51 protein-coding genes and 1 tRNA gene are annotated in these 56,844 nt (G+C 47.0%); 23 read left to right on the top strand and 29 right to left on the bottom strand.

Annotated features, from left to right (window positions below):
* Together YWE_RS0114580 and YWE_RS0114575 are read right to left on the bottom strand one after the other, a co-directional pair.
* Positions 1–276 (bottom strand): transposase (locus tag YWE_RS0114580; RefSeq protein ID WP_029095213.1); only part of this gene is annotated, 276 nt, incomplete at its 3' end.
* A 209-nt stretch (positions 277–485) separates the two neighbouring features.
* Positions 486–893 carry a CaiF/GrlA family transcriptional regulator gene (locus YWE_RS0114575; protein ID WP_029095212.1) on the bottom strand — a complete coding sequence of 136 codons (408 nt, stop codon included), beginning with the start codon at positions 891–893 and terminating at the stop codon, positions 486–488.
* Positions 894–1,257: 364 nt separating this feature from the next.
* Between YWE_RS0114575 and aes the strand changes: the two genes are divergently transcribed.
* Entirely contained in the window at positions 1,258–2,235 is a 978-nt protein-coding gene (aes, locus tag YWE_RS0114570) for an acetyl esterase (RefSeq protein WP_029095211.1), read from the top strand.
* A gap of 67 nt (positions 2,236–2,302) precedes the next feature.
* Here the strand turns inward: aes and YWE_RS0114565 are convergent, their stop codons facing one another.
* The 6 genes from YWE_RS0114565 to fixA all read right to left on the bottom strand — a co-directional run bounded on the left by YWE_RS0114565 (position 2,303) and on the right by fixA (position 8,152).
* Positions 2,303–3,262 carry an L-carnitine dehydrogenase gene (locus tag YWE_RS0114565; RefSeq protein ID WP_029095210.1) on the bottom strand — a complete coding sequence of 320 codons (960 nt, stop codon included), beginning with the start codon at positions 3,260–3,262 and terminating at the stop codon, positions 2,303–2,305.
* A 33-nt stretch (positions 3,263–3,295) separates the two neighbouring features.
* Complete coding sequence (locus YWE_RS0114560) at positions 3,296–4,609, bottom strand: MFS transporter (RefSeq protein ID WP_029095209.1); 1,314 nt, start codon at positions 4,607–4,609, stop codon at positions 3,296–3,298.
* Positions 4,610–4,758: 149 nt separating this feature from the next.
* On the bottom strand, positions 4,759–5,046 hold the full coding sequence (locus tag YWE_RS0114555) for a ferredoxin family protein (RefSeq protein WP_029095208.1): 288 nt from the start codon (positions 5,044–5,046) through the stop codon (positions 4,759–4,761).
* On the bottom strand, positions 5,043–6,332 hold the full coding sequence (gene fixC / locus YWE_RS0114550) for an FAD-dependent oxidoreductase FixC (protein ID WP_029095207.1): 1,290 nt from the start codon (positions 6,330–6,332) through the stop codon (positions 5,043–5,045). The genes YWE_RS0114555 and fixC overlap by 4 nt, the downstream gene beginning before the upstream one ends.
* Positions 6,333–6,421: 89 nt before the next feature.
* Entirely contained in the window at positions 6,422–7,366 is a 945-nt protein-coding gene (locus YWE_RS0114545) for an FAD-binding protein (protein WP_029095206.1), read from the bottom strand.
* A 12-nt stretch (positions 7,367–7,378) separates the two neighbouring features.
* Positions 7,379–8,152 carry a putative electron transfer flavoprotein FixA gene (gene fixA, locus YWE_RS0114540; protein WP_029095205.1) on the bottom strand — a complete coding sequence of 258 codons (774 nt, stop codon included), beginning with the start codon at positions 8,150–8,152 and terminating at the stop codon, positions 7,379–7,381.
* Between the two features lie 675 nt (positions 8,153–8,827).
* Here fixA and caiT point away from each other — a divergent pair.
* The 11 genes from caiT (at position 8,828) to truB (ending at position 22,507) form a co-directional block, all read left to right on the top strand.
* On the top strand, positions 8,828–10,360 hold the full coding sequence (gene caiT, locus YWE_RS0114535; RefSeq protein ID WP_029095204.1) for an L-carnitine/gamma-butyrobetaine antiporter: 1,533 nt from the start codon (positions 8,828–8,830) through the stop codon (positions 10,358–10,360).
* A gap of 78 nt (positions 10,361–10,438) precedes the next feature.
* Positions 10,439–11,578, top strand: coding sequence for a crotonobetainyl-CoA dehydrogenase (gene caiA, locus YWE_RS0114530; protein WP_029095203.1), 1,140 nt, complete (start codon positions 10,439–10,441; stop codon positions 11,576–11,578).
* 99 nt (positions 11,579–11,677) lie between these two features.
* Positions 11,678–12,895 carry an L-carnitine CoA-transferase gene (caiB, locus tag YWE_RS0114525; protein WP_029095202.1) on the top strand — a complete coding sequence of 406 codons (1,218 nt, stop codon included), beginning with the start codon at positions 11,678–11,680 and terminating at the stop codon, positions 12,893–12,895.
* Positions 12,896–12,991: 96 nt separating this feature from the next.
* Positions 12,992–14,554, top strand: a complete 1,563-nt coding sequence (caiC, locus tag YWE_RS0114520) for a crotonobetaine/carnitine-CoA ligase (RefSeq protein ID WP_029095201.1) — start codon at positions 12,992–12,994, stop codon at positions 14,552–14,554.
* A 144-nt stretch (positions 14,555–14,698) separates the two neighbouring features.
* On the top strand, positions 14,699–15,484 hold the full coding sequence (caiD, locus tag YWE_RS0114515; RefSeq protein ID WP_029095200.1) for a crotonobetainyl-CoA hydratase: 786 nt from the start codon (positions 14,699–14,701) through the stop codon (positions 15,482–15,484).
* A 672-nt stretch (positions 15,485–16,156) separates the two neighbouring features.
* A tRNA-Met gene (locus tag YWE_RS0114510) sits at positions 16,157–16,233 on the top strand.
* A gap of 201 nt (positions 16,234–16,434) precedes the next feature.
* Positions 16,435–16,887 (top strand): ribosome maturation factor RimP, encoded by a 453-nt coding sequence (gene rimP, locus YWE_RS0114505; protein ID WP_029095199.1) that lies wholly within the window; start codon positions 16,435–16,437, stop codon positions 16,885–16,887.
* A 21-nt stretch (positions 16,888–16,908) separates the two neighbouring features.
* A complete protein-coding gene (nusA, locus tag YWE_RS0114500; protein ID WP_029095198.1) occupies positions 16,909–18,396 on the top strand; it encodes a transcription termination factor NusA in 1,488 nt (495 codons plus the stop codon).
* A 23-nt stretch (positions 18,397–18,419) separates the two neighbouring features.
* Entirely contained in the window at positions 18,420–21,089 is a 2,670-nt protein-coding gene (infB, locus tag YWE_RS0114495) for a translation initiation factor IF-2 (RefSeq protein ID WP_029095197.1), read from the top strand.
* 69 nt (positions 21,090–21,158) lie between these two features.
* Complete coding sequence (rbfA, locus tag YWE_RS0114490; RefSeq protein ID WP_029095196.1) at positions 21,159–21,560, top strand: 30S ribosome-binding factor RbfA; 402 nt, start codon at positions 21,159–21,161, stop codon at positions 21,558–21,560.
* On the top strand, positions 21,560–22,507 hold the full coding sequence (gene truB, locus YWE_RS0114485) for a tRNA pseudouridine(55) synthase TruB (RefSeq protein WP_029095195.1): 948 nt from the start codon (positions 21,560–21,562) through the stop codon (positions 22,505–22,507). The genes rbfA and truB overlap by 1 nt, the downstream gene beginning before the upstream one ends.
* Before the next feature lie 83 nt (positions 22,508–22,590).
* Here truB and YWE_RS0114480 read toward each other — a convergent pair whose 3' ends face one another.
* The 7 genes from YWE_RS0114480 to YWE_RS0114450 are packed head-to-tail and all read right to left on the bottom strand — an operon-like array spanning position 22,591 to position 30,173.
* Complete coding sequence (locus YWE_RS0114480) at positions 22,591–23,895, bottom strand: DUF58 domain-containing protein (RefSeq protein ID WP_051323352.1); 1,305 nt, start codon at positions 23,893–23,895, stop codon at positions 22,591–22,593.
* Positions 23,892–24,914 (bottom strand): AAA family ATPase, encoded by a 1,023-nt coding sequence (locus YWE_RS0114475; RefSeq protein ID WP_211231017.1) that lies wholly within the window; start codon positions 24,912–24,914, stop codon positions 23,892–23,894. Before YWE_RS0114475 ends, YWE_RS0114480 begins: the two co-directional genes overlap by 4 nt.
* Positions 24,904–26,112, bottom strand: coding sequence for a DUF4350 domain-containing protein (locus YWE_RS0114470; RefSeq protein WP_029095192.1), 1,209 nt, complete (start codon positions 26,110–26,112; stop codon positions 24,904–24,906). The genes YWE_RS0114475 and YWE_RS0114470 overlap by 11 nt, the downstream gene beginning before the upstream one ends.
* A 4-nt stretch (positions 26,113–26,116) precedes the next feature.
* The gene (locus YWE_RS0114465; protein WP_029095191.1) at positions 26,117–27,649 is read right to left on the bottom strand and encodes a DUF4129 domain-containing protein; all 1,533 of its coding nucleotides are present in this window, start codon (positions 27,647–27,649) and stop codon (positions 26,117–26,119) included.
* Positions 27,639–28,637, bottom strand: a complete 999-nt coding sequence (locus tag YWE_RS0114460) for a stage II sporulation protein M (protein ID WP_029095190.1) — start codon at positions 28,635–28,637, stop codon at positions 27,639–27,641. The genes YWE_RS0114465 and YWE_RS0114460 overlap by 11 nt, the downstream gene beginning before the upstream one ends.
* The gene (locus tag YWE_RS27370) at positions 28,634–29,326 is read right to left on the bottom strand and encodes an RDD family protein (protein ID WP_036016153.1); all 693 of its coding nucleotides are present in this window, start codon (positions 29,324–29,326) and stop codon (positions 28,634–28,636) included. Before YWE_RS27370 ends, YWE_RS0114460 begins: the two co-directional genes overlap by 4 nt.
* Before the next feature lie 40 nt (positions 29,327–29,366).
* Positions 29,367–30,173 (bottom strand): BPSS1780 family membrane protein, encoded by an 807-nt coding sequence (locus YWE_RS0114450; protein WP_036016150.1) that lies wholly within the window; start codon positions 30,171–30,173, stop codon positions 29,367–29,369.
* A gap of 443 nt (positions 30,174–30,616) precedes the next feature.
* Between YWE_RS0114450 and rpsO the strand changes: the two genes are divergently transcribed.
* From rpsO to yedF, 8 genes are all read left to right on the top strand, one after another.
* A complete protein-coding gene (rpsO, locus tag YWE_RS0114445; RefSeq protein WP_029095188.1) occupies positions 30,617–30,886 on the top strand; it encodes a 30S ribosomal protein S15 in 270 nt (89 codons plus the stop codon).
* 295 nt (positions 30,887–31,181) lie between these two features.
* Entirely contained in the window at positions 31,182–33,299 is a 2,118-nt protein-coding gene (gene pnp, locus YWE_RS0114440; RefSeq protein ID WP_029095187.1) for a polyribonucleotide nucleotidyltransferase, read from the top strand.
* A gap of 158 nt (positions 33,300–33,457) precedes the next feature.
* Entirely contained in the window at positions 33,458–34,345 is an 888-nt protein-coding gene (nlpI, locus tag YWE_RS0114435; protein WP_029095186.1) for a lipoprotein NlpI, read from the top strand.
* A 102-nt stretch (positions 34,346–34,447) separates the two neighbouring features.
* Positions 34,448–34,525: a protein YrbN gene (yrbN, locus tag YWE_RS31950; RefSeq protein ID WP_099044364.1), complete on the top strand. Its 78-nt coding sequence runs from the start codon at positions 34,448–34,450 to the stop codon at positions 34,523–34,525.
* Positions 34,518–36,449 (top strand): DEAD/DEAH family ATP-dependent RNA helicase, encoded by a 1,932-nt coding sequence (locus tag YWE_RS0114430; protein ID WP_029095185.1) that lies wholly within the window; start codon positions 34,518–34,520, stop codon positions 36,447–36,449. Before yrbN ends, YWE_RS0114430 begins: the two co-directional genes overlap by 8 nt.
* Before the next feature lie 240 nt (positions 36,450–36,689).
* Positions 36,690–37,451 carry a hypothetical protein gene (locus tag YWE_RS0114425; protein ID WP_029095184.1) on the top strand — a complete coding sequence of 254 codons (762 nt, stop codon included), beginning with the start codon at positions 36,690–36,692 and terminating at the stop codon, positions 37,449–37,451.
* 176 nt (positions 37,452–37,627) lie between these two features.
* Positions 37,628–38,959, top strand: coding sequence for a selenium metabolism membrane protein YedE/FdhT (gene yedE / locus YWE_RS0114420; RefSeq protein WP_227659981.1), 1,332 nt, complete (start codon positions 37,628–37,630; stop codon positions 38,957–38,959).
* Positions 38,956–39,216, top strand: coding sequence for a sulfurtransferase-like selenium metabolism protein YedF (gene yedF, locus YWE_RS0114415; RefSeq protein ID WP_036016147.1), 261 nt, complete (start codon positions 38,956–38,958; stop codon positions 39,214–39,216). Before yedE ends, yedF begins: the two co-directional genes overlap by 4 nt.
* A 595-nt stretch (positions 39,217–39,811) precedes the next feature.
* Here the strand turns inward: yedF and YWE_RS0114410 are convergent.
* The 10 genes from YWE_RS0114410 to YWE_RS0114365 form a co-directional block, all read right to left on the bottom strand.
* Positions 39,812–40,771 (bottom strand): D-2-hydroxyacid dehydrogenase, encoded by a 960-nt coding sequence (locus YWE_RS0114410; protein ID WP_029095181.1) that lies wholly within the window; start codon positions 40,769–40,771, stop codon positions 39,812–39,814.
* A gap of 18 nt (positions 40,772–40,789) precedes the next feature.
* Positions 40,790–41,800, bottom strand: coding sequence for a luciferase-like monooxygenase (locus YWE_RS0114405; protein ID WP_029095180.1), 1,011 nt, complete (start codon positions 41,798–41,800; stop codon positions 40,790–40,792).
* A gap of 174 nt (positions 41,801–41,974) precedes the next feature.
* Complete coding sequence (locus YWE_RS0114400; RefSeq protein ID WP_029095179.1) at positions 41,975–43,354, bottom strand: MFS transporter; 1,380 nt, start codon at positions 43,352–43,354, stop codon at positions 41,975–41,977.
* Positions 43,355–43,602: 248 nt separating this feature from the next.
* On the bottom strand, positions 43,603–44,493 hold the full coding sequence (gene cyoE, locus YWE_RS0114395) for a heme o synthase (RefSeq protein ID WP_029095178.1): 891 nt from the start codon (positions 44,491–44,493) through the stop codon (positions 43,603–43,605).
* An 11-nt stretch (positions 44,494–44,504) separates the two neighbouring features.
* The gene (locus tag YWE_RS0114390; protein WP_029095177.1) at positions 44,505–44,837 is read right to left on the bottom strand and encodes a cytochrome o ubiquinol oxidase subunit IV; all 333 of its coding nucleotides are present in this window, start codon (positions 44,835–44,837) and stop codon (positions 44,505–44,507) included.
* The gene (locus YWE_RS0114385) at positions 44,838–45,464 is read right to left on the bottom strand and encodes a cytochrome o ubiquinol oxidase subunit III (RefSeq protein ID WP_029095176.1); all 627 of its coding nucleotides are present in this window, start codon (positions 45,462–45,464) and stop codon (positions 44,838–44,840) included.
* The gene (gene cyoB, locus YWE_RS0114380) at positions 45,454–47,439 is read right to left on the bottom strand and encodes a cytochrome o ubiquinol oxidase subunit I (protein ID WP_029095175.1); all 1,986 of its coding nucleotides are present in this window, start codon (positions 47,437–47,439) and stop codon (positions 45,454–45,456) included. The genes YWE_RS0114385 and cyoB overlap by 11 nt, the downstream gene beginning before the upstream one ends.
* A 3-nt stretch (positions 47,440–47,442) precedes the next feature.
* On the bottom strand, positions 47,443–48,327 hold the full coding sequence (gene cyoA / locus YWE_RS0114375; protein WP_029095174.1) for a ubiquinol oxidase subunit II: 885 nt from the start codon (positions 48,325–48,327) through the stop codon (positions 47,443–47,445).
* Between the two features lie 372 nt (positions 48,328–48,699).
* Positions 48,700–48,981, bottom strand: a complete 282-nt coding sequence (locus tag YWE_RS0114370; RefSeq protein ID WP_029095173.1) for a hypothetical protein — start codon at positions 48,979–48,981, stop codon at positions 48,700–48,702.
* A gap of 161 nt (positions 48,982–49,142) precedes the next feature.
* A complete protein-coding gene (locus YWE_RS0114365) occupies positions 49,143–49,679 on the bottom strand; it encodes a metal-dependent hydrolase (RefSeq protein WP_029095172.1) in 537 nt (178 codons plus the stop codon).
* A 309-nt stretch (positions 49,680–49,988) separates the two neighbouring features.
* On the opposite strand from YWE_RS0114365, the gene YWE_RS27365 reads away from it, so the two are divergent.
* The gene (locus YWE_RS27365) at positions 49,989–51,698 is read left to right on the top strand and encodes a M14 family metallopeptidase (RefSeq protein WP_051323351.1); all 1,710 of its coding nucleotides are present in this window, start codon (positions 49,989–49,991) and stop codon (positions 51,696–51,698) included.
* 94 nt (positions 51,699–51,792) lie between these two features.
* Here the strand turns inward: YWE_RS27365 and YWE_RS0114355 are convergent, their stop codons facing one another.
* The 3 genes from YWE_RS0114355 to ubiU form a co-directional block, all read right to left on the bottom strand.
* A complete protein-coding gene (locus tag YWE_RS0114355; protein WP_029095171.1) occupies positions 51,793–52,644 on the bottom strand; it encodes an ergot alkaloid biosynthesis protein in 852 nt (283 codons plus the stop codon).
* A 458-nt stretch (positions 52,645–53,102) separates the two neighbouring features.
* Positions 53,103–53,984 (bottom strand): U32 family peptidase, encoded by an 882-nt coding sequence (locus YWE_RS0114345; RefSeq protein WP_029095170.1) that lies wholly within the window; start codon positions 53,982–53,984, stop codon positions 53,103–53,105.
* 12 nt (positions 53,985–53,996) lie between these two features.
* Positions 53,997–54,992, bottom strand: coding sequence for a ubiquinone anaerobic biosynthesis protein UbiU (gene ubiU / locus YWE_RS0114340; protein ID WP_029095169.1), 996 nt, complete (start codon positions 54,990–54,992; stop codon positions 53,997–53,999).
* Between the two features lie 311 nt (positions 54,993–55,303).
* Here ubiU and ubiT point away from each other — a divergent pair, with 311 nt between their 5' ends.
* On the top strand, positions 55,304–55,825 hold the full coding sequence (ubiT, locus tag YWE_RS0114335; RefSeq protein ID WP_029095168.1) for a ubiquinone anaerobic biosynthesis accessory factor UbiT: 522 nt from the start codon (positions 55,304–55,306) through the stop codon (positions 55,823–55,825).
* Positions 55,819–56,328, top strand: coding sequence for a GNAT family N-acetyltransferase (locus YWE_RS0114330; RefSeq protein WP_029095167.1), 510 nt, complete (start codon positions 55,819–55,821; stop codon positions 56,326–56,328). Before ubiT ends, YWE_RS0114330 begins: the two co-directional genes overlap by 7 nt.
* Before the next feature lie 61 nt (positions 56,329–56,389).
* Here the strand turns inward: YWE_RS0114330 and YWE_RS0114325 are convergent.
* On the bottom strand, positions 56,390–56,844 hold a 455-nt coding region (locus YWE_RS0114325; protein ID WP_029095166.1), incomplete at its 5' end, for an MFS transporter.

Genomic DNA, 56,844 nt, shown 5'->3' with positions numbered 1-56,844 from the left:
TACAGTGGCCTTTTTTAGGATTTCCTTCTGCTGCTTGAGTTCTTCATTTTCAGCACGAAGGCGGCGTAATTCAGCTTCAAGTTCGCTGCGAGGTCTTTCACCCAGACATTCGGTTTGNCGTGACTGTTCGTAATCGATGACCCAGCGACTTATATTTTGGTCGGCGACGTTCAGTTGTCGGGCGACTTCGACACATGAAAATCCCTGCTCACAGACAAGTTTGGCTGCTTCAATCTTGAATTCTTTGCTGTACTTTTTACGTGTTATCTGGGCCATAGGCACCTCCTGTTCAAGGATTATATCCTCTTAAGTCAGTGTCACCGATTATTAGACCAGATCAACTCACAGGTTAACTCTCGGCCTAAGGGCTGGACCCGTTTTTCAACGGGGTGACGGTTTGATGTATGGCGAGCTTAGGTGCTACTTTTCTTTCTTCTGCCAGCCGCAGGGGGAGCGCAGCAAATCATCCAGGTTAATCTCACAAACTAACCCATTTTACGGTAAGACTTCGATAAAAATTGCTGCCACTTATCTTTATTATTCAGTCTCATAGGTAAAACATTGGTGATTACCTCTTCCTCTTCAACCTGCTGAGGGGGTTTGGTCTTATTGACCGCATTTTTAACCCTAACATCAATAGACTCATCAATATGGTTAACGCGGATTAAACGCTGGCACTGGCAACCGCTGCCGGCCAAATCGTTAGGAATGGTTTTGGTCACGCAGGCTATTTCGGTCACTTCAGCAATCATATAAGAGACAATATTAATCACTCTCTTTCTGGAAAGATCAAATTGCTCAGCAATCTCATTCGCGTTGACCCACCGCTGTTGCTGCATCGACCAGCGGGCAATACTTAAATAAAGCGGTTCCCGATCAAATAGTTCACTCATAAGTCACACCTCAATTACCAATATTATACATAATTTCAATATTCTTTTGTCTTACTAATCATTTAATTAGCATACTAATCTCTATATTATTGTTATATAGATACTCTTTATTTTTGAGATCGCAAGCAAAAAATAATGATATAAATATTTATTCACACAGTTTTATACAACTAGCGCCATGTCGGAAATCATAAATAGATATAAAAAAACAAGGTAATATAATGTCATAAGCTTTATTAATGCGTTAGTGTTAATGTAATTTAATTTACACATTTATTAATGTATCTCTTGATTTTACAACCATTTTTGGTTTAATTTAAATATAACATTAAATGGTAAGTATCTTATTTTTTTATGGTGGATTATGAATAAATTAAATAAACTAGGATTAGTTGAAAAATTATCTGAAGAAATGAAATCTGTTATAAAACAACAAGAAATAAATGCTCTTGGCGCTGATGCTCCATCTGATGGCAGTTATCCTTCAATTCGTTGCCAATATCAAAAAGAACGGGCGTTTTGGAATCAGGGTGGCCCGGTAATGGATAAGGTATTAGACGTCAAAGTTCCATTTAATAATATGACTATAACAGCCAGAGTCTACTATCCCAAAGATAAAGAATATATGTCATGTCTGTTTTATATTCACGGCGGCGGATTTATTGTTGGTAATTTAGATACCCACGATAGAATAATGCGAATTATGGCTGAAGAATCTCAATGTACAGTAATTGGTATTGATTATTCATTATCACCGGAAGCTAAATTCCCGCAGGCGATTTTGGAATGTATTACCGTCACTGATTATTTTCGCCAGCATGCCGATAAATATCAAATTAATGCCTCATCCATTGGCTACGCCGGTGACTCTGCCGGTGCACATATTGCGATGGCCACTTTTTTATGGCTAAGAGACCATCATCAGGACACCTCATTTATTAAAGCCTTAGTGCTTTACTACGGTCTGTATGGTCTAAAAGACTCCCGATCGATTCGACTCTACGGCAACGAATTAGATGGCTTAACCGAAGAGGAGCTAAAACTTTATCAGGATCTGTATTTGTCGGAGCAACAGGATAGCCAGTCTCCCTATTACTGTTTTTTCAATAATGATTTAACTTGCGGCATGCCGTCATGCTTTATTGCTTCCTGTGAGTTTGATCCTCTGCTTGATGACAGTGAAGCCCTATACGCCATACTGAAAGACAAAAAAGTCGACTGTGAATATAAAATGTATCCGGGCGTACTGCACGGATTCTTACACTATTCAAAAATGATGGAATCATCAAAGCAGGCGATTGCCGATGGTGCTAACTATTTTAAAGAGCGGATAAAGCAGTAAAGTCAGATCTGGTACCGGCATGTTTCAGCGTGCCGGAATTGGATTTTATTATTTTTAAATCAATTTGTTACGATGATATGCCATGCTGACTTTTCGTGTCGGCAATGGCATTCATCACGGCTATCAGGCAATCGTCCCGATAGCGTTCCATTGCGTTAATCGAATGGCGACCAAGCTGTTCGGTAGTGCCTTCAACCACGCTATCAATAAGCTTTTCTGTCAGTTCAGGTGCCTGTAATTTTGTCCAAGGCAGCGCTAATGCCGGCCCAAACTGGGCCATAAAATGACGCATTCCGGCATCACCGCCGGCTAACGTGTAGGTTAAAAAAGTCCCCATAAATGACCAGCGCAACCCGGCACCAAAACGGATAGCATCATCAATTTCTCCGGTGGTGGCGACTCCGTCATTGACCAAATGCAGAGCCTCGCGCCATAGGGCTTCAAGCAGACGGTCGGCAATAAAACCGGGCACCTCTTTTCTTACATGCAGCGGCTGCATGCCCAGTGCGCTATATATTTTGATTGCGCTATTTATCGCGGAGTCCGAGGTCTGTTTTCCGCCCACCACCTCTACCAGTGGCAGTAGGTAGACCGGATTAAAAGGGTGGCCGACAACGCAGCGCTCCGGATAAGAGACATGGTGATAAAAATCAGAAGGTAAAAGTCCGGAAGTGCTGGAGGCAATAATCACATTATGACGGGCGCTTTCACCGATTTTAATATGCAGCTGTTTTTTCAGATCAAGCTGTTCAGGGATGCTCTCCTGAATAAAATCTGCCTGCTTAACGCATTCGTCAATAGTGCCGGCAAAGTGTAAACGTGACTGACTTGATCCTTCAGCCATGCCCTGTTTTTCCAGCGCAGACCAGGCATTGATGACCCGGCGACGCAGCGTGTTTTCGGTCTCTTTGGTTCTGGCCCAGGCAATAACATCTAACCCGTTAGCCAACGCACGGGCAACCCAGCCGCTGCCAATCACACCGTTACCTAAAGAGGCAAACAGCTTAATGTCACTATGTATTTTCATGTCAGATCTCCAGTGCGATTATCGTGCTTGAGCTTAATATCCGAGCCGGCTGGTTTTCTCCAGCGACAGGCCTCTGGTTTCAGGTGCCATGACAATTGACACTAACAGGCCGATCAGCGAGATTGCCGCGCCTGCCAGCATGGCGCTTGAAATACCATAGTTAATAATAAAAATGGGCAGCGCATAGGTAGACAAAACAGTACCTATACGACTCAGCGACATCGCAGCACCTACCGCCGATGCCCGAATTTCAGTAGGAAATAACTCGTTGGGATATAACCATTGCAAGATGCCGGGGCCGCCGGAGAAGAAGGCATAAACGGCAAAGGCGATAACCACTAACTCAATGCCCGGATTTGAGAATAGTCCCAGAATACCCAGAGCAAGGGTCATCACGGCAAAACTGCCAATCAGAAGAGGGCGCCGGCCGATGGAGTTAAGCCAGTACATGGCCGGAATACAGCCAATCAGGAAAAACATGCTGATAACGATATTGCCTAATACGGCATTTCTTCCTTCATCTAAGCCAAGTAACCCGATAATTTGCGGACCGAAGGTATAAATAGCAAACATCGGGATCACCTGACAGGTCCAGATGATGCCGACAAACAGAATTGATTTCAGATGGCGCTTTTCAAACAGCGTGCGATACGAGGTTGCTTTAGGTTCTTCAAACTCAAAGGCGATCTCTTCGCCAAACAGATCGCGCATCAGCTTATTACACTCTTCCACTCTGCCTTTGCGAATCAGCCACCTTGGCGATTCAGGCAGATTGACCCGCCCTAACAAAATCAACAGGCAGGGTATTGCCGCACTGCCAAGCATCCAGCGCCAGCCGTTTTCAACGTCGTACAGCAGATACCCGACTAAGTCAGCGGCGGTGGCACCGACGTACCACATGGCGGCGATAAATCCCATGCTAAAAGCCCGCTGTTTGGTGGTCGAGAACTCGGCAATCATCGATGTGGCAATCGGGTAATCAGCACCAATCACAATACCAATCAGAAACCGCATAACTACCAGTTCAATAGGGGATGAAATAAACATCGTGGCGATAGAGATGACCCCAATCGCTACAATATCAATCAGAAACATTAATCGTCGGCCAAACAGGTCGGCAATATAACCAAATAGTGAGGTGCCGATAAAAAGGCCGACCAGCGTTGCGGCACCGACTAAGCCGATCCATTGTGCATCAAGCTGCAGCTCAGTTCTTAGCGGCTCAAGGGCGATACCAATAATGACTAATACATAGCCATCGAGAAAAGGACCGCCGCTTCCCCATAACAGGATTTTTTTATAGATCGATGTATTGCCAATATCATCAAACTGCTTTTTCTGTTCCATATGACTTATCGCTATATTTTTATTATTAGCACAAAATATGTACCAGGGCCGGGAACTGCCAGAGATGATGATGTTCCTTATCAGAAGAAGAAAGAGGTGAAACGGGGTCTTTAGATAACTAGGTATCACCTCTGTTTTTCTTCGCTCAGCTATCCATAGCGATATTCAATGCCGAAAGAGCCGCGCGGATACTCCCACTTCTCAAGAATGGTATTACCGCACAGGATCCGACAGGTTCCACACTCTAAGCAGCCGGCGTAGTCGAACTGCACTGAGCCATCCTCTTTTAGCTTATAAAGCCCGGCCGGGCAGGCGAGCACCAGCTTGCGATACTCTTGCATATCAACATCCGTTTTCAGCACGATATGCGGATGCCCTTCATCGACATAAAACTTATTTATGCCCAGTTTGACGTCTACGTTGACTGGTTCACTCATATCGCTCCGGCTCCTTTTATTCCGTCTTTGATCAGGTTCAGATATCCGACTTCTTTTGCCCGCTTGATGATTTTTTTGCGCATCGGCTGAGCAGGGGTTCCGTCAACGGTAAACATGTCGGCCATAATGCCGGTCATCATCTTCGGATACTGATTAAACATGCGCGGGTTTTCCATAAATGCCGGCAGCTTTTTATACAGTTTGAAATCCTTCATCATCCCGTCTTCCAGCAAGGTCTGATAAGTTGATAACCCTTGTTGACTGAAGTCATTCCTCTCTTTGGCAGCAAGAACCGCGTTAGCTGCCGCTTCCCCTGAGGCTATAGCCATATCCATTCCGCGGATGGTAAAGCCTAAGTTCAGGCATAGCCCTGCGGCATCACCGGCAATCAATACGCCGTTACCGGTAATTTTGGGCAACATATTGATACCCGCTTCAGGTACCACATGGGCGCCGTACTCCACCATTTTTCCGCCGGCAATTAGCGGTTTAACTATCGGATGTTGCTTAAAGTCTTCCAGCATTTGCGCAACAGATTTGCTGGATGTGCCGATATCATGCAAGCCACACACCAGGCCCAGAGAGATTGTCGACTCATTGGTATACAAGAATCCGCCGCCCATCAGTCCGTTGGAAGGGGAACCGGCAAATAGCCAGGCCGCACCGTCGTTACCCTGAAGATTAAAGCGATCTTCTAGCTGGCCTTTAGGCAGTTCGATCAGCTCTTTAACGCCCACTGCAACCGAGCCCGGCTGTACTCTTGGCGATAACATGCCCAGCTTTTCGGCCAAAATAGAATTTACGCCGTCAGCCAAAATCACTACCCGAGCCTCAAGCACGTCACCGTCCGCTTCAACGCCGGTGACTTTGCCGTTGTTAGTCACGACATTATCAACGCGGATGCCGGAAATAAATTGAGCTCCGGCCTCTTCAGCCTGCGCCATAAGCCATTGATCAAATTTACCGCGCAGTACCGAATAGGACTCTTGCACCGGCCTGTCAGTGGCCGGTGCCTGATAATCCAGCGTCATGGCGCTCTCTTCGGTGAGAAATGACACGCGTTCTTTGGTAATTTTGCGTTCCACCGGAGCCCGTTGGGCAAATCCCGGCATGATCTTCTCCAGACTGTGAGCGTAAAGCCGGCCACCGGTCAGATTCTTGCTGCCGGCATAATTTCCGCGCTCAATCACCAGAACCTCTGCGCCTGCTTTAGCAAGAATATAGGCGGCTACCGCTCCTGCAGGCCCGGCACCTACAATAATTGCGTCAAATGCATCTTCGGACATATTCACACCTTCACACGGTTAATATCAGGCACTAACGCCCCGGATTGATGACAAATTTACTGCCTAATTGCCCATCCGGGGCCTTACACTTAGCTCTTTAACGCTGCGGTTAACGCAGGAACGACCTTAAACAGATCCCCTACAATCCCGTAATCTGCATACTGGAAAATCGGTGCATTCTTGTCTTTGTTCACGGCAACAATCACCTGTGCGCCATTAGCCCCCACCATATGTTGAATCTGACCGGAAATGCCCAGAGCCAGATAAACATCGGGCTTGATCATAATTCCGGAGATACCGACATAGCGTTCATGCTCCATCCACTTTTCATTTTCAGCCAGAGGACGAGAGCAGCCCAGTTCTGCGCCAATAGCCTGACTCAGCTTTTCAGCTAATTGAATATTTTCTTTGCTGCCGATGCCGCGACCAACGCTGACGACTATGCGTGCTTTGCCCAGATCGACCCGCTCACTTTGTTTAACCCGAACTTCAGTACAGCTAATCGGCGTTTTAGGGGCGATAAAATCGGTAACAATGGTTTCACCGACGCGGGACGTATCAGGCACCACCGGCTGAAATACGCCTGCGCCGACAGAAACAACGGCTACCGGTGAAACAATGCGCTCTTCGCCAATGGCGAGGCCGCCATAAACCATATGTTTGGCCTGCACTTTGCCTTGTTCAATATTGATCTCTGAGGCGTCGTTAAACACCCCGGCGTTAAGCTTTGCGCCTAGCTTCGCCGCCAATGCTTTACCTCTGCGGGTTGCCGGCAGAAGCACCAGCGTCGGTTTATCGCCGCCGGCAATGGCATTGGCCATGGTATCGGCATAATCCTCTACGATACGACAGACTTCCCGCTCTCCCAGAGCAAACACTTTGGTTGCGCCCAGTGCGTGTGCGGCGCTAATTTCTGCCTGAGTGCCTAATACAAATACTGAAATGCAGTCGCCTAACTGAGCGGCGCCTGCCATGATTTCAGCTAAGCGGGATTGATTGTCACTAAACACCCATACGTTCGAAAGCTTGCTCATATCATCTCCCAATTAGTTAAGAACTTTACGCAGATGTTCTGCAAATTCAGCAAGTTGCTCTTCACCGTCACCTTCAATGATGACTCTCATACGCTGTTTCTGTTTTGGTGCCTGAACGCAAAGGGTTTCGGCCAGAGACGGGATCTCTCCGATATTCAGATCGCCAAGCTGTAATACGGAAACCGGCTTTTTAGCCGCGGCTAAAATAGATTTCATCGAGGGAATTTGGGGGTCGTTGATATCGGTTGAAACGGAAATAATGGCAGGCAGTGGAATGTCCAAAACTTCGACTTCGTCTTCTAAAGCGCGTTCCGCTTTCAGCGAACCACTCTGGCAGGCCAGAATTTTACTGATGCCATTAATCGAAGGGATACCCAGTAGCTCGCCGGTCAAAATTCCTACCTGTTGAGAATAGAGATCGCCTGAGCCATCGCCACAAATCATCACATCAAAGGGGATCTGTTTGGCCGCCGCAGCCAGCGCTCTGGCGATATGATAGGCGGGTGCCTGATTAAGGCTTTCATCAATAACCACCGTTAAATCGTCCGGCCCGCGCGACAGTACGTCTTTACGCGCTTTGATATTCTCTAATGGGCTTGCGCCAACGCTCAGGGCGGTAATATTACCTTGTGTCGCCAGCGTTTTTAGCTCAACGGCGGCTTCAATGGCATTAAGATCAAACTGGCTGATTTTGAATTCCGCTTTGCTCAAATCCAGCGAGCCGTCAGCGTTTACCGCAATATCCTGTTCTTCAGGGACTAATTTGTAGCATGCAATAATATTCATCTGTTCTCCAATGTCGATTTCTGACCTTTTCCGCAATAATTGAAAAATATCGCTAATCTGAAACTTGGTTTATTCCTATAGGCGAATGTATTTTATGAATTGATTTAAAAGCATCTAAATAAATTAATATTTAATGATTTAGAATTATCACTTATTTAGTGATATGTATATAATTCACATAACGAACTAAATTTTTTAACAACCAGTTATTAAATTCACTACCTATATTTGGGAATGGTAAGTTTATTTTTACAGATTAAAGTTATCACAGCGCTAACCACGAAAATAATACCTCTATCACCAATATTGAAAACAATACCTTCATCACCAATATTGAAACTCCTCCTATTAGCCTTCCCGGTTCCTATTTTATATTGATTTCGATCAAGGTTTATTCAGCAGGCGACAAGCACTATTGAGTCCATAAGTACCAAGGCATTAAGCGAAGTGGCAATAACGTTTAGGTTACTTATGTCTTATTTATGCTAATGGTCATTAGCATAATAACTAGCGGGGCTGATTTAATAAAATAAGCTTAATGTTCAAACTCACATCTCAATCTAAACAATAGTCTGAAATTTTTAAAGTTTGGTCATTAATATCTTTGGCATCTTTTTCATATATCAGCGTTCTGATAATGATAAAAGACTCCTATATAAAATAGGATAAGCATAAATGAATAACAGTGAAAAAGATAATACCCCAAAAAAAGTGGGTATCGAACCGAAAGTGTTCTATCCGTCACTTATTATTGTCGCCATCCTCTCTTATTTAACCGTAAGGGACTTAGACGCATCGAATCAAGTTATTAATGCGGTGTTTCAATATATCACCAATGATTGGGGATGGGCTTTTGAGTGGTATATGGTCATTATGTTTGCCTTTTGGTTTTGGCTAATATTCGGACCTTTTGCCAATAAAAAACTAGGTGAAGAAGCGCCTGAATTTAGTACCGCCAGTTGGATATTTATGATGTTCGCCTCTTGTACATCGGCAGCGGTGCTGTTCTGGGGCTCAATCGAAATCTACTACTACATCTCAACGCCCCCCTTTCATTTAGCGCCCTATTCGGTAGGTGCCAAAGAGTATGGTTTGGCCTATAGCCTGTTTCATTGGGGACCATTGCCGTGGGCAACCTATAGCTTTCTGTCCGTTGCTTTTGGCTATTTTATGTTTGTTAAAAAGATCAACGTGATCAGGCCGAGTGGCACGCTTGAGCCGCTGATTGGTGAGAAACACGCTAAGGGCTTCGTTGGCGTTATCGTTGATAATCTCTATCTGGTGGCGCTGATTCTGGCGATGGGAACCAGTTTAGGCCTGGCAACACCGTTAGTGACTGAATGTATCCAATATCTGTTTGGCGTCCCGCATACGCTTGAGCTTGATGCGATCGTTATCTCTTGTTGGGTGGTATTCAACGCGATATGCGTAGCATTCGGTCTGCAAAAAGGGGTGAAGGTTGCCAGTGATGTTCGAACCTACCTGAGTATTATCGTTCTGGCTTGGGTGTTTATCGTTGGCGGCGCGACTTTTACCGTTAACTATTTTACCGATTCGGTCGGCCTGCTGTTAACCAACTTCTCGCGCATGATGTTCTATACCGATGCGGTCGCTCAGGGCGGATTCCCTCAGGCATGGACCGTGTTTTACTGGGCATGGTGGATAGTTTACGGCATCCAAATGTGTATTTTCCTCGCCCGTATCTCTAAAGGCAGAACCGTGCGTCAGCTCTGCCTTGGTATGGTCGGCGGCCTAACCACTTCCACTTGGATACTCTGGACAATTCTTGGCAGTAACACCCTGAACTTAATCAATAAGGGCACGCTGGATATTCCCGACCTGATTGCGAAGTATGGCGTTCCTCGGGCAATTATAGAAACCTGGGCTGCTCTGCCACTGAGTACCGTCACTATCTGGGGATTCTTTATCCTGTGTTTTATTGCCACGCTGACGTTAATTAATGCCTGTTCTTACACGTTGGCAATGTCGACCTGTAAAGGGGCTACCGGTTATGACGAACCGCCGGTCTGGGTGCGGGTTGGCTGGTCAGTCTTAGTCGGCGTTATCGGCATAATTCTGCTGGCACTGGGCGGGTTAAAACCAATTCAGACGGCTATTTTAGTCGGGGGATGTCCGCTGTTCTTCGTCAATATTTTAATCATCGTTTCGTTTATGAAAGATGCCAAGAAAAACCATTGGAAGGATTAGCGTCGCCCTGATTCTCGGACGGCTGCTTTATTGAACTACCCGTAATGAACGTTTTTATGAACAGATGAGGCTCTACATATGGACTTTAAATTAACCGACGAACAAGAATTATTTGTCTCCGGTGTGCGTGACCTGATGGCAACTGAAAACTGGGAAAGCTATTTTGCTGAGTGCGATCGCAATAGCGTTTACCCTGAACGTTTCGTCAAACAACTGGCCGATATGGGCATCGACAGCCTGTTGATTCCTGAAGAACACGGTGGGCTTGATGCCGGTATGGTAACGCTGGCGGCCATTTGGGAAGAGCTGGGTCGCTTAGGTGCACCGACTTACGTGTTGTACCAACTGCCGGGCGGATTTAATACCGTACTGCGTGAGGGGACTCAAGAGCAGATCGATAAAATCATGGCGTTTCGCGGCACCGGTAAGCAGATGTGGAACTCGGCGATTACCGAGCCGGGTGCCGGTTCTGACGTGGGCAGCCTGCAAACCAATTACACCCGTAAAAATGGCAAAGTCTATCTTAACGGCAGCAAGTGTTTTATCACCAGCAGCGCCTACACCCCTTATTTGGTGGTGATGAGCCGTGATTCATCTTCAGAAGAGAGCATCTATTCTGAGTGGTTTGTTGATATGACTAAACCGGGCATTCAGGTAAACAAGCTTGAGAAGCTGGGCCTGCGTATGGACAGCTGCTGTGAAGTGGTTTTCAACAACGTAGAGCTGGAGGAATCTGACCTGTTTGGTCGTGAAGGTAACGGCTTTAACCGCGTAAAAGAAGAGTTTGATGCCGAGCGTTTTCTGGTTGCCTTGACTAACTACGGCACGGCTTATTGCGCTTTTGAAGATGCGGCTAAATACGCTAATCAACGGGTTCAGTTTGGTGAAACTATCGGGCGCTTCCAGCTTATTCAGGAAAAATTTGCCCAGATGCAGATCAAGCTCACCAATATGAAGAACATGCTGTATGAAGCAGCCTGGAAAGAAGATAACGGCATTCTGACTTCAGGTGATGCTGCAATGTGTAAATTTTACTGCGCTAACGCGGCTTTTGAAGTGGTTGATTCAGCAATGCAAGTGCTTGGCGGTATCGGTATTGCTGGTGAGCATCGGGTGACCCGCTTCTGGAAAGATCTGCGCGTCGATCGGGTTTCCGGCGGTTCGGATGAAATGCAGATCCTGACGCTGGGCCGTGCGGTACTGAAGAAATATCGCTAACTGACTCACGAAATGCCCGGTGTGATTCGCAAGCGAAAGGCCGGGGCATTTCGAATCAGGTTTTTATCAAGCCAGTTTCTATCAATAAGGGGAATACACATGTCTGAGCGCTTACCCATGCCCAAGTTCGGCCCTCTTGCCGGATTACGGGTGGTTTTTTCCGGAATCGAAATAGCCGGTCCCTTTGCCGGACAAATGTTTGCCGAATGGGGAGCAGAAGTTATCTGGATTGAGAACGTTGCCTATGGTGATACCATTCGGGTCCAGCCTCATTACCCTCAGCTTTCACGACGTAACCTACATGCCCTGTCGCTGAACATCTTTAAGGATGAAGGTCGGGAAGCCTTTCTGAAACTTATCGAAACAACAGATATCTTTATTGAGGCCAGCAAAGGTCCGGCCTTTGCCCGCCGTGGTATTACTGATGAAGTTCTGTGGCAGCACAATAACAAGCTGGTTGTCGCTCACCTTTCCGGTTTTGGTCAATATGGTACAGAGGAATTTACTAATCTGGCGGCCTATAACACCATTGCTCAGGCGTTCAGCGGCTATCTGATTCAAAACGGCGATAAAGATCAGCCAATGCCCGCCTTTCCTTATACCGCAGACTATTTCTCAGGTATGACAGTGACCACCGCGACCTTAGCGGCGCTGCATAAAGTGCGCGAAACCGGCGTTGGCGAAAGTATTGATGTGGCGATGTACGAAGTGATGTTGCGTATGGGTCAGTACTTTATGATGGACTACTTCAACGGCGGCGAGGTTTGCCCGCGAATGACCAAAGGAAAAGATCCCTATTATACCGGTTGTGGCCTCTATAAGTGTCAGGATGGCTATATCGTGATGGAACTGGTCGGAGTTAACCAGATTGAAGAAATGTTCAAGGATATGGGCATCGCTCATTTGTTAGCAACGCCGGAGATTCCTGAGGGAACCCAGCTTATTCACCGTATTGAGTGTCCGTTTGGCCAACAGGTAGAAGATAAACTGGACGAGTTTTTGGCAACCAGAACCATTGCCCAAGTGCTTGAGCGTTTTGCTGAACTTAAGATCGCATCAACCAAAGTGTTAACTATCCCCGAGTTGGAAAATAATCCGCAATATATTGCTCGCGAATCTATTACTCACTGGAATACCATCGATGGCCGCGACTGTAAAGGGCCAAATGTGATGCCTAAATTTAAGAATAATCCGGGCCAAATATGGCGGGGAATGCCGACTCACGGTATGGATACTTCTGCTATTTTGGCCAACATTGGTTACAGTGAGGAAGACATTAAAACGCTGGTATCCAAAGGGTTAGCCAAGATGGCGTAGTCGCTTTAATCATGGTTTTTCAATGAGATTATGATTTTTCGTCATTGCACTGCACCACCCGCCAGAAAAGCTACAGCATGATTGGGTAGGTATTGAATGGACATAATAGGTAGACAAAATTTACGCCAGATGTGGGATGACCTTGCAGAACTTTACGGCGATAAAACGGCATTGATCGTCGAAAATATTCAAGGTATGGCATGCGAATATAGCTATCGCGAGTTGAATGAAGAGATTAACCGTACGGCAAATCTTTTTCATACGCTTAAGATAGCCAAAGGCGATAAAGTTGCTTTGCATCTCAATAATTGCGTTGAATTTTTCTTCTGTTGGTTTGGCTTAGCCAAGATTGGTGCCGTGATGGTGCCGGTCAACGCTAACCTGCTAAGAAATGAGAGCGCTTATATTATCAGTCAGTGCGACGCATCTATCGTGGTGACCAGCGCTGAGTTTTATCCGATGTATCAGGATATTCAGCAACAGGCCGATCAACCTTTACGCCAAGTGATGCTAATAAATTTGCCGGCGGGCACGACAACCTTGCCGCCGGAGGTGCTGGACTTTCATGCGCTAAAACGGCTACAGCCTGACCACCTTATCCATCAGGAAGTGCTCAATGTTGAAGATATCGCAGAAATCCTATTCACCTCAGGCACCACTTCCCGCCCTAAAGGAGTGGTGATTACCCATTACAACCTGAGGTTTGCCGGTTATTACACCTCCTGGCAATGCGCTCTGCGTCAGGACGATGTCTATCTGACCCCGATGCCGGCTTTTCATATTGACTGTCAGTGTACTGCGGCAATGGCGGCGTTCTCTGCCGGAGCAACCTTTGTACTGCTGGAGAAGTTCAGCGCACGCACCTTCTGGGCACAGATCTGTAAATACCGGGCAACGGTAACCGAGTGCATACCTCTGATGATTAAAACCCTGATGATGCAGCCTCAAATGCCGTGGGAAAAGCAGCATTATCTGCGTGAGGTGCTGTTTTACCTCAATCTCTCTGAACAGGAAAAAGATGCTTTTGTGCAGCGCTTTGGCGTCAGGTTACTGACTTCCTACGGAATGACAGAAACCATCGTTGGTGTGATTGGCGATCGGCCCGGTGATAAACGTCGCTGGCCTTCTATCGGGCGGGTTGGTATCGGGTATCAGGCCCAAATCCGCGATCAAATGGGTAATGAGCTAGAAACGGGCAAAACCGGTGAGATCTATATAAAAGGCTTACCGGGAAAAACCCTGTTTAAGGAGTATTACCACATGCCGGAGGAGAGTGCTAAAACCCTGAGTGCCGATGGTTGGTTACGTACCGGTGATTACGGCTATGTCGACAATGAAGGTTTCTTCTACTTTGTTGAACGTAGCTGCAACATGATAAAGCGTAGCGGCGAAAATATTTCGTGCGTGGAACTGGAAAATATTATCTCCACTCATCCCAAGATAATGGACGTTGCCGTGATTGGCTTAAAAGATTCGATTAGGGACGAAGCCATCAAAGCCTTCATTGTACTGAATGAGGGGGAGACGATAACGGAAGACGAGTTTCTTAAGTTCTGTGAAGGCCAAATGGCTAAATTTAAAGTGCCTTCTTTTCTGGAGATCAGAAATAACTTACCAAGAAGCTGTTCTGGAAAAATTATCAAAAAAGGCCTGCACTGAGTTTATTGATGGAATCATGCGACAGGGTTATTTCACCGAGTGTCGCATCGGCTTTCTGCGCTTTTTTATCGGCTCAGTTGCATTATTTATTCTATACCCAAGGTCGTTACCTGAAGGCTAAGGGATATTAAATGGAGTCTTATCATGAGCGAATCGTTACACATAAACAAAAATGGCAGCATTCTGGAAATTATTTTGGACCGGCCGAAGGCCAATGCAATCGATGCTAAAACCAGCTTTGAAATGGGGGAGGCCTTTATCGCCTTTCGTGATGACCCTCAGCTACGCGTTGCAATTATTAGCGGTGCCGGTGAACGCTTCTTCTCTGCGGGTTGGGACTTAAAGGCTGCGGCAGAAGGTGAGGCTCCCGATGCCGACTTTGGTCCGGGCGGTTTTGCCGGGCTGACCGAGCTTTTCAATCTGGATAAGCCAGTGATTGCCGCCGTTAATGGCTACGCTTTTGGCGGTGGTTTTGAACTGGCATTGGCTGCGGATATGATTATCTGCTCACAAAATGCCAGTTTCGCCGTACCGGAGAGCAAGTTAGGCATAGTGCCGGATAGCGGCGGTTTGCTGCGTTTACCCAAGCTGTTACCGCCAGCCATTGCTAATGAAATGATGATGACCGGACGCAGAATGGATGCGCAAGAAGCCCTGCGTTGGGGAATCGTGAATCAAGTAGTAGAAAGCGATCGGCTGATGGAGGCTGCCCGCGAACTGGCTCATCAGTTGGAGCTTAGTGCTCCTCTGGCCATTGCCGCAATAAAGGAGATCTATCGGGAAACCGGCGAAATGTCAGTGGAGGAAGGATACCGCCATATTCGCAGCGGCAAGCTAAAAAACTACCCGTCAGTGCTTCATTCTGAAGATGCGCTGGAAGGGCCAAGAGCATTTGCTGAAAAACGTCAACCGGTATGGAAAGGGCGGTAGGCTAAAGCGGACCTTTACCAACCCGACAAACGTTGCGGGTTGGTAAATTTTCATCAATAGTGACTTAGCGTAATAACGCCCTATATCGCTCAGGACTTTAGGCGGAGTGATAATTTGTAAGCTAAAACCTGGAGTTCCGTTTTCACGGGGTGACGAGGAAAGTAGCTCTATAGTCACTCGTTGAAAAATGGAACGCATGCCGCTGGCGAAGCAAACATTTACCTCGCGAATTATCCACTCCTTAAGCTGAGTGGTAAGAAGAAAACTGCCTTAATTATGGCGCTTTCGGATGGAAAACGACGGCTTTCATCGTGGAAAGAGTCAGTTTAGTTAGCGTATTGGTCGAGGTAAGGGTTGCCTTGGGGGTTACCCTTTTCTCGCTTATTTAACCGAGCGTTTAGTTTGCTAAATAATCCACTCTGCGTTTATTTCCCACGGGTTGCATGATGTTTCAGTCATTGATAACCTATGCCCGCTCGCTTAAGGCATTGTTCATTATTGATAGTTGAGTTATTGATAGTTGAGTTAAAGAGTCTGTTTCAATACGGGTTAAATTGGCTGTTTTATTGTTTAATTACAATAGATTAAGCGTTACAATCATGCCTTTGTCACTCTCCTTTTCAAGATTTGCGTTTTTTAAGTGATTAGCGTAATATACGCAGCGTATTCGGACGCGGGGTGGAGCAGCCTGGTAGCTCGTCGGGCTCATAACCCGAAGGTCGTCGGTTCAAATCCGGCCCCCGCAACCAATTTTCCCTAGTGTTTTTTTCAAATTTATAGCCGCTCTGTGGCCATTAGTTATTTGAAAAAGATACTTATTAAGTCAGTTATTCAATAGCTTACTTAAATATAGGGTCCAGTTGCAAAAGCCCCGACTTATCGGGGTTTTTTGTTATTTGACAGCAAAATCACTGGGCTATAGGCCCTTTTTTTATGTCTTGGGGGTGGGATTGTCCACATTAGAGCAGAAGTTAACTGAGTTGATTAGCGCACCGGTAGAGGCCTTAGGCTTTGAACTGGTTGGTATCGAATTTGTTCGGGCGCGTCAATCTACATTACGCATCTATATCGATAGCGAAAACGGTATCAATGTCGATGACTGTGCCGATGTTAGTCACCAGGTGAGCGCTGTTTTGGATGTCGAAGATCCTATCACTACCGCATATACCCTGGAAGTATCATCGCCGGGTATGGAAAGACCTCTGTTTACCGCTGCGCACTATGAGCGTTTTATTGGTGAAGAAGTTAGCCTGACCCTGCGTATGGCGGTACAAAATCGTCGTAGATGGGTAGGAAAAATTAAAGCCGTTGAGGGTGAAATGATCACCGTCAACGTTGAAGGTAAAGATGAAGTGTTCGCGCTGAATAATATTCAGAAAGCGAATCTGGTCCCCCAGTTTTAGAGCTCATATGAGGCAACTAGGATGAATAAAGAAATTCTGGCTGTTGTTGAGGCGGTTTCTAATGAAAAATCACTCCCTCGTGAGAAAATTTTCGAGGCACTAGAAACGGCACTGGCAACGGCAACTAAGAAAAAGTATGAGCAGGAAATTGAAGTACGCGTAAGCATCGACCACCGCTCTGGTGATTTCGATACTTTCCGCCGCTGGATGGTGGTAGAAACCGTCACTCAGCCGACGCGTGAAATCACGTTAGCGGCAGCTCAACTCGATGAGCCAGATATTCAGGTAGGCGACTACGTTGAAGATCAAATTGAATCAGTCACCTTTGACCGTATCACGACTCAAACGGCAAAACAGGTTATCGTACAAAAAGTACGTGAAGCCGAACGTGCCATGGTGGTTGAACAGTTCCGTGAGTATGAAGGTGAGATTGTTACCGGCGTAGCTAAAAAAGTTAACCGTGACAGTATCATTCTTGATTTAGGTAACAATGCTGAGGCCGTAATTGGTCGTGAAGATATGTTACCGCGCGAGAACTTCCGCCCGGGTGACCGTATTCGTGGCGTTTTATATATTGTTCGCCCCGAAGCGCGCGGTGCTCAACTGTTTATTAGCCGTTCCCGTCCGGAAATGCTGATTGAACTGTTCCGCATTGAAGTGCCGGAAATTGGCGAAGAAGTGATCGAGATTAAGGCAGCGGCCCGCGATCCGGGTTCTCGCGCTAAAATCGCGGTCAAAACAAACGATAAGCGTATCGATCCTGTTGGTGCTTGCGTTGGCATGCGTGGCGCGCGTGTTCAGGCAGTATCCGGCGAGTTGGGCGGTGAGCGTATCGATATCGTGCTTTGGGATGATAACCCGGCACAGTTTGTGATAAATGCGATGGCTCCCGCAGATGTAGCCTCTATCGTTGTTGACGAAGATAGGCATACCATGGATATCGCTGTAGATGCCAGCAATCTGGCTCAGGCGATTGGTCGTAACGGTCAAAACGTTCGTCTTGCTGCTCAACTTACCGGTTGGGAGCTCAACGTAATGACTTCAGAAGATCTACAAGCTAAACACCAGGCTGAAACATACGCTGCGATTAGTACCTTTACTAAGCATCTTGATATCGACGAAGATTTTGCAACCGTATTGGTACAAGAAGGTTTCTCAACTCTGGAAGAACTGGCCTACGTGCCGGTGAAAGAGTTGCTGGAAATCGACGGTCTTGATGAAGAGACTATCGAAGCGTTACGTACCCGTGCGAAAAATGCGTTAACGACGCTCGCACTGGCACAAGAAGAAAGCCTTGGGGATAATAAACCGGCAGACGATCTGCTCAGTCTGCCTAATCTTGAGCGTGCAATGGCGTATAAACTCGCTGCGCAAGGCGTATGTACGCTGGAAGATCTTGCCGAGCAGGGTGTTGACGATCTAACTGATATTGAAGGCCTCTCTAGTGAGAAGGCCGGCGAGCTAATTATGGCTGCGCGCAATATTTGTTGGTTTGGCGATCAAGAGTAATCACTGTAGCAGGAAGGAACAGCATGTCAGAAGTAACCGTAAAATCGCTGGCCGAAGAGATTCAAACTCCGGTAGACCGCCTGTTGCAGCAGTTCGCTGATGCAGGAATTAAAAAGTCTTCATCGGACTCTGTGACCCAGCAGGAAAAAGAAACTCTACTCGCGCATTTAAACCATGAACATGGTGGTGCGCCGAGCAAACTTACACTGCAGCGGAAAACCCGTAGCACACTGAATATCCCAAGTACTGGCGGTAAGAGTAAATCTGTGCAAATTGAAGTTCGTAAGAAACGTACCTATGTAAATCGTGACTCTCAAGAGGCACAAGAGGCGGAAGCCCAAGCTGCTCGCGAAGCTGAAGAATTAGCGCAACGCGAAGCTGAAGAAAAAGCCAAACGTGCTGCTGAAGAGCAGGCAAAACGCGAAGCAGAAGAGAAAGCTAAGCGTGAAGCTGCTGCGAAGAAAGCCGCAGAAGATAAAGCTAAGCCAGCAGCACCAGCGACTAAACCAACTGAAAAAGCAGAAACACCAGCTCAAACGGATAAAGCCCGTCGTGAAGCTGAAGCTGCTGAGTTAAAGCGTAAAGCGGAAGAAGAAACTCAGCGTAAAGTTGAAGAAGAAGCTAAACGTATCGCCGAAGAGACGCGTAAAATGGCTGAAGAAAATGAAGCCATTTGGGCAGCACCAGTGACTGAAGAAGTGACTGACTATCATGTGACGACCTCACATCATGCCCGCGAAGCTGAAGATGAAAACGACCGTAAGGTTGAAGGTGAACGTCGTGCACGCGGTGGTAAATCAGGCAAGCCGAAGAAAGGTAATAAACTTTCTGAGTCTAAAGCTGACCGTGAAGAAGCACGTGCCGTTACCCGTGGCGGTAAAGGCAAGCGTAAGCCAAGCGCATTACAGCATAGTTTTAATAAGCCAGCTCAGGTGGTTAACCGTGATGTCATCATCGGCGAAACTATTACCGTCGCTGACTTAGCAAACAAGATGGCTGTGAAAGGTTCTCAGGTTATTAAGGCTATGATGAAGTTGGGCGCTATGGCGACCATCAATCAGGTTATTGACCAAGAAACCGCTCAGCTGGTTGCTGAAGAAATGGGCCATAAAGTTATTCTTCGTCGTGAAAATGAATTAGAAGAAGCGCTGATGAGCGATCGTGACATTGATGCAGCACTGGAGCCACGTGCACCAGTTGTGACCATCATGGGCCACGTTGACCATGGTAAAACATCGCTGCTGGACTATATTCGTTCAACTAAAGTGGCTTCCGGTGAAGCGGGTGGTATTACCCAGCATATCGGTGCTTATCACGTTGAAACTGAAAACGGCATGATCACTTTCCTGGATACCCCGGGACACGCCGCATTTACATCAATGCGTGCTCGTGGTGCTCAGGCAACGGATATCGTTGTTCTGGTTGTTGCTGCGGACGATGGCGTGATGCCACAGACTATCGAAGCGATTCAACATGCTAAAGCGGCTAAAGTACCTTTAGTTGTGGCAGTGAATAAGATCGATAAGCCTGAAGCAGATATGGATCGCGTTAAGAACGAGCTATCGCAATACAACGTTCTGCCTGAAGAGTGGGGCGGTGAAACTCAGTTTATCCCTGTCTCTGCGAAAGTCGGTACCGGTATTGATGAGCTGCTTCACGCTATCCTGCTTCAGTCTGAAGTTCTGGAGCTGAAAGCGGTTCGCGAAGGTATGGCAAGCGGCGTGGTTATTGAATCATTCCTTGATAAAGGTCGTGGCCCTGTGGCAACGGTTCTGGTTCAGGAAGGAACATTACGTAAAGGCGATATCGTACTGTGTGGTTTTGAATATGGCCGCGTTCGCGCAATGCGTGATGAAGTGGGTCGTGAAATCACTGAAGCCGGTCCGTCCATTCCGGTTGAAATTCTGGGCCTGTCAGCTGTACCAGCTGCCGGTGACGAAGCGACAGTCGTTCGTGATGAGAAGAAAGCCCGCGAAGTTGCACTTTATCGTCAGGGTAAATTCCGCGAAGTGAAACTGGCTCGTCAGCAGAAGTCTAAGCTGGAAAACATGTTTGCTAACATGGAAGAAGGTGACGTTTCAGAACTGAATATCGTACTGAAAGCAGACGTTCAAGGTTCAAGCGAAGCTATCTGTGACGCATTGGTTGGATTATCAACTGATGAAGTGAAAGTTAAAATTGTTGGTTCAGGCGTTGGTGGAATCACCGAGACTGATGCCACATTAGCGGCTGCATCAAATGCGATTCTGTTAGGCTTTAACGTACGTGCCGATGCTTCTGCCCGTAAAGTTGTTGAAGCTGAAAGCTTAGATTTGCGTTATTACTCTGTCATCTATGATCTGATTGGCGAAGTTAAACAAGCCATGAGCGGTATGTTGGCACCTGAGTACAAACAGCAAATCATCGGTCTGGCTGAAGTTCGTGACGTATTTAAATCACCGAAATTTGGCTCAATCGCTGGCTGTATGGTGACTGAAGGTATCGTTAAGCGCCATAATCCAATCCGTGTACTGCGTGATAACGTGGTTATCTATGAAGGCGAGCTGGAATCTCTGCGCCGCTTTAAAGATGACGCTAGCGAAGTTCGTAACGGTATGGAATGTGGTATCGGTGTTAAGAACTACAATGATGTTCGCGTTGGCGACGTTATTGAAGTATTTGAAATCATCGAGATTAAACGTACTATCGCTTAATGCCCTTGGCTTAAAGCAGTATCCATTTGGGGGGCTTATACGCCCCCCTCATTATTTGGAGAATATATCATGGCGAGAGAATTCAGCCGTACTCAGCGCGTAGCTCAAGAGATGCAAAAAGAAATTGCTATCATTTTGCAGCGTGAAGTTAAAGATCCCCGTATTGGTATGGCCACTGTCTCCGGTGTCGAAGTTTCCCGAGATTTAGCCTATGCCAAAGTATTCGTTACCTTTCTAAATGACGGTGATGAAGAGTCAGTTAAAGGCGGCTTAAAAGCACTGCAAGATGCCTCCGGTTTTATCCGCTCTCTGTTAGGTAAAGCGATGCGCCTGCGGATTGTTCCTGAGCTGACGTTTGCTTACGACAATTCACTAGTCGAAGGTATGCGTATGTCTAACTTAGTGACGAATGTAGTCAGACAAGATGATGAACGCCGTACTGCGGCCGGTGAGGATGAGGACAAAGCATAATGGGGCGTCCTCGTCGTCGTGGGCGTGATGTCCATGGAGTCTTGCTGTTAGACAAACCTACGGGCATCAGCTCTAACGATGCCCTGCAAAAGGTAAAGCGCATTTTTAATGCCAACAAAGCTGGCCACACCGGCGCTTTGGATCCTTTAGCCACCGGTATGCTGCCAATTTGTCTGGGTGAAGCCACTAAGTTCTCACAGTTCTTATTAGATGCAGATAAACGATATCGCGTGATTGCCCGATTAGGCCAGAGAACCAATACCTCTGATGCCGATGGCGAAATTATCTCTGAGCGTGAAATCAACTTTACTCAGGATCGGCTTGATGCCGCCCTTGATACTTTTCGCGGCGTTATCGATCAGGTTCCGTCAATGTATTCGGCGCTTAAGTATCAGGGTAAACCGCTGTATGAGTACGCCAGACAGGGGATCGAAATTCCCCGAGAGTCGCGGTCGATTACCGTTCATGAGCTGAAATTTATTCGCCTTGAAGGTCATGAGCTGGAGTTAGAAGTTCATTGTTCTAAAGGAACCTACATTCGAACGATTACTGACGATTTAGGTGAACTGTTAGGATGTGGCGCTCACGTTATGTATTTGCGGCGCCTGAATGTGTCTGACTATCCGACTGAGCGTATGGTGACGCTGGAGCAGCTTCAACTGATAGTTGCTACCGCCGAAGCTAACGAGCAGTCTCCGTCATTGACGTTAGATCCTTTGCTATTACCCATGGACAGCGCAGTTGCTGATTTCCCAGAGGTTAATTTACTCCCGGTTATGGGGGTTTATGTTAAGCAAGGGCAGCCGGTACAGGCAGCAGGCTCACCTGCCAGTGGCCTGGTGCGTATTACGGTTGGCGATGAGCGAGAGTTTATTGGCGTAGGGCAGATAGACGATCAGGGCCGCGTCGCTCCCCGTCGTTTAGTGGTTGAGAATCCACCGGAATAATACGCTGAATAATATCTTTATCGGAAAGGCACCAATACCGTGCCTTTTTCTTTGTCACTAAAACCAAAACCCCTCTAAAACAACTACAGTTTACCCGCCGCCTTAATCGCCAAATAGCGGTTCACGCTTTCTACCGCCAACTGTTGGGGTTGAACGTCTAAACATAAGGTTCCGGCATTACGTAACCGGGTAAGTACCGCTTGCCGTTTAGCCTGATACCCTGCAGCGGCGGCCCTGAGTGCCGCATCTTGCTCATTGGTAATTGGTATCGACCCTGCTTCATCCAGCTCAGCCTCACGTAAGCTAGCGACTAACACTAAGTGGTGCTTACTCAGTAGTCGCACGGAGGCCAGCAGGCTTTGTTCATCTTCATCGCGCAGATTAGTAAACACAACCACTAACGAGCGTTTACGTTCACGGGCAATCAACTGTTGGGCCGCAAGTTCGAAGTCACTGCTGGATAACGTCGGCTGAATATCATACACCTCATGCAACACCCGATTAATGCTATTAATTGAACGCACCGGGGGTAAATAACGCTCAGGGCCGCCAAAGGTGATTAACCCCACGGAGTCGCCATAGCGTAAGCCGACGTAAGATAATAACAGGACTGCATCCAGCGCATGGTCAAAGTGAGTCAGTTCACCATTGCTGGCTCCCATTCGGCGACCACAATCAACCATGATCATAATGCGCTGATTGCGTTCATCCTGATATTCCCGAGAGATCATTTTCCTCATACGGGTGGTCGCTTTCCAGTCTATTTGGCGTAAGGTATCGCCGCTACGGTATTCCCGTAACTGTTCAAACTCCATTCCCTGCCCGCGCTTGCGGCATTTATGAAACCCCATACCCGGTTGAGTAATCGTGGTTTGTAGTGCCATTTGAGTGATCGGCGCAAAGTTAGGGTAGATACTGATCTTTTGCCCGTTGCCGGTCTGCTCTTGGCGCAGCCACAGCTTCCAGCGGGAAATCATCCGCAGATGTATTTTTCCAAAGGAGAGATCGCCGCGCATCAGGGGCTTTATACGATAAGTTACCTGAGTAACTTGGTCGGGTAATGCATTGATATCAATCAGGCGATCGTCATATTCACACTTTTCCGGCGGGCTGTCTTTTAGCTGTAATCTCTGGGCGGAAAGGGTCTGCGTGGTGACGGAGAGCTTAACCTCACACCAAACTGTCTGAGGTAAACTGCCACCAACCGTTCGGACGATTTCTGGTATGGGTTGGCGAGAAAGTCGCGCGGCATCGACCATCGTAATCAGCAGTAGAATCAGCCCGATAATCAACCAGACTGACATTAACTGCGGATAAATCGCCACGGCAATAGAGCCGACAAACCACAGGCCAGCGATAATTAATAGCCGGTTAGAGGGCAGAATCATCTGCGCGGAGCCTCAATTTTTTCCAACAGGCCGTGAAGGATATGCTCTTCGCTTAAACCTTCAATTTCCGCTTCCGGAGACAGGGTAATTCGGTGACGCAGCGTAGGTCCTACCTGCTGTTTAACATCATCAGGGGTAACGAAATCTCGGCCGGCAAGCAGGGCGCTTGCTTTAGCCGTTCGAATTAACGCAATGCCGCCGCGAGGACCTGCGCCGGTAGAAATTCCCGGCCAGTTACGCGTTGTTCGTACAATGCGTAAGGCATAATCTAATACACTGTCATCGACCCGGATTTCCGCCGTGATTTTTTGCAGGGCGACGATGATTTCAGGGTTGGCGACCGGTTCGATTTTATCGACTTCCAGACGATCTCCGGTGCGGCCGTAAGTACTGGCAGAAACCAGTTCACGTTCTTCTTCTTCTGTCGGGTAGTCAAAGATAACGTGGAGTAAGAAACGGTCTAACTGCGCTTCCGGCAGCGGGTAGGTTCCGTCCTGCTCAATCGGGTTTTGTGTCGCAATCACTAAGAATGGCGGAGACAGCAATGAGGTTTCGCCTTCAATAGTTACCTGGCCTTCCTGCATCACTTCAAGCAGTGCTGCCTGAGTTTTTGCCGGCGCCCGGTTAATTTCATCGGCTAACATTAGATTGGTAAATACAGGGCCGCGGCGAATAACAAACTCAGACGCTTTCATGTCATAGAACATATGACCGGTGACGTCAGCAGGCATTAAGTCCGGCGTAAATTGAATTCGTGAAGAGTGGCAATGACAGGCCTGAGCCAATGATTTAGCCAGCAGCGTTTTCCCTAAACCGGGCACGCCCTCAAGCAGTACGTGACCCCCCGCCAGTAAGGCGCATAGTATCTGTTCCACCACTTTTTCCTGACCGATAAATACCCGGCTAATCTGATGCTGGATATTGCGGATCACCTCCGTTGCCTCTTGAGGGGTGGCCGGTATCAGTGGTAATGAGGTATTTGATGACGCAGATGAAAAATCCATTGGGCTATATTCCATAATTTAGTCTCCTACTGGTACTGCTTTGCAGTGAATTCAAACGATCTATTAACAGGCATAGGGTTTGAGCACACTGAGTAAACTCGCTAAGCTGCTGCACTTCTGCCTCAAGCGCCTGATTAACCAAGGCGATATCATAATGTGTAATGTGAGCCACCAGTTGAGGGACGCTGCCGATGCCGGGATGATGAATTCTCAACGGCTGTAATAATCGGATTACTTCATCTCTCAACGGTGTAATTAGCTGAATATAATCACGATTTTGTAAATGAAATTCAGCAACGGCCTTCAGATGTTCAGTCAGGCTCGGGCGTACGGGCGGTGGCGTAGGGATTAACGGGCCGAAACGGGGGATATAGCGCCATAGCACCAATAAAACGGACAACCCAAATGCTAAGAGCGAGAATAAAGCATGCTCAATTAGCCAGCTAATTAAGTTTGGAAAGGTAATATAGCGGATAAGATGAATGGTATCTTTTCTATCCGGTAGGGTTGCGATATGTAGCCATAGCTTAGCATGGTCATATCTTTTAATGGCTGAGTTAGTAAACAGTTCCAGCGGAACAACGGTCACCCAGCCGTTCTCAAACCTAAACCGGCTGATGATTTCCATTTCATCATCTCTTGGGTCGGTGATTGTGTCAGTCATGTCACGATCGATGTAGAAGCGAAGGGTATGATTGACATCAGCCTGCATGTCATCTTGCTCAAATTCGATGGCTAAATATCCACGGCTATCTGATTCGACATTGGCTTTTTTGCCGGTGTTAGACGGCTCGGATGGTTCTTCATCGTCGTCATCGCTCTCTTCATCATCAATATAAATATCGAATAGCTCTTGCAGCCTGATGCTGTCACCGTCTTCCTGTGGGGATAGTATTAGATGCCCGCCGGCTTTTACCCAATTTCTGATCTTTATCTTCTGGATCGGCTCTTTCAATAGATCGCTATTAAATAAAATCAGCGTCGATTCTTTGGGTAACTTTGCCAGCGTTAGTGCATCGTCGATGCGTTCAGCTTTGTAGCCAGATTTAACCAGCAACTGCTCAGCGGTGTAATAAGGGTTACTGGCGACTTTCACGCTGGGCGGGATCGTCACGGTTTCTTCAACCCAGTTGAGTTTTTGATAAAGGATTAATGACAGACAGAGCGCTAATATTAAGCCGACTATCAGGGCTATCTTAGTGTTATTGCTCATACTCTTATTTCGCCTCCCACTGTGACTGATGATCGAAGTGGGTTGGCCATTCCAGACATAAACGCTCGAGTTTATCGATGTTGGGTGAGCGATGGGCATAGGCCTGAGCCAGCCAAAGCTGAGTCAGGGCAATAAAGAAATCTGCGCTTTGAAGGTGAGATCGTTTAATTCTGCGGATGCAGTCTTGTTCTGTGTCCGACGAGTGAAAGGCTATTCGATCTCTATGGGCGAGAACCGACAGGGAGGCGCGAAACAGTAGGCTGAGTGCCGCGCGTGAATCGCCCTGACGAATCATAGACAGAGCAACTTCAGCAATATTTTGAGGTAAAGATTCCGGTTGGATATCTAAACCGGCAATTTCGGCTGGCGGTTTGAACTGCTTTTTCTTTTGCTGTTCCAAAACCGGTAAACGCATTAAGATAAAATAGATTATTGTGCCAATAATGAGCGCCAGCCCGACCCAGAGAATAATTTGGCTCACGCCTGCGATGCCGCTAAAGGCGCCCTGGTTGGTATATTCCGCAGGCTTAGGCCGCGGTTTTTTCGGGCTTTCCTTTTCTTTGTCTTTTTTCTTTTCTTTATCGTTATTAAATTTCAGATGTTCCTTAACGATTTTTCCGCCGTATTCCGACTGTTGAAGGATCTCTTTTAATGTTTGAGGTGATTGCTCAATGGCCTGTGCTCTGGTTGACTGATTATCTTCGGAGGCATAGCTGGTCATCGGGCTAACCAATCCCAATCCGAATATCACTAAAGCCAGACCTAATAGGGTAGAGGATGTCTTATTCCGTTTTTTCTCCATTTTGCGGAACTGTAATTCAATATCCCAGGCTTCAAGATCGCTTCTTCTTTTCAGATAGAGGGAGAATCCGGCAGCGACATAAATAGGTTCCCACAGCAACATGCCTAAAATATATAACCCGACCGGCAGAGCGTATAGAGAGTCTATATCACCCTCTAATATGTCGATAATAATGTCGGCGCTGATACTGCCATCAATAGACAGCATAGCCATAAAGGCCATTGCACAGATAGGAAATACCTGTTCAATAATAAAGCCTGCCAGCGTCAGAAATACTGCATTCACACCAATATAGTTTGAGATGGCGCCGCGTCTTAGTCGTGCGCTGCGACCGCGTATTCCTTCAAGTACATCGACCGGCATTGTCAATGAGCGATAAGGGGTGAACCTTGCCCAGGTAAGCGCTCGGAATAAGCCGGTTTTGGTCAACAGGGTGGGTATGGCTCTGAGACTTTTTGCTACCGTTGGCGCGTCACCAAAAACGGCGCGGCTAATAACAAATAGTGCTATCCGGTCGTATAAAGGTTTCATCCACCAAATAGTGAATAATATTGTAAAGTGGCTGGCGTCTGCCCAGCTTAATAATAGCCACAAAATGGCGATAATTGGCAGGGTGAAACTGAGCCAGGCACCATACAGCGGCTTAAACCAGTTAATGGCAATTCTGACGCCTAAATCAATGGCTTCATTAGAGTGTCTGGGGCGCAGAACTATCGCTAAACGTTCAAGCTGCATGGCGTCGCCCCGTAAAAATAAAGTAGCTCACCAGAATAATAAAAAAGAAGGCTCCGGCAGACAGTTTCACCGCCAGTGGAAAGTTATGGGGTGACCAGAATGCCTCAATCATCGCCGCAATAAGTAACATGATACCGCTGCCACAGATTAGCCCGAGCACTGAACGGCCAGCCTTTCTTAGCGAGTCAGGGCGGCTCAGGCGGCCGGGTACAATCAGGCTCCAGCCCAGCTTTAGCCCCGTCGCGCCTGAAATAATAATTCCACCAATTTCAAACGCGCTATGTCCGACGACGAAAGAGTAAAAGTTTCGGCCTGCGCCAATATTCACGATGCGGGCTTCGGCGGCGCCCATATAAATGCCGTTATACACCAGCGTGAATACCGAGCCTATTCCGGCTAAAAGTCCACCGGCAAAGGCTCTGAAAGCGATACTGATATTGTTATAGATATAGAAACCAAACATCATCCAGTTGGAGTCTGACTCCCTGAATACCCCTAACTTACCCCCTAAAACATAGGTGCTGTTATACATATCATCAAGCTGATGAACCTCTTCTGGGGTCATGACAATATAAATAAAATCTGGCCAGATTCGGACCACAATCAACATGATTATCCATGGGGCGAGGATCAATAAGGCTGAAAGCATCACCCAGCGTTTATTTTCTCTTAAATCAGCGGCAAAACCCCCGGCAATATAATGAAAAATTCGTTTGCTGATACCGCTGTCTGCGCTATACAGAATGTCATGCCCTTGTAGAACCATATTGTGTAGCCGTTCGATTAATATCAGGCTATAGCCGCGATCTCGTGCCAGTGCTAACTGTTGGCAAATATTGCGATAACAGTGCGGCATATTGTGGTCTTCAATGGTGGCAACGGGCGGTTTTCCATCATAGTTTTTAATTATTTTAAGCCGATGGCCTAACCAGTTTTCAAAAGCATTCCATTCATCATGATGTAATGCTTCAAAGCGCTCCTGTTTCATGGCTTCCTGCCTATTAAAAAGTTAGCGATTCCCAGTAACCGAGCGGCTCCTTGAGGCTGGTCTGATTGCATAGATTGCGATAATACCGGAAGCAATGCGGCCAGCTCTTCTTGTCTTGGCTTGGTTAAGCCCGGCGTTCGTTCGGCAAACGAGACCACCATTTTTTGTGTTTCACGTGATAGCGGAAAGTCCGGATTAATGGGCGGGGCTTCCGGAACGGTAAACAGTGAGGATGTTGGTACGCTATACACCACTAAGGTCCCGGCAACGATATCACCCAGCCGGCGGAACTCTTTATTGATCAGCATAGAAATCAGACCAAAAAGATAAAACAGCGGGAAAAAGTCGGCAAAACGCAAAAAGTTACGAATAATCGAAGCACTCCAGCCAATGGGCGTTCCGTTATCATGTAATACTTTTAGCCCCATTGCTCGTTTGCCCGGCGTTCTGCCCCGATTGAGCACTTCAAACATGACGGGATAAAACCACTCAACCAAGAATAGGGATATCAAAAAAATACCGTCGCCAAATTTGCCGATAAACAGGCTGGGGATAGCAATCAGGGCAAGGATGAGCCAGCGCAGAATGGTATCAATCATAAAAGCGAAGGCGCGGGGCAAGAACCCGGCAGGATGTAGCTGGATTTCAATCAGTTCTGGCGTGGTAATATCGCGGACGGTATCTAACATAACGTAGCGAACCGGGCAACTGCCCGGCTCTAGCCCTCAATTATTTATTCGCAATAAACAGGCTGCGATAGCTGCTGTAGTAGGTCACCATAAACAGCGGCATAACGATAAGAAGGCCAATAAACATTGGTATCATTGCAATAAACATAATAATGCCCACCACAATGAAATAAATCAGGCCGGGAAGAAGATTCTTTTTGACCGCAGAGAAGCTCATGCTTACCGCTTTACCCAACGGAATATCATGAATCATGATCAGCGCCGGAGCAAACCAGGTTAATGCGTAACCAACCATCATTACGACAAACATCATTAGCCCGCCGAAAGCCAGCAGTCCTGCGCTGGCAGCACTCATATTGGGTTCACTATTACTGCCGATTCCAGCGGCTATTAATGCGCTGCCGCCAAAAATAAATAGCACAATAATAGAGGCCATCATCATGCCGAACATGATGGCACCCACGCCAATTAGCGGACCAAGATTCTTTTTAAAGCCAGAAAACATTAACTCGAGATCGAATATACCGGTAGTTCGCTGCTTTTCACAAACGGCCATAATGCCGCCGTTAAAGATCGGTACTAAAAACAATGTGGCGATATTAAGAACTGGGATGACCTGTACCACCAGCATGATCAGGAAAACGATGATACCCAACAGAATCCACATGCCAAATTTGGGTTTCATTAGATGCCATGCTTGACCGATCCAGTTTACACCTTCGCCGGCAGGGACTGACTGAGCGCCGGGAATAAAAATTTCATTACCGTTATCGACCGGTTGAATGACGTCGTCAACGCCGGATTCCGGAGGTGAGTATGGGTTACGGGGTTCTTTATCTAAATTCATTGCCGAGTTTCTATCCTTAAGCATATTAATGGTTAATCAACTAAGAGTAACCAAATCCCTATTTAAATGGCGAAAGATTTTGATTTTTTTTGCTATTTAATTTGTGTGGTATTGTGTTGCATCCGGCGTCAGGCCTGATATAAAAGAGTAGTGATGATACAATCCTGAACACCTTATGAACAGCAGATATAGCGATTTTATTCCTCATTTATCACGACAACATATTTCTAAACTATACTTAATGGTTATTAGTTAGCGATTTTATACCGATAACGACTTTATTTAGTTGCATATTGACTAAATATATTGGACGGGAAATAAAGGCATACCTTGCTATCTGACGGGGTGCGGAGTAGAATACGTCCGCTTATGTATTGGGTGGCTGAATTAGAGATCGGCGCCTGTTTTTTGTTCGTTATAATCCCCAAAATTGGAGTTCTACAATGTCTCTAAATGTTGAAACAAAAGCTAAGATTGTTGCTGAGTATGGTCGTTGCGAAAATGACAGTGGTTCACCAGAAGTTCAGGTTGCCCTGCTGACTGCACAAATTAACCACCTGCAAGGCCACTTCTCTGAGCATAAAAAAGATCACCACAGTCGTCGTGGTCTGCTGCGTATGGTTTCTCAGCGTCGTAAGCTGCTGGACTACCTGAAGCGTAAAGACGTTGCACGTTATACTCAACTAATTGCTAGTCTGGGTCTGCGTCGCTAAGTCGATGAGTTTCAGGAGAAAGGGGCCGAATATGGCCCCTTTCTTCTAGGATCCAGCGCTTAATAGCAGTATGATAGAACGTTAGTTTTTTGGGTCCTTCTGTTGCAGAGATTCGCGCGGCTAATGAAAGTATTGAGCACACAATTTTGTGTATGGCATAAATAAATGTCAGTCACTTAGTATTTTCATTAGTCGCGAGGATGCAGTTGAGGGCAAATATAATCTTAGCCAACAAGAGGCAATCCTTTTGTCAGGCTCTGTATTCAAATGCGTATTCAAATGAAAGGAAAATAATTTGCTGAATCCGATTGTTCGTAAATTTAAATATGGTCAACATACCGTAACGTTAGAAACAGGTATGATGGCACGTCAGGCAACTGCCGCAGTCATGGTTAACGTTGATGATACAGCGGTTTTTGTTACCGTTGTTGGCGCAAAAAAAGCAAAAGAAGGCCAGTCATTCTTCCCGCTAACCGTAAACTATCAAGAACGTACCTATGCTGCGGGCCGTATCCCGGGTGGATTCTTCCGCCGTGAAGGCCGTCCAAGCGAAGGCGAAACGTTAATCGCTCGCCTGATTGACCGTCCGGTTCGTCCTCTGTTCCCAGAAGGCTTCCTGAACGAAGTTCAAGTTATTGCTACCGTTGTTTCCGTTAACCCACAGGTTAGCCCGGATATCGTCGCGATGATCGGTACTTCAGCGGCATTAAGCCTGTCAGGTATCCCATTCAACGGACCTATCGGTGCTGCACGCGTTGGTTTTATCAATGACCAATATGTACTGAACCCAACCATGGACGAGCTAAAAGAGAGCCGTTTGGATCTGGTTGTTGCCGGTACTAAAGGTGCTGTACTTATGGTTGAATCAGAAGCCGGGCTTCTGAGCGAAGAGCAAATGTTGGGTGCCGTGATGTTTGGTCATGAGCAACAACAGGTTGTTATCGAAAATATTAACTCACTGGTTGCCGAAGCAGGCAAGCCTAAGTGGGAATGGAATGCGCCAGCGGTAAACCAAGAGCTGTATGCTCAGGTTGAGGCTTTAGCCAGCAGCCGTTTAGGTGATGCGTACCGTATTACTGATAAGCAAGAGCGCTACGCTCAGGTTGACGTGATTAAGTCTGACGTTATTGAAGCGCTGAAAGCTCAAAACGAAGATTTAGACGAATCAGACGTTAAAGATATGCTGGGCAGCATTGAGAAGAACGTTGTTCGTAGTCGCGTTTTACGCGGTGAGCCACGCATCGATGGTCGCGAAAAAGATATGATTCGCGGTCTGGATGTTCGTACCGGCGTATTACCACGTACTCATGGTTCAGCACTGTTTACTCGTGGTGAAACTCAGGCATTAGTGGCTGCAACTCTGGGTACTGCCCGTGATGCACAGAACATTGATGAGTTAACCGGCGAGCGTACTGACAGCTTCCTGTTCCATTATAACTTCCCTCCGTACTCTGTTGGTGAAACAGGTATGGTTGGTTCACCTAAGCGTCGTGAAATCGGCCACGGTCGTCTTGCTAAGCGCGGCGTATTAGCCGTAATGCCTGACCAAGCTGACTTCCCGTATACCGTTCGTATCGTATCTGAAATCACTGAGTCCAATGGTTCTTCATCTATGGCCTCGGTGTGTGGTGCTTCTTTAGCACTGATGGATGCAGGTGTACCAATTAAAGCCGCCGTTGCTGGTATTGCAATGGGTCTGGTTAAAGATGGCGATAATTTCGTTGTTCTGTCTGATATCTTAGGTGATGAAGATCACTTAGGCGATATGGACTTTAAAGTAGCCGGAAGCCGTGAAGGTATCTCTGCGTTACAGATGGACATCAAAATCGAAGGTATCACCCGCGAAATCATGAAAGCAGCTCTGAGCCAGGCTAAAGGTGCGCGTTTGCATATCCTTGGCGTAATGGAACAGGCTATTGGCGCTCCACGCGGTGATATTTCTCAATTTGCTCCACGTATCCACACCATTAAGATCAATCCTGAGAAAATCAAAGATGTGATCGGTAAAGGTGGCTCAGTGATTCGTGCGCTGACTGATGAAACCGGTACAACAATTGAAATCGAAGATGACGGTACAGTGAAGATTGCTGCTACCGACGGTGAGAAAGCGAAACATGCTATTCGCCGTATCGAAGAGATCACTGCTGACGTTGAAGTTAACCGCGTATATACCGGTAAGATTACCCGTATTGTTGACTTTGGTGCATTCGTTGCTATCGTTGGTGGTAAAGAAGGTTTAGTACATATTTCTCAAATCGCTGATAAGCGCGTAGAGAAAGTGTCTGATTACCTGCAACTTGGTCAAGAAGTTCAGGTTAAAGTGATGGAAGTTGACCGTCAGGGCCGTATTCGCTTAAGCATTAAAGAAGCGACTGCGCCGTCTCAAGACGCGCCAGTAACATCAGAAGAGTAGTAGTGATATACGGTAGCTATATTTACCGTAGGTGATTACACAGTGCCTTATTCATTGATAACGGTAAGGCACTGATTGTATGACTGGGACAGGGAGTTCTTGTGTAAAAGCAAGCGGATGGTAGGATACCTATCCCACGTTTGTCTCTGGGAGTTTAAATGAAGCCTATTTTGCGCTGGTGCTGCATTGTCGCAACAGCCATTCTGTTGACAGGATGTAGCAGCCTTGAAGGGCGTAAATACGGCGTTTTGGCAGTTCCATTGCAGCCAACGCTGCAACAGGAAGTGATGTTGGCCCGCATGGAACAGATCCTTGCGAGTCAGGTATTATCAAACGATGAAAGAGCGCAGCTGTTGTATGAGCGTGGCGTGTTGTTCGATAGCTTAGGGCTACGGGCACTGGCACGTAATGACTTCTCGCAGGCGTTAATGATTCGACCTGATATTCCAGAAGCATTTAACTATTTAGGGATATATCTGACGCAGGGTGGCAACTTTGATGCTGCCTATGATGCGTTTGATTCTGTATTAGAGCTTGATCCAACTTATAACTATGCGCGTTTAAACCGAGGGATTGCCTTGTATTATGGCGGTCGCTACTTTTTGGCGCAGGATGATCTGCAGGCGTTTTATCGTGACGACCCTAACGATCCCTTCCGGTCTCTATGGCTTTATTTAGCTGAAAAAGAGATCGACTCTGGCAAAGCAAAAAAAGCGCTTCAACAGCGTTATGAGCTAGCCGAAAGAGGGGCGTGGGGCTGGACTATAGTGGAATTCTACTTGGGTAAAATCAGTGAAAAAACGCTGATTGAACGATTACAGGTAGAAGCAACGGATAACACTTCGCTCGCTGAGCATCTCAGTGAAACTGACTTCTATTTAGGTAAACATTACCTAAGTCTGGGGGACAAGAACACCGCTATGGCGCTGTTCAAACTGACGGTTGCTAACAATGTACATAACTTTGTTGAGCACCGCTATGCACTGTTGGAATTAGCCCTGTCTGGGCTAGAACAAGACGACCTATCAGAATCGGATAAAAAATAGACTCGACGAACGAGTAAGAATCGCTTTGCTAGCATTTATTGGTGGCAAGGTAGGTTTCTCTGTTCGTTTTTTAATCCAATTTGAGCTGGTTCACACTTTTAAATGAAAATGACTGAGTATTTTCTCGACAAGGTATGTAGACTGGCCGCCATTTTTAGTGAGGCACGTGTACATGGCTGAGTTTGAAACCTCTTTTGCTGATTTAGGCCTTTCAGCACCTTTATTAAAAGCTCTGACCGATATGGGCTATGAAAAACCATCCCCGATTCAGTCGGCTTGTATTCCACATTTACTGGAAGGTCGCGATGTATTAGGCATGGCGCAAACCGGTAGCGGTAAAACCGCGGCATTCGCATTGCCGTTTCTTAACAATATTCAAGCTGATCTGGCCTGTCCGCAGGTTCTGGTATTAGCACCAACGCGTGAATTAGCCGTTCAGGTTGCAGAAGCCTGCGCTGAATATGCTAAAAATATGTCTGGCGTTCGTGTGGTTGCTCTATATGGCGGCCAGCGTTATGACGTTCAGTTACGCGCTCTGCGTCAGGGACCACAAATCGTTGTTGGTACCCCAGGTCGTCTGTTAGATCACCTGAAACGCGGTACTTTAGATTTATCTAAGCTGAAAGGCTTGGTTCTTGATGAAGCCGATGAAATGTTACGTATGGGCTTTATTGATGACGTAGAAACCATTATGGCGCAGATTCCGGCCGATCATCAGACCGCGCTATTCTCGGCAACTATGCCTGAAGCCATTCGTCGCATTACGCGTCGTTTTATGAAAAACCCACAGGAAGTCCGTATTCAATCAAGCGTTGTGAATACGCCTGATATTAGCCAAAGCTATTGGACTGTTCATGGGGTACGCAAAAATGAAGCGTTGATTCGCTTCCTTGAAGCGGAAGATTTTGATGCGGCAATTATTTTCGTACGTACTAAGAACGCAACGTTAGAAGTTGCTGAAGCTCTAGAGCGTAGCGGCCATAACAGCGCAGCACTTAACGGCGATATGAATCAGGCATTACGTGAGCAAACGTTAGAACGCCTGAAGAATGGTCGTTTAGACATTCTGATTGCAACCGACGTTGCTGCTCGTGGCCTGGACGTTGAACGTATCAGCTTAGTTGTTAACTATGATATCCCGATGGATTCAGAGTCATACGTTCACCGTATCGGTCGTACCGGTCGTGCGGGTCGTGCGGGTCGCGCGCTGCTGTTTGTTGAAAACCGCGAGCGTCGTTTACTGCGTAATATTGAACGTACCATGAAGCTGACTATTCCTGAGGTTGAATTACCTTCAGGTGAACTGCTGAGCAAACGTCGTTTAGAGAAGTTTGCTACCCGCGTTAATCAGCAACTGGAAAGCAGCGATTTAGATCAATATCGTGCACTGTTGGCCAAACTTCAGCCGGTTGAAGAGCAAGATATTGAAACCTTAGCTGCCGCATTGCTGAAAATGGCTCAGGGTGAACGTCCTCTGATTCTGCCACCTGATGCGCCAATCGATCGTCGTCCGCGTCGCGAATTCCGCGAGCGTGATGAGCGTGGCGGTGAGCGTTTTGAACGTCGCAGCGAACGCCGTGGCGATCGTCCAGAGCGTAGCGGTGATAGCCGTGATGCCGCTCCACGTCGTGAACGTCGTGACGTTGGCGAGATGGAAATGTACCGTATTGAAGTTGGCCGTGATGATGGCGTTGAAGTTCGCCATATTGTTGGTGCTATTGCCAATGAAGGTGATATCAGCAGCCGTTATATCGGTAACATCAAGCTGTATGCCAGCCATTCAACGATTGAATTGCCTAAAGGCATGCCGGGCGACCTGCTACAGCATTTCACTAAGACGCGTGTACTTAACAAACCGTTAAATATGCAACTCATTGGTGATGCTCCTGCCGGTGAACCTCGTCGTAGCGGTGCTCCGCGTCGCGATCGTGATAGCGCTGGTGCAGGTGCGGGCGATCGTCGTCCATTTGGTGGCGGTGGTGCAGATCGTCGTTCTTCAGGTCCTGGCCGTGAGCGTAGCGCCGGTCCTCGTGATGGTGCTCCGCGTGGCCCACGGCGTGATGGTGCACAAAGCGCACCTCGTCGTCGCCCAAGCAACGACTAATCTTTATCGTTATTGACAATAGTTTAAGATTGACAAGAAATTAAACAATTATCATGAATCAAAAAAAAGCATCAGGTGATATCTTCATCTGGTGCTTTTTTATTAAACTAAGTATGATCCCGCAGCACATATCATCTTTATGGTTTTTTCTTGTTCAGAAATTTAGTTTTCTAGTAAGAAAGATAAAAGATTATAGAGCAAGGAATCATAAACACATTTTCTACTGACGGATCAATACCCATGAAAATTGCAAAGAACATTTTACCTATTCCTGCGTTACCTATTATCCAAAGTGCTGTGATGTCTATTGCCCCGGTTTTCCAGGGTGGTCGTCATGACGGGCATATGAATATGTTATGTGCGCTGGTTCGCGGTGAGAAAACTGAAGCTGATATTGCTAAATATCTTAAAGATAACAAGATCAAGGCTACCGCTGATAATGAATTTGCTCTGTTTTTGGGTGAAAGTCGTCCGGAACAAGCGGTTGCCTGTGCTGCTTATATTGCCACTACCGTTCTGATCGCCCCTAATTTAGGTGAGTTTTTAGAGCCATTAGCTAAAGATGCCAAAGACAAAACTAAGGGTGACGCGCCGGAGTTTCAGGTAAATCAGGAAAAGCTGACGACTTCATTAACCACTAAGTTAGCAATTTCTCTGGCTAATGCGGATATTTTTGCCCTTATTGCTCGTGTATTACCAGAAGGCTTAACGGTTGACGGTTATCGTGCCGAAGTTATTCGTTTATTTGGCGTGCTTGCACCGGTTTATCTTGAGCGCGTACAGATTCATTATCAGGCTGGCCTGCAATTTAATTTGCTGCAGATGCAAAATAATCAGTTCACCTTTAACAGTTCTACCGGCTACTTGTTCCATTTTGATGTACAGGGATTAAGCCTGCAACTCGGTGGTATTAACTGGTATGGCCGTGGCCAGATTATGGGGCAAGACTACACTCTGTCAGTGGATTATTTCTCTGATAAAGTGGTTGAACTGCTTAAGTAATCAGTTTCAAGAACCAATAAAAAAACGACCTCCAGGTCGTTTTTTTATTGCTGTTATATAGATATACCCCAAAAGTATCACTGTATTCAGACACATTTTTGGGTAAACTATCGCGGCTTTATTTACTGAAGTTGGCTTAGTTACTTAATACTGCAATACGTCAATTCTTATCTTGTTTGTCGCCCTATGGCTGGCAAGTTCTGATACTGTTCCTGATTAAGATTGGCTTATCACTATTGAGAACAATTATTGAATTAAATAATTTTTTCAAGGATAAGAGATCTATGCGTTGGCAAGATTTTAAAACCCAATACCTGATAAGGTTCTGGGCACCCCTTCCTGCGGTTATCGCAGCCGGAATACTTTCAACTTACTACTTTGGACTAACCGGCACTTTTTGGGCCGTGACCGGCGAGTTTACCCGCTGGGGCGGACATATTGCGGAGTTGTTTGGTGCCAATCCTCATGAATGGGGATATTTTAAAACCATTGGTTTTGAAGGTACTCCGCTGGACCGCATCGATGGCATGATGATTATTGGTATGTTTGGTGGTTGTATTGCCGCCGCTCTGTGGGCTAATAATATTAAGCTACGCTTACCACAGCATAAAGTCCGAATTTTTCAGGCTCTGCTTGGTGGCATTATCGCCGGCTTTGGCGCTCGTCTGGCGATGGGGTGTAACCTAGCTGCGTTCTTCACCGGTATTCCTCAGTTCTCTCTGCACGCATGGTTTTTTGCGTTGGCAACCGCCGTCGGTTCATATTTTGGTGCGCGCTTTACTCTGCTACCGATGTTTCGCATTCCGGTCAAACTGCAAAAAGTCAGCGCGGCTTCACCGCTGACTCAAAAGCCAGAGCAAGCTCGCCGCCGCTTTAGAATCGGTATGGTGATATTTTTTGCCATTGTTATTTGGGGAATGGTTAAGGTCACCGACAGTCCTAAACTCGGGCTGGCAATGCTGTTTGGCCTGGGATTTGGCTTACTGATTGAACGAGCGCAAATCTGTTTTACCTCTGCTTTCCGCGATCTGTGGATCACCGGCCGAACGCATATGGCTAAAGCGATAATTATTGGTATGGCCGTTAGTGCCATCGGTATTTTTAGCTATGTACAAATGGGCGCTCAACCTAAGATTTTATGGGCGGGCCCGAATGCGGTACTGGGAGGCTTACTCTTTGGTTTTGGTATTGTTCTGGCCGGCGGTTGTGAAACGGGCTGGATGTATCGTGCGGTAGAAGGACAGATTCACTACTGGTGGGTTGGTATCGGTAATATTATTGGTGCCACCGTTCTGGCCTATTATTGGGACGATCTGGCACCGGCATTAGCCACTAATTATGACAAAGTTAACTTGCTGGATACCTTCGGCCCATATGGCGGATTACTGGTGACTTATCTGCTATTAGGCTTAGCTTTTGCCTCTATGCTGTGGTGGGAAAAACGCTTCTTCGCCAGAAAAAATGCTACTCAGTCGCTATCTCTTCAGGCAAGTAAGGAGTCTGTATGACCGCCAATATAAATGATGTCGATGTTAAGAATATCGTTCCGGATTATCGTTTAGATATGGTGGGTGAACCTTGTCCATATCCTGCAGTTGCCACGCTTGAAGCTATGCCACAGCTTAAATCAGGTGAAATACTGGAGGTGGTGAGCGATTGCCCACAGTCGATCAATAACATCCCTCTTGATGCTAAAAATCATGGCTATGAAGTGCTCGATATTCAACAGGACGGACCGACGATTCGTTATTTGATCCGTAAGTAGTGAGAGCTAATATTGTCATCCCGGTGAAAGTCGGGACACAAATTTTAGCTAACCAGCTGGCTCTTAGCCTAAGAGCTGGCCCCTTTTTTCAACCAGCCTCTTATACACAAGCCCCTCCCTGGTCATCCCGGCGAAAGCCGGGGTTCAGGTGTAGCTAACCAACCGGCACTTAGCCTAAGAGCTGGCTCCTTTTTTCAACCAGCCTCTTATATACAAGCCTCTCCCTCGTCATCCCGGCGAAAGCCGGGATTCAGGTGTAGCTAACCAACTGGTACTTAGCCTAAGAGCTGGCCCGTTTTGTTCAACCAGCCTCTTATACACAAGCCCCTCCCTCGTCATCCCCGTGAAAACGGGGATCCAGGTTTTACTCACCAATTAGCGCTCGGTTAAGGATAGGATGATTCGCTTCGCTTACCCTGTGGGACATTGGCTATGCGAATGTTTGCTTCGCCTACGGCTCGCGTTCCCGTTTTCACGGGGATGGCGACCTTAGGGCAATAGTTTAGGGGCGAGTGTGATGGTTGGGTGGTAGCTAGACTGCCCACTGTGTTATGGCCCTTAACTGACAAGCATTGGGCCATTAAGGCCCGTTTTTTTACTTGCTGACGATATTTTGTGGGGTTCCTGCAAGGAACTTTTCCAAATTTTCGGCGGCGATCCCCATTAGCCGGATTCGCGCTTCTTTCGGAGCCCATGCGATATGCGGTGTAATAATACAGTTGCGGGCATTAAGCAGCGGGTTGTTGTTTGGCGGAGGCTCTGCTGCTAATACATCGAGCGCTGCGCCGGAGAGTTTCCCGGTGTTTAATGCTTCAGCCAGTTCGTGTTCGACAATCAGTCCGCCGCGAGCGGTGTTGATCAGCATGGCTCCGTCTTTCATTTTGGCAATGGATTGACGGTTAATGAGCCCTGCGTTATCAATCGTCAGCGGGCAGTGCAGGCTGATAACATCAGACTCAGCTAATAGCTCATCAAGGCTGGTAAATTTGACGTCGGAATGTGCCTCAGCGCTTTTACCGCTCGGAGTATAAACCAGCACTTCCATTCCCAGCGCCTGGGCGATTTTGGCAAAGGCTGAGCCAATCCGGCCGTAGCCAATTAACCCTAGCTTCTTGCCCATAAGCTCGATCAGCGGCGAGTGCCAGTAGCAGAAATCAAGCCTGCCACACCAGCCACCGGATCGAACGTCGCTGCTGTGTTCTCCGATATGGTGGCAAAGTTCCAGCAGCAGTCCGGTGGCATATTGAGCAACGGCCATCGTGCCGTAGCTGGGAACGTTGCACACCACGATAGATTGCTTATGTGCCGCTTTTATATCTACCACGTTATAGCCGGTTGCCAGCACGCCAATAAATTTAACTGACGGACATTGCTCAATTGTCTGGGCCGATATTGGCGTTTTATTGGTGAAAACCGCTTCAGCATCGCCAATTCGCTGGACGATGAGTTTCTCTGGTGTACGGTCATACACTGCGACATCACCGAGCTTATTGAAAACGTGCCAAGAGATATCTCCGGGATTTAGCGTTTCACCATCTAATATTACAATCTTCATTATTCACCACGTCATCCATTATCTGGTCAGGTCAGGGCCGATTTCTGAAATAATCTTAAATGAGTGCATACGGGCCTGATGGTCGTAAATCTGGCCGTTAATCATCAGTTCATCAGCCTGAGTTTCTTTCAGTAGATTCTGCAAACCTGTACGAACCGTTTCTTTATCACCCACTACGGACAGGCTCAGCGTATGGTCTGCGCTGTAAAGCTCGTGGCGGGCAACCACCGATGAAATATCTTCTACCGGGCGCGGTAACGGACCCGGGGTACCGCGCAGCAGATGAATAAACTGCTGCTGTAGCGAGGTGAAAATAAATTTAGCTTCGTGGGTCGTGTCCGCGGCAACAACGTTTATACAGACCATGGCATAGGGTTTAGCCAGCGCAGCCGACGGTTTAAAGTTTTCGCGATACAACGCTAAAGCCTGAAGCAGCATATCCGGCGCAAAGTGTGAGGCAAAAGCAAAGGGTAATCCGAGCTTAGCAGCTAACTGCGCGCTGTAGAGGCTTGAACCGAGAAGCCAAATAGGTACGCGAAGCCCTTGGCCGGGAACGGCTTTAACCTGCTGATGTGGCAGAGCATCGTCAAAATAGCTTTGTAGCTCTAGCACATCGTCAGGGAAGTGCTCTGCTGCGCCATTTTTGCTTCGTCTTAGCGCCTGAGCGGTAACCTGATCGGTTCCGGGGGCTCGGCCTAAACCTAAATCGATACGGCCCGGATATAACGACTCAAGCGTACCAAATTGCTCTGCAATCACTAATGGCGCATGGTTTGGTAACATTACGCCACCGGAACCGACTCGGATTGTTGACGTTGCTCCGGCAATATAGCCGAGTAAAACGGAGGTCGCGGCGCTGCCGATGCCGGTCATATTATGGTGTTCAGCCATCCAATAACGATGGTAGCCTAGCTTTTCAGCCTGAATAGCAAGTTCACGTGAACGATTAAAAGCCTGAGGAATGGTACTGCCCTGGGTAATCGGTGATAGGTCAAGGACGGATAGAGGTACGGTAGAAGAATCAGACATATTGGTAATCTCCGCGATCGCTATTAATAAAATAGTTTATACCCGTCATATTTCAAGTTGCTTGGGTGTTGACTGCGTCCACTCGCACCAGTCACATAGTCAGCTATGCTCCAGGTGACTCTTGGACTTGCGCCTACAAGCAACTCGAATTATTTTGGGTTTATTCCAGTCGGATTATGCCGGCTGGGACTGATACGAGCTGATTAGCTGTTCTAACTTGGCACGACTTGTTTTTCCTGAATCTATTTTGATATAGGCTGAGCGCTCTGTCGGGACGATAACCACTTCATTAACTCCGGCACTCATTTTCAGGTAACTCTCCAGTAAATTATCTTCCAGTGCAGACTCGGGTAACTCAATGCGTAAGCTACTGACGTAGGCCGGCTGTTTCATCGTGATACTCACGGCAAACCACAGTGCACAAAGAATGATGCCGCCGATAAAAACGGTGTTAACGCCGTTGATACCAAATAGCCATCCTCCTAAACTTCCACCGAGAGCAACGCCGATAAACTGGCTGGTGGAATAGACGCCCATTGCAGTCCCTTTGTAACCGGCAGGCGATTCTTTACTGATAAGCGAAGGTAAAATGGCTTCCATTATGTTGAAAGCGATAAAAAATAGCTGAACGCCGGCGAATATGATCCACAAGCGTTGTCCGCTGGACCAAAGTATAGTCTCTGATATAAAAAGCAATGCGACACAGATGACAAATACCTGCTTCATTTTGCGTTTTTTTTCAGCAATTATGATGAAGGGCACAACTGCAATAAAAGAAACCAGCATGGTAACCAGATAGACCTTCCAATGCTCTGCCGGCGGGAACCCGGCATTTTCCATGGCAACCGGCAATGCCAAAAAGGTCGCCATCAGTAATGTATGCAGACACAGAATGCCAAAATTCAGCTTTAACAGCCGGCTGTTATTTAATACCTTCCCGAAGCTGCCTTTAACGATGCCTGATTCACGGTTAAGCATATGGCTGGAAGGATTGGGTATTACGGTCAGCGTAATAATAATGCCGACAATTGCCAGTGCGGCGATGCCCCAAAACAGCGCGCTCAGGCCAAAGGCATGGGTAATAATCGGGCCCAGCACCATGGCAACGGCAAAGGTAATGCCAAAACTCACCCCGATAAACGCCATGGCTTTAGTTCGGTTCTGTTCTCTGGTGAGATCTGACAATAGGGCCATTACTGCGGCAGCAATCGCCCCTGAGCCTTGCAGTGCGCGTCCGAGAATAATTCCCCAGATTGAGTCGCTGGTGGCGGCAACAATACTGCCGATAGCGAATACCAGCAGGCCACCAACAATCAGAGGCTTACGACCAACGCGATCGGAAATTAGCCCAAAGGGAATCTGAAAAATAGCCTGGGTCAGACCGTAGATGCCAATAGCAATGCCGATGAGCGGCTTGGTTGCACCGGAAAGAGCCATTCCGTAGGTGGTTAACACCGGAAGTACCATAAACATGCCAAGCATGCGCAGCGAGAAAACCAGGCCTAGCCCCCATGTCGCACGGCGTTCTTCGGGGACCATCTTATAATCGTTCATATCACCTCAAATAGCCTTAAGTCACTAAAGAGTTCGACCCCTGTACTGTTGCCCGGAACGAGATGAGCGGGGAAACTATTCATTACCCGACATTGTATCTTTATCTGATGTAAATAAGTGAGTATTTAGATGGAAAGGATAATGCGCAGGGTGTCCATTATGGCTAAAAGGCGGGGGGAATGATTAAGTTAATTCAGTAAACCGGTGGCCATATAGCGTTTATATGGCCACCGGGCAAAGCTCAACAGTTACCAGACTAAGGTCATTAATGATTCCGAGATGGTTGCCTGTGAATAATCTACTGACATCATAATACTTAACGTGGTAATCGCGATAATGGAGAAGATAAATAGCTTTCTTGCCCAAATCCGATTGTCCGTTGTGGTATATCCGCTTAATGCCATAACTAACCAGCCGATACCGACAACCGCAGCCACGACCAGATAACTGTAACCTGCATATCCACTGATCGTCAGCATCAGTGTCGCAACGATAAATGCGATGATATACAGAGTAATGTGGTGCTTAGTGACCGGAATACCTCGTTTAACCGGAAGCACCGGTATCGAGGCCGCCAGATAGTCTTTGTAGCGAAAGATAGCGATCGCATAAGAGTGAGGCATTTGCCACAGGCTAAAGATCACTAACAGGATCAAGGCACCGGCATCAAACTGATTGCTTACGGCACAATAACCGATGACCGGCGGCGCTGCACCGGACAAGCTACCGATTAGGGTTCCGTATACTGATTTGCGTTTTAAATACAGGCTATATAGCCCGACGTAAATAACAAACCCCAGCACGGCAAACAGCACGGCCAGCATATTGGTATAAAAGTAGAGTAACCCAAAGCCAGCCACGCCCAGCAGACAGGCATACAGGATGGTATTCACCGGAGAAATGAGTCCTTTAACCAGAACTCGATTCTTGGTTCTTTCCATCATGCAATCGATGTCTCTGTCGATATAGTTGTTAAACACACAGCCGGAGGCCACAACTAAAGATACGCCGATGATGGTAGCAAACAGTAACACGAAGTCCACGCGCCCTTGGGACGCGAGGAGGAAACCACCGATGACGGAGACCATATTGCCAAAAATGATGCCCGGTTTAGTGACTAACAGATATTTCTTAATCATCAGATTAGCTCTTAGTGAACCATCATGTTGATATTAAGGTTGTACATTATCCATAGTGAACCCACAACAACGATAGCGATAATCAATCCGGTAAAGACTAGGGCGATAAAATTCCATCCCCCCTCTGATTTTGTATTCATGTGCAGGAAATAGATTAAATGAACAACAATCTGGACCACGGCAAACAGCGCAACCGCCACCACTAACGTGCTCGGGCTTGCTGATTTTGTCATGACCATCCAGAAAGGAATCGCCGTTAAAATAACCGAGAGCACGAAGCCAATAAGATATGACTTAACGCTGCCGTGGCTTGCTCCGGAAGAGTCTACAACTGTATTTTTCATTTAGATCACTCCCAGCAGATAGACTACGGTGAACACACAAATCCAGATAACATCCAGGAAGTGCCAGAATAGGCTCAGGCACATCAGTCGGGTGTTATTTTTAGGCGTTAACCCTTTTTGAGAAACCTGGATCATCATTACTGCCATCCAGATTAAACCTAAGGTGACGTGCAGTCCGTGAGTACCTACTAAGGTAAAGAATCCCGATAAGAATCCACTGGTTGAAGGGCCATAGCCCTCGCTCAGTAAAATATGGAATTCATTAATCTCCATACCGATAAAGCCAAGACCGAACAGGAAAGTAATGGCTAACCAACCGATAACATGGCTTTTATGGCCTTTGTACATTGAGATAATTGCCATACCGTAGGTAAAGCTACTCAGTAACAGCAGGGCCGTCTCGCCAAGTACGTAAGGCAGTTCAAAAATATCCTTACCGGAAGGGCCGTCAGCAATGTTATTTGCCAGCACCGCATAAGTTGCGAATACCGCGGCAAACAAAATACAGTCGCTCATCAGGTAGATCCAGAAACCGAATACGGTTTTGGAACTCGTCTCATGGTCGTGATCGTGGTGCTCGTGCCCGTGGGCATGAGCATTCGGGTTGACCAAGGTATCAGTTGACATGATTTACCCCTGCCTTACTTAATTGTTCAAAACGCTGATTTTCTATTTTCTCGATCTCTTCTACCGTGACATAGTAGTCAGTGTCGTCATTGAAGGTATGGGCAATATAAGTTACGGCCATGCCGATCAGTCCAACAATCGCCATCCACCAAATATGCCAGATCATGGCAAAGCCAAAGACTACGCTGAAGGCTGAGATAATAATGCCGGCGCCGGTATTTTTTGGCATATGAATAGGTTCATATTTCGCCGGGCGCTGATAGGCTGTGCCTGCTTCTTTCTCATCCCAGAACGGGTCGATATCTTTAATGTGCGGAGTAATCGCAAAGTTATAGAACGGGGCTGGTGATGAGGTTGCCCACTCAAGAGTACGTCCACCCCACGGGTCACCGGTTACATCCATATTCTTTTTGCGATCTTTGATACTGACAATGATTTGCAGAATCTGGAAGGCGATACCGATCATAATCAGTACAGCGCCACCGGCCGCAAGCAGTAATAAACCGCTCCACTCGCCGCTAACGGTATTCAGACGACGGGTCGCACCCATAAAGCCAAGAATGTACAGTGGCATAAAGGCAACGAAGAAGCCGACAATCCAGAACCAGAATGAACACTTACCTAATGTTTCATTCAGCTTGAAGCCGAAGGCTTTCGGGAACCAGAAGTTGAAGCCAGCCAGACAGCCGAATACCACACCGCCGATAATCACGTTATGGAAGTGAGCGATCAGGAACATACTGTTATGGATAACGTAGTTGGCACCCGGAACGGCTAACAGTACGCCAGTCATACCACCAATGGTGAATGTGATTAAGAAGCCCAGCGTCCATAAAATTGGCGTTGAGAACTTTAAACGGCCCTGATAAATGGTAAACAACCAGTTGAAAATCTTCACACCTGTCGGTATCGAGATAATCATGGTGGCTATACCGAAGAAGGCGTTAACGTTAGCGCCAGCGCCCATGGTGAAGAAGTGGTGCAGCCAAACGATAAACGACAAGATAGTAATTGCTACGGTTGCCCATACCAGTGAGGTATAGCCAAATAACCGCTTCTTACTGAACGTTGCCACCACCTCAGAGAAAATACCAAAGCAGGGCAGAATAAGAATATAAACTTCCGGATGACCCCAAGCCCAAATCAGGTTGACGTACATCATCTGATTACCACCGAGATCGTTGGTAAAGAAATGGAAGCCCAGATAACGGTCAAGGGTCAACATGGCTATCGTTGCGGTTAAAATTGGGAACGCAGCAATAATCAGGATGTTGGCGCACAGCGCGGTCCAGGTAAAGACCGGCATTTTCATCATGGTCATGCCCGGTGCGCGCATTTTCAGTATGGTGGCGAAGAAGTTTACCCCGGTGAGCAGCGTACCGACCCCGGATATCTGTAGACTCCATATCCAATAATCGACCCCGACCCCCGGTTTAAGTGAGAGCGGCGGATAAGCCAGCCAACCGGTTTGAGCAAATTCACCAACGCCCAGCGAGATATTAATCAGCACCACACCGGCAACAAATAGCCAGAAGCTTAGGGAGTTCAGGAATGGGAAGGCGACGTCACGGGCACCGATTTGCAACGGAACCACGATATTCATTAAACCAATAACAAACGGCATCGCCATGAAGAAAATCATGATTACGCCGTGAGCGGTAAATATCTGGTCGTAGTGGTGAGGTGGTAGGAACCCCTCACCGCCATCGGTAACCGAAGATATTGCCAGTTGAGTACGCATCATCAGTGCGTCAGCAAAGCCGCGCAGTAACATCACGATGGCAACCAGAATATACATTACACCGATTTTTTTATGGTCAACGCTGGTTAGCCATTCATTCCAAAGCCATTTCCATTTACCAAAATAAGTAAGCAGAGCAAGAACGGCGATGCCGCCAATGACGATCATCCCTACCGCACCCATAATAATAGGTTCGTGGTAAGGAATCGCCTCAAGTGTTAATTTTCCTAACATTATTTATTCCTCGGCTCCAGAATGTGAGTGCTTGCTCATATCCATACCCATATATTGATTAATGATCTCGAGGTACAGGCCAGGTTTAACAGTCGAAAAGAATTGAACCGGATTATTCTCACTCGGCTTAGCCAACTGTTTGTAATCTTCCCACTGAAGTTGATCGGGAGACTGTCTTACTTTCTCAACCCATTTCTCAAAGTCTTCCTGAGAAGTGACAATGGCGTTGAATTTCATGCCTGAGAATCCGGCTCCGCTATAGTTAGCCGACATGCCCGGATAAACGCCTTTCTCATTCGCAATTAAGTGAACGATATTTTGCATTCCGGCCATCGCATAAATCTGGCTACCGAGGCGAGGGATAAAGAAGGAGTTCATTACATCATCGGAGGTCACTTTGAATTTGACCGGTACGTTCTCTGGGAAAGAGATTTCGTTAACCGTGGCAATACCAAGCTCCGGATAAATAAACAGCCATTTCCAGTTCATGGCGATGGCTTCAACCGTTATGGTTTTAGCATCACTCTGGATTGGCTGGCGAGGGTCGAGTTCCTGAGTACTTTTCCAGGTCAAGACGCCTAAAATAATAATGATGATGCAGGGAATACCCCAAACGACCATCTCAATTTTATTTGAGTGAGCCCAGTTCGGTGTATATTTTGCGTTTTTGTTTGATTCTCGATACTTCCATGCAAAATAGAAAGTCATGAAGATGACGGGGATAACGACAATCAGCATGAGAAAGGTGGCAGTTAATATCAGGGTTCTTTGTTCCATCCCGATCTGCCCTTTAGGATTCATCAGCGCCATATCACAACCGCTGAGTAGCAACCCAACGATAGCCAGAATGAGCAGCTTAGAAAACTTATTGTATTGTTTGAGACTCATTGAACAACCTCATGACAAAGTACAAAAGCGCTTTGTTATATTACGTGTGGGGGCAATTTTATGTAAAAGTTACAAATATGTAAATAACATTAATTTATTGTCAGTGAATAATGTGATCTCTTGGCGTAACTTTAAGAGGATGATGCATATAAACTAGAGAAAACAGAAATAATGCTCTATTAAACCCGAGGTTAGAGCATATTTTTTATCAAAAATAGTGAAAACTTTTTAGAAGCAGGTAAATGAAGTATTTTATTAACATTTGACAGATAGCCAACGGAGAATGGACCAAATACTCTTTTTATCTGGCCTTAAACCCACCGGCTGAGAGCGCCGAAACGGGAAGGCCAGATATTGATGCCGCGTAATCATTCACACCTTGTAATAATAGTCACACTCATGCTTAGTTTCGGGATGACTGTGCATAATGGCATGAATAGCATTGAGCAAAGGCGCCACAGCCTGTAAAGGCTGCAGTTCTAAAATGCGGCGCTCCCACTCATAGCCATCAATCTGCTCATCGCGCTTAATCAGAAAACCATATTTATTGACTGCTATCTGAAAGTTTTCTTCAATATGTTCATACTGAGCGCACTGGCAGCAGTGGACAACTAATATGCCTGAATGGGTCCGGGTAACGACAAATTCATTCATAGGCCACCTCGATAAGAACCGTAAATTAAGGGTTCTTATATTAAGGTATAGCAAAAGAATGGTGATATGGATGTGCATAGCGCTATGAAGCAAAAAATTGTTGTGTCTGGAGCCGAACTATCGCTTGCCAACGTCGATCCGAATCCCTTAGTTTTCTGCTATCAGGCAGTTTGACGCTTGACTATCCTTGCGGTTATTAAGCCAAGCATTAGCGTAATTCCCGGCAACCAAACCCACAATAGCTCTGATTTAATCACGGCGATCCCCATCGGTTTAACATACTGACTTAATTGGAAAGGGGCGACTTTGATCACCTGTACCGGGGCGAAAAATCGCTCCTGAGACCAAGGCCAGAGCCAACCAACCCCCATTCCCCCGGTAGTTAAAGAATCAAGAACGCTGTGAGAAAGCAGGGATAGGGTTAAAAACCACCATATGCGCCAATAGCCGACGTTAAAATAACGCTGAAAGAGCAGGGCCAAGGTGGGCAATAAGAAAGCAAACAGCAATGAATGGGTAAAACCACGATGGCCAAATGCGTTTGCATAGGCAATGCCCAGTTTAAAGGATAGAACGTCAAGATCCGGCATGGTTGAAAAAACAATACCGGCAAATAATAGCGCAGGTGGTATGGTTTTTTTGCCAAGGCCTAGCCCGATACAGAGAGGGACTGCGGCATGAGTAATAATCGTCGGCATGATTAACGTCCTGTAAATAAAAAAGATAGCCCGAGGCAGAAACTAAAAATCAATAAGCAGCCCAAAGGATGCTGTCTCAGTGTGAAGATAAGATGAAGTCTTGCTGATTTATGACTATCCTGCTGTGCTATCTGGCTACGTCTCTGTAACTGACAGCGCGGCGGTTATCAATATTGACTGACACAATGAATTACAGATAGCGGTAAATAATAAACGGCGTTTTGCTTATCGGGCGAGTAAGATGTGCCAAGCTGTCACATCAGATTATAACTTCAGGTTATCGTTGGTATTTTTTTGGAGGTGCATTTAATGAAATGTTTGTCCCGTGCGGCAACGGCGCTGCTATTTCCCTGCCTGGTTAGCTTATTTATTTCACCGATAACGGCGTTGGCCAAATACGATCCGGCTAAGAATTATCAAGAAATTCCGGCTATCGTAAAACAGTTCCCGGTACCTAATGTTGATATGGGCACTCCGGCGCTGGTAAAGGATAAAACTGATTTCACCTCTCAAAAAGAGATGGAAACTTTCATTGATGAACTGAGTAAAAAATCCCCTTCATTACAAGTTCGTATTATTGGCCAGTCACAGCAGGGGCGTGATATTCCACTGCTGGTGTTTTCTGACTCCCACAGCCCCGCCTCGGCAGTATTGTTGAAAAATACTAAACCAACGGTGCTGATTATCGCTTTGCAACACGGCAATGAACCCGCATCCGGCGAAGCTGCTCTGGCCTATGCTAAAAGTTTAGCTGATGGTAAAGAGGGTAACGTGCTGTCACGGGTCAATGTGCTGATTATTCCACGGGCCAACCCTGATGGGGCTGAAAATTTCACCCGAGACTTGGCTAACGGCATTAATTTAAACCGCGACCACTTACTGTTAAGTACGCCTGAAAGCCGTGCGATTGCCGGCGTACTCAACCAATATCAACCGGATGTCGTTCTGGATAGTCACGAGTACAGCGTTGCTGGCCGTTGGGTTGAGAAGTTTGGTGCGCTACAGCGCTATGATGCCATGCTGCAATACGCCACCACGGTCAATTTGCCGGCACGCTTAACTAAAATGAGCGATAAACCGTTTCGCGACAGCATTATCACGACCTTGGAAACCAGTGGTTTGAGCAATAGCTGGTACTTCACGACCGATAAGAATGATATGAAAGATAAAACCTTATCGATGGGGGGCATTGGTGCTGATACCTTCCGAAATATTGCCGGTTTACGTAATTCGGTCTCTTTTTTATTGGAAACCCGCGGCGTAGGGTTGGGCAAAGCCCACTTTGCCCGCCGCGTTTATACCCAGCTTATTTCTATGCAGGCACTGGTTAAAACGGCGGCTAAAAACAGTGAAGACCTGACGGCGATGGGGAAAGAGATTCGGGCCGATATCGCCCAACAGGCGGGACAAGGGGCGATAGTTGTTGAGGGTAAGGCGACGATAGAAAAACACACCATTTCGATGATTGATGCTAAAACGGCCGATGGTAAAAAGGTTGATACTGACTGGCGTTCTTCGCTAAGTATCGCGCCGGTTATCACGCGGTCTCGACCATACGCTTATGTTCTGGCACCGACTGAGAAAAAGGCGGCTAAGAAACTTCAGGAATTGGGCGTTGATGTTTACACCGTAAGCCAGCCAGTGACCATTAAAACTCAGCAATACAATCTGCTGGAACGCAACGATGCCAACAAAAAAGATGTTACCGGCAGCGTGGGTAAGGCGGGTAACCAAATGATCGGCGTGAAAACCAGCCAGTCAGATAAAGAGCTGGAGCTGACTGAGGGCTATTATTATATTCCGTTAGAGCAGCCGTTGGCTAACCTGATAATCGCGGCACTGGAACCAGAAACTCAAAGTAGCTTTATTGCCAATGGTATTTTAAGTTTGCCTGCGAAACCCAAAGCGGTCACTAAAAAGAAAGCCAAGGATAAAGCAAAAGCTGAGACCGTGTTACCGGTGTTGCCGCTGTATCGCGTTCAGGAGCGTCCGCAAGTTTCACTCGTTCTGATGCAGTAATTTTTGAGGTTTTGTTTGAATACAGCACCGATAATCTTATTGGTTATCGGTGCTGTTTTAGCATGAGAACTACGATATTTCACCGCACTCATGGTTAGTCAGGCAGCCAGATATTGCGCATTTCTTTGGCAAAGGTCTCCAGACTTTTTGGCGGCTTGCCGGTAATGTCCTTCACTTCAGAAGTCAGGCGATCTTCGCAACCTCTGGAAACCAGCGTATCTAACATGGCGAGCGTTTTAGCGTATGGTTCACTCATGCCCAGATCGATTAATCGTCGTGAAAAATCCTCTTCGCTGAGCCTGATGTGTGAAACCGGGTGACCAATAGCACCGCCAATAATCTGGGCGACTTCAGCATAAGAGAGAGATTCCGGGCCGGTGATGATCACATCCCGATTAAGCGGCGTCGGATTTGTCAGTGCCGCATTGGCTACCGTAGCAATATCGTAGGTATCAACAAATGGAATGCGACCAAAAAAAGTCGCCGAGTAGATTCGGCCTTCATCCAAAATTGTCGACATATGAAACTCTTCAGAGAAATTTTGCATAAACCAGGTTGGCCGTAAAACGATCCACTCAGGCGCATGCTGCTTCAAATAGCGGTGTACCGCCCCCATCATCGGCCCGCCTTCTTCTAAAAGCGACGCGCTGAGCAACACAAATCGCCGAATTCCCCGATCTAATGCCAGATCGATAAATGGCTGCATAACCTCTAATGTGTCGGTTTCATTCGACGGAGCGACCAAATAGATAGCCTGAATGCCTTCAAGCATATCAGCATGGTTAGTTTTGTTATGCCAATCAAAACAGACGCCGGGATGCCCGTAAACTGAGGATCCTGAACGGGACGCTATCCGCGCCCGGCGACCTTCATTCTTGAGTTGAGATGCAATTCGACGGCCGGTTTTTCCGGTGCCTCCGGTAAGAAGAATCGTTGGGTTACCCATACAGCCTCCTTGATAACCGATACTGACCTTTGTCGCGCCAGCAGCAATAAATAGACTACGGTCGCCGTGATTTTGGCGATGATCCCTGATGTACGGTAATAACCGGAATATACCCGTGATACTTCAAGTTACAGATATTTAGGGTATAGATTGTTGCTTAAGATAAATTCACTTGCCGATTAACGCCGTTACATTTGAATTCGACGATGTTTACGCCGGAATCAATGATTTCTAGCCCGCTCTCCCGGCTATTAATCAAATCTGATGCTCTCTTAAACTTAGCAGGGAATGGCTAAAAATCGACCGTTTCATTATTTTGAAACAGTTAATTTATATTTAATGACCACACTGTCGCAAAATGAAGAAATTGATAGGGAAAATAAAAATAAGGCCATAGAAAAGAATAAAGGCCCGGCTGATTGTGATTCAGTCGGGCCAGAGGGTTTGGTCAGGCGGGGTTAATTATCAATTAATTCAAGGCCGGCAACTCGCTTCCAATAGCCGTTACAGTCAGCCTGATTTTGTAATAACAGCGGAGCCTGACCCTGCTCATTACTCCTGAATGAGGTGACTAAATCGAGAGTTTCATGGCCCTGAGGAGATAGCCGAACGATATCAACCAGCCCGTTCATTTCAGTTAAATTATTGCCCAGGTTATAGCAATAGCCACTCTGGGTTTGAATACCGTTGAGAACGAATACCTGCTGGTTCTCCTGAGAAATGACATTGCGTCCGGTAGGGTAATGAATGCAGCAGGTCTCACAATCATCTTTTGGCCGATCTTCTGAGCGGGCAGTAAAGCAGCGGGCCGAGTAAGCCAGCGGTAAGTTGCCATAGCTGAAAATTTCGACTTCAAATTTATGGCGAATATCGAGTTCTTCACACTGCTTGAGCAAATTGATCAGCCAGTCCCGGGATAGCTCAACCGGCATACACCAGCGCGACATACCCTGCTTGTAAAGGGATCTCAACGCATAGGCGTTGTAACAGTTAAGTGCCGGACCGGCGACAAACGGTAAATTGCGCTCAGCGGCCATATTTACCGCCCCCAGGTCATTAGCTTCTATCAGAAACTCGCCATTCTCGACATAGCGCTTAAGTTCGGTGAGTTCCGATGGTGCCTGAAGCAGGGCCAACGTTGATATCACGACCTGTTTGCCTGACTGTGCCACCGTTCTGGCTAACTCCAGCCAGTCATTAACCTTCATTTCCCGCCGTTTGCTACAAACGGCTTCACCCAGATAGATAATATCTGCGCTGCTTTCCATCGCCGCATGATAAAAAGCTTCGGTATCGTTTTTTGGCCAATAGTACAGCAGCGGGCCCAGTGAATATTTCATAGTTTCTCCGGCTTACTGCCACTTACGATGATAAGCGCCAAGGGTGGTTTGAGTTCCTTCAGACATCGAGCCTAAAGTGTCCATCCAGGCTTTATCGACGGCAAAATTTTGTGGATCGGCCAGACAACGGTCAATAGCCTGACGCCATACTTTAGCAACCTGACTGACATAGGCCGGACTCCGCTGGCGGCCTTCAATTTTCACCGATGCAATATTTGCTGCGAGCAAGTCAGGCAATAACTCCAGCGTATTCAGGCTAGTGGGTTCTTCCAGTGCATGATACAGCTCGCCGTCTACCCGATACCGACCTTTGCATAGGGTCGGGTAGCCAGCGTTTTCACCCTCTTTATAGCGATCGATTAAAACGTCATTCAGGCGAGACTCCAGCCCCTCTGGCGTTTGTTGCCAGCGGACAAATTTCGCCGGTGAGCAGGCGCCAACGGTATTGGGTGACTCGCCGGTCAAGTAAGAGGATAAATAGCAACGCCCTTCAGCCATGATACACAAGCTACCGAAAGCAAATACTTCCAGCGGTACCGGACTGGTTCGGGCTAGCTGCTTAACCTGATGCATGGATAGCACGCGTGGCAAAACGACCCGGGAAACGTCAAAGTTACGTTGATAAAAACGAATCGCTTCTTCATTGGTGGCCGATGCCTGAACGGAAACGTGGCGCTCCAGATCGGGATAGCGTTCTGAGGCATATTCCAGCATCGCGATATCGGCCAAAATCAGCGCGTCAGCCCCTAAATCAGCGGCTAAATCAACCGCCCGTTGCCAACGAACGTAACCGTCAGGATGAGCAAAGGTGTTAATTGCTATATGCAATTTTCGCTTATGGCGGTGCACATAGCTGACCGCTTCTTCCAGCTTTTTGTCAGTGAAGTTGAGTCCGGCAAAGTGGCGGGCATTAGTATCATCTTTAAAGCCGATATATACCGCATCGGCGCCGTTATCTACCGCGGCTTTTAGTGCCGGTAAGTTTCCGGCCGGGCAAAGCAGTTCCATCGATTATTCCTGCAAGAGAAAAGAGTTATCACCGTAAAGCCATGAATAACTCTCTGGTATGAAGGGCACGTGTGTTTCATGGGCTCATTGTAATTAACCTTTTGATAACGATTTTTGATTTGGGGCAGTTTATTGCTGATTGGCCGAAAAGGCCGGACATTGAATGACATACACATCACGCTTAATGCCAGCTTTATCCCACCACAGGTGACCTCTATCGACAAATTGATAATTTTTTGACCTGACTCGATGATCTTGAGCGTTGTTGTGGCAAAATAGCGAGAATATTTGTTCATCAGGAGTCAGAGCCAGTGTTAGAACAACTGAGAGCTCGTTTAGTCCGTCAGGGGCCGTCCCTTTTACGCTTGCCAATAAAGTTCACCCCTTTTGCATTGCAAAAGCAGGTTCTGCAGCAGTTACTGGGCTGGCAGTTTCGTCACGCTCTGGCCGAAGGGGATTTAGACTTTTTAGAAGGCCGCTGGCTGAAAGTAGAAGTTCGCGATCTGGCGTTGCGCTGGTTTGTAACGGTACGGGAAGGCATTCTGCTGGTGAGTGATAACCAACAAGAAGATGTCAGCTTTAGCGGAGATGCTAACGACCTGATTCTGATTGCGGCCCGTAAACAAGACCCCGATACGTTGTTTTTTCAGCGTCGTTTAGTTATCGAAGGCGATACGGAACTGGGGCTGTATGTTAAAAATCTGATGGATGCGGTTGAGCTGGAAAATATGCCAGCCCCGCTACGTATCGGTTTACATCAGTTAGCTGATTTTATTGAAGCCGGTTTGAAAGAGGGCGGCGAAGCTACTTCGCACGCACCGGCATCGTGTTAATTCGCGTAGAAATACCCGTTGATGCGGCCGGTATCGCTAAACTGCTGAGAAAAGTGTTTGGCGGTAACGACGAAGCCGATTTAATTCAGCAACTGCGAGAAGACGGGCTTATTACCCTTGGCGTAGTAGCAACTGACGATCATGGCGGAATTATTGGCTATGCTGCTTTTAGTCCGGTGATGGTTAACGGTGAAGATCGCCAATGGGTTGGCTTAGCACCGCTGGCCGTTGCTGAAAAGTATCAGGGTCAAGGCATTGGAAAAGCGCTGGTATATGAAGGGTTAGATACCCTAAATGAGTTCAGCTATTGTGCAGTAGCCGTATTGGGCGATCCGGGCTATTACGCTCCTTTTGGCTTTAAGTCCGCTGCTGAACATAACCTCCACTGTAAATGGCAGGGAATGGAATCGGCATTTCAGATTTATTCATTGGCTGATGATGCACTGATTGGCGTTTCCGGGCTGGTGGAGTATTCCGCACCCTTTGATCAACTACCCGCATAATTTAAGCTCTCTGAATAGAAAGGGTACGGAAGCCCTTTCCGTTCCCTTTCATAAGCTTCTACTATTTTGAGGTTACTGGCGTTTCCCGCACAAACCAGGACAAAATAAGGAAGACGCAGACAAAGCCAATTAGCGTATTGAAACCAAATCCAATTCCGTAAGTTTCCGACAGTAATCCGACCAGCCAGCCGGCAAATGCACCGCCAAGGCCTGAGGCGACATAGATAAGTCCCATCATACTTCCGCTTTTATCCGTCATGCGGGTACCGATAGCTGATGCGGTTGGAAACAGGACTGACATCGCAAATCCAAAGGCCATAAAGGCATAGATCCACTCATATACCATCATCCGGCTGATAATCAGGGTTACCAGAGATAATGCGGAGAATAGAATTAGCGTATTGCGTTCGCCTAAACGAATGTTAATAAAGCCACCGATAAAACGGCCGATGGTAAACAACACCGCAAAGCTGGCAATAACATAGGCTCCGGTTGCCGTTTTTTCTGCCACCGTGG

The organism is Budvicia aquatica DSM 5075 = ATCC 35567 (assembly GCF_000427805.1).
GTDB classification, from domain to species: Bacteria; Pseudomonadota; Gammaproteobacteria; order Enterobacterales; family Enterobacteriaceae; genus Budvicia; species Budvicia aquatica.
Note: the sequence above shows the minus strand (reverse complement) of the source record. Positions and strands in the feature narration are given on the sequence as shown.

Coding starts and splice junctions, on each gene's coding strand:
- YWE_RS0114575 (WP_029095212.1), bottom strand. CDS start 893: ATGAGTGAACTATTTGATCGGGAACCGCTTTATTTAAGTATTGCCCGC.
- aes (WP_029095211.1), top strand. CDS start 1,258: ATGAATAAATTAAATAAACTAGGATTAGTTGAAAAATTATCTGAAGAA.
- YWE_RS0114565 (WP_029095210.1), bottom strand. CDS start 3,262: ATGAAAATACATAGTGACATTAAGCTGTTTGCCTCTTTAGGTAACGGT.
- YWE_RS0114560 (WP_029095209.1), bottom strand. CDS start 4,609: ATGGAACAGAAAAAGCAGTTTGATGATATTGGCAATACATCGATCTAT.
- YWE_RS0114555 (WP_029095208.1), bottom strand. CDS start 5,046: ATGAGTGAACCAGTCAACGTAGACGTCAAACTGGGCATAAATAAGTTT.
- fixC (WP_029095207.1), bottom strand. CDS start 6,332: ATGTCCGAAGATGCATTTGACGCAATTATTGTAGGTGCCGGGCCTGCA.
- YWE_RS0114545 (WP_029095206.1), bottom strand. CDS start 7,366: ATGAGCAAGCTTTCGAACGTATGGGTGTTTAGTGACAATCAATCCCGC.
- fixA (WP_029095205.1), bottom strand. CDS start 8,152: ATGAATATTATTGCATGCTACAAATTAGTCCCTGAAGAACAGGATATT.
- caiT (WP_029095204.1), top strand. CDS start 8,828: ATGAATAACAGTGAAAAAGATAATACCCCAAAAAAAGTGGGTATCGAA.
- caiA (WP_029095203.1), top strand. CDS start 10,439: ATGGACTTTAAATTAACCGACGAACAAGAATTATTTGTCTCCGGTGTG.
- caiB (WP_029095202.1), top strand. CDS start 11,678: ATGTCTGAGCGCTTACCCATGCCCAAGTTCGGCCCTCTTGCCGGATTA.
- caiC (WP_029095201.1), top strand. CDS start 12,992: ATGGACATAATAGGTAGACAAAATTTACGCCAGATGTGGGATGACCTT.
- caiD (WP_029095200.1), top strand. CDS start 14,699: ATGAGCGAATCGTTACACATAAACAAAAATGGCAGCATTCTGGAAATT.
- nusA (WP_029095198.1), top strand. CDS start 16,909: ATGAATAAAGAAATTCTGGCTGTTGTTGAGGCGGTTTCTAATGAAAAA.
- infB (WP_029095197.1), top strand. CDS start 18,420: ATGTCAGAAGTAACCGTAAAATCGCTGGCCGAAGAGATTCAAACTCCG.
- rbfA (WP_029095196.1), top strand. CDS start 21,159: ATGGCGAGAGAATTCAGCCGTACTCAGCGCGTAGCTCAAGAGATGCAA.
- truB (WP_029095195.1), top strand. CDS start 21,560: ATGGGGCGTCCTCGTCGTCGTGGGCGTGATGTCCATGGAGTCTTGCTG.
- YWE_RS0114480 (WP_051323352.1), bottom strand. CDS start 23,895: ATGATTCTGCCCTCTAACCGGCTATTAATTATCGCTGGCCTGTGGTTT.
- YWE_RS0114475 (WP_211231017.1), bottom strand. CDS start 24,914: ATGGAATATAGCCCAATGGATTTTTCATCTGCGTCATCAAATACCTCA.
- YWE_RS0114470 (WP_029095192.1), bottom strand. CDS start 26,112: ATGAGCAATAACACTAAGATAGCCCTGATAGTCGGCTTAATATTAGCG.
- YWE_RS0114465 (WP_029095191.1), bottom strand. CDS start 27,649: ATGCAGCTTGAACGTTTAGCGATAGTTCTGCGCCCCAGACACTCTAAT.
- YWE_RS0114460 (WP_029095190.1), bottom strand. CDS start 28,637: ATGAAACAGGAGCGCTTTGAAGCATTACATCATGATGAATGGAATGCT.
- YWE_RS27370 (WP_036016153.1), bottom strand. CDS start 29,326: ATGTTAGATACCGTCCGCGATATTACCACGCCAGAACTGATTGAAATC.
- YWE_RS0114450 (WP_036016150.1), bottom strand. CDS start 30,173: ATGAATTTAGATAAAGAACCCCGTAACCCATACTCACCTCCGGAATCC.
- rpsO (WP_029095188.1), top strand. CDS start 30,617: ATGTCTCTAAATGTTGAAACAAAAGCTAAGATTGTTGCTGAGTATGGT.
- nlpI (WP_029095186.1), top strand. CDS start 33,458: ATGAAGCCTATTTTGCGCTGGTGCTGCATTGTCGCAACAGCCATTCTG.
- yrbN (WP_099044364.1), top strand. CDS start 34,448: ATGAAAATGACTGAGTATTTTCTCGACAAGGTATGTAGACTGGCCGCC.
- YWE_RS0114430 (WP_029095185.1), top strand. CDS start 34,518: ATGGCTGAGTTTGAAACCTCTTTTGCTGATTTAGGCCTTTCAGCACCT.
- YWE_RS0114425 (WP_029095184.1), top strand. CDS start 36,690: ATGAAAATTGCAAAGAACATTTTACCTATTCCTGCGTTACCTATTATC.
- yedF (WP_036016147.1), top strand. CDS start 38,956: ATGACCGCCAATATAAATGATGTCGATGTTAAGAATATCGTTCCGGAT.
- YWE_RS0114410 (WP_029095181.1), bottom strand. CDS start 40,771: ATGAAGATTGTAATATTAGATGGTGAAACGCTAAATCCCGGAGATATC.
- YWE_RS0114405 (WP_029095180.1), bottom strand. CDS start 41,800: ATGTCTGATTCTTCTACCGTACCTCTATCCGTCCTTGACCTATCACCG.
- YWE_RS0114400 (WP_029095179.1), bottom strand. CDS start 43,354: ATGAACGATTATAAGATGGTCCCCGAAGAACGCCGTGCGACATGGGGG.
- cyoE (WP_029095178.1), bottom strand. CDS start 44,493: ATGATTAAGAAATATCTGTTAGTCACTAAACCGGGCATCATTTTTGGC.
- YWE_RS0114390 (WP_029095177.1), bottom strand. CDS start 44,837: ATGAAAAATACAGTTGTAGACTCTTCCGGAGCAAGCCACGGCAGCGTT.
- YWE_RS0114385 (WP_029095176.1), bottom strand. CDS start 45,464: ATGTCAACTGATACCTTGGTCAACCCGAATGCTCATGCCCACGGGCAC.
- cyoB (WP_029095175.1), bottom strand. CDS start 47,439: ATGTTAGGAAAATTAACACTTGAGGCGATTCCTTACCACGAACCTATT.
- cyoA (WP_029095174.1), bottom strand. CDS start 48,327: ATGAGTCTCAAACAATACAATAAGTTTTCTAAGCTGCTCATTCTGGCT.
- YWE_RS0114370 (WP_029095173.1), bottom strand. CDS start 48,981: ATGAATGAATTTGTCGTTACCCGGACCCATTCAGGCATATTAGTTGTC.
- YWE_RS0114365 (WP_029095172.1), bottom strand. CDS start 49,679: ATGCCGACGATTATTACTCATGCCGCAGTCCCTCTCTGTATCGGGCTA.
- YWE_RS27365 (WP_051323351.1), top strand. CDS start 49,989: ATGAAATGTTTGTCCCGTGCGGCAACGGCGCTGCTATTTCCCTGCCTG.
- YWE_RS0114355 (WP_029095171.1), bottom strand. CDS start 52,644: ATGGGTAACCCAACGATTCTTCTTACCGGAGGCACCGGAAAAACCGGC.
- YWE_RS0114345 (WP_029095170.1), bottom strand. CDS start 53,984: ATGAAATATTCACTGGGCCCGCTGCTGTACTATTGGCCAAAAAACGAT.
- ubiU (WP_029095169.1), bottom strand. CDS start 54,992: ATGGAACTGCTTTGCCCGGCCGGAAACTTACCGGCACTAAAAGCCGCG.